The sequence below is a fragment of the Paenibacillus sp. sgz302115 genome (assembly GCF_056120445.1).
Window position 1 is genome coordinate 1 of sequence record NZ_JBVYOK010000029.1, and the last position, 57,671, is coordinate 57,671.

The 57,671-nt window shown below is 51.0% G+C and carries 48 protein-coding genes, 1 tRNA gene and 1 riboswitch; of the genes, 33 read left to right on the forward strand and 16 right to left on the reverse strand.

Translation table 11 applies throughout. The features are described 5' to 3' along the window. Window positions 1–438: 438 nt before the first annotated feature. Window positions 439–1,836 (reverse strand): helix-turn-helix domain-containing protein, encoded by a 1,398-nt coding sequence (locus AC0LWN_RS29445; RefSeq protein ID WP_474671654.1) that lies wholly within the window; start codon window positions 1,834–1,836, stop codon window positions 439–441. A gap of 604 nt (window positions 1,837–2,440) precedes the next feature. Beyond that, a complete protein-coding gene (locus AC0LWN_RS29450; protein ID WP_474671656.1) occupies window positions 2,441–3,322 on the reverse strand; it encodes a cation diffusion facilitator family transporter in 882 nt (293 codons plus the stop codon). 369 nt (window positions 3,323–3,691) lie between these two features. Here AC0LWN_RS29450 and AC0LWN_RS29455 point away from each other — a divergent pair, with 369 nt between their 5' ends. After that, window positions 3,692–5,167: a peptide MFS transporter gene (locus tag AC0LWN_RS29455; protein ID WP_474671658.1), complete on the forward strand. Its 1,476-nt coding sequence runs from the start codon at window positions 3,692–3,694 to the stop codon at window positions 5,165–5,167. A 57-nt stretch (window positions 5,168–5,224) separates the two neighbouring features. Beyond that, on the forward strand, window positions 5,225–7,450 hold the full coding sequence (locus tag AC0LWN_RS29460) for an alpha-galactosidase (RefSeq protein WP_474671660.1): 2,226 nt from the start codon (window positions 5,225–5,227) through the stop codon (window positions 7,448–7,450). Between the two features lie 70 nt (window positions 7,451–7,520). Here AC0LWN_RS29460 and AC0LWN_RS29465 read toward each other — a convergent pair whose 3' ends face one another. Both AC0LWN_RS29465 and AC0LWN_RS29470 read right to left on the reverse strand, forming a co-directional pair. Next, window positions 7,521–8,573 (reverse strand): hypothetical protein, encoded by a 1,053-nt coding sequence (locus AC0LWN_RS29465; protein ID WP_474671662.1) that lies wholly within the window; start codon window positions 8,571–8,573, stop codon window positions 7,521–7,523. A gap of 113 nt (window positions 8,574–8,686) precedes the next feature. Next, window positions 8,687–9,544, reverse strand: a complete 858-nt coding sequence (locus tag AC0LWN_RS29470; protein ID WP_474671664.1) for a helix-turn-helix domain-containing protein — start codon at window positions 9,542–9,544, stop codon at window positions 8,687–8,689. A gap of 146 nt (window positions 9,545–9,690) precedes the next feature. On the opposite strand from AC0LWN_RS29470, the gene AC0LWN_RS29475 reads away from it, so the two are divergent. The 3 genes from AC0LWN_RS29475 to AC0LWN_RS29485 all read left to right on the forward strand — a co-directional run bounded on the left by AC0LWN_RS29475 (window position 9,691) and on the right by AC0LWN_RS29485 (window position 15,214). Then, window positions 9,691–11,970, forward strand: a complete 2,280-nt coding sequence (locus tag AC0LWN_RS29475) for a beta-L-arabinofuranosidase domain-containing protein (protein ID WP_474671666.1) — start codon at window positions 9,691–9,693, stop codon at window positions 11,968–11,970. Between the two features lie 64 nt (window positions 11,971–12,034). Continuing rightward, a complete protein-coding gene (locus tag AC0LWN_RS29480; RefSeq protein ID WP_474671668.1) occupies window positions 12,035–13,108 on the forward strand; it encodes a M24 family metallopeptidase in 1,074 nt (357 codons plus the stop codon). 132 nt (window positions 13,109–13,240) lie between these two features. Continuing rightward, on the forward strand, window positions 13,241–15,214 hold the full coding sequence (locus AC0LWN_RS29485; RefSeq protein WP_474671670.1) for an NAD(P)H-hydrate dehydratase: 1,974 nt from the start codon (window positions 13,241–13,243) through the stop codon (window positions 15,212–15,214). 7 nt (window positions 15,215–15,221) lie between these two features. Here AC0LWN_RS29485 and AC0LWN_RS29490 read toward each other — a convergent pair whose 3' ends face one another. Then, window positions 15,222–15,797: a hypothetical protein gene (locus AC0LWN_RS29490; protein ID WP_474671672.1), complete on the reverse strand. Its 576-nt coding sequence runs from the start codon at window positions 15,795–15,797 to the stop codon at window positions 15,222–15,224. Between the two features lie 83 nt (window positions 15,798–15,880). Between AC0LWN_RS29490 and AC0LWN_RS29495 the strand changes: the two genes are divergently transcribed. After that, a complete protein-coding gene (locus tag AC0LWN_RS29495; protein ID WP_474671674.1) occupies window positions 15,881–16,465 on the forward strand; it encodes a DUF4269 domain-containing protein in 585 nt (194 codons plus the stop codon). 24 nt (window positions 16,466–16,489) lie between these two features. Further along, window positions 16,490–16,909, forward strand: a complete 420-nt coding sequence (locus AC0LWN_RS29500) for a GNAT family N-acetyltransferase (protein WP_474671676.1) — start codon at window positions 16,490–16,492, stop codon at window positions 16,907–16,909. A 230-nt stretch (window positions 16,910–17,139) separates the two neighbouring features. Here AC0LWN_RS29500 and AC0LWN_RS29505 read toward each other — a convergent pair whose 3' ends face one another. Then, window positions 17,140–17,463 carry a hypothetical protein gene (locus AC0LWN_RS29505; RefSeq protein WP_474671678.1) on the reverse strand — a complete coding sequence of 108 codons (324 nt, stop codon included), beginning with the start codon at window positions 17,461–17,463 and terminating at the stop codon, window positions 17,140–17,142. Between the two features lie 201 nt (window positions 17,464–17,664). Here AC0LWN_RS29505 and sdaAB point away from each other — a divergent pair, with 201 nt between their 5' ends. Next, window positions 17,665–18,375, forward strand: a complete 711-nt coding sequence (gene sdaAB, locus AC0LWN_RS29510; protein ID WP_474671680.1) for an L-serine ammonia-lyase, iron-sulfur-dependent subunit beta — start codon at window positions 17,665–17,667, stop codon at window positions 18,373–18,375. Then, a complete protein-coding gene (gene sdaAA / locus AC0LWN_RS29515; protein WP_474671682.1) occupies window positions 18,372–19,250 on the forward strand; it encodes an L-serine ammonia-lyase, iron-sulfur-dependent, subunit alpha in 879 nt (292 codons plus the stop codon). Before sdaAB ends, sdaAA begins: the two co-directional genes overlap by 4 nt. A 26-nt stretch (window positions 19,251–19,276) precedes the next feature. On the opposite strand, the gene AC0LWN_RS29520 is transcribed toward sdaAA, so the two are convergent. Then, the gene (locus tag AC0LWN_RS29520; RefSeq protein WP_474671752.1) at window positions 19,277–19,579 is read right to left on the reverse strand and encodes a hypothetical protein; all 303 of its coding nucleotides are present in this window, start codon (window positions 19,577–19,579) and stop codon (window positions 19,277–19,279) included. A 61-nt stretch (window positions 19,580–19,640) separates the two neighbouring features. Here AC0LWN_RS29520 and AC0LWN_RS29525 point away from each other — a divergent pair, with 61 nt between their 5' ends. Next, the gene (locus AC0LWN_RS29525) at window positions 19,641–19,832 is read left to right on the forward strand and encodes a YwbE family protein (protein WP_474671684.1); all 192 of its coding nucleotides are present in this window, start codon (window positions 19,641–19,643) and stop codon (window positions 19,830–19,832) included. A 119-nt stretch (window positions 19,833–19,951) separates the two neighbouring features. Here the strand turns inward: AC0LWN_RS29525 and AC0LWN_RS29530 are convergent, their stop codons facing one another. Continuing rightward, window positions 19,952–20,665: an HNH endonuclease gene (locus AC0LWN_RS29530; protein ID WP_474671686.1), complete on the reverse strand. Its 714-nt coding sequence runs from the start codon at window positions 20,663–20,665 to the stop codon at window positions 19,952–19,954. Between the two features lie 199 nt (window positions 20,666–20,864). On the opposite strand from AC0LWN_RS29530, the gene AC0LWN_RS29535 reads away from it, so the two are divergent. The 10 genes from AC0LWN_RS29535 to AC0LWN_RS29580 all read left to right on the forward strand — a co-directional run bounded on the left by AC0LWN_RS29535 (window position 20,865) and on the right by AC0LWN_RS29580 (window position 36,235). After that, window positions 20,865–21,338 carry a hypothetical protein gene (locus AC0LWN_RS29535; RefSeq protein ID WP_474671688.1) on the forward strand — a complete coding sequence of 158 codons (474 nt, stop codon included), beginning with the start codon at window positions 20,865–20,867 and terminating at the stop codon, window positions 21,336–21,338. Window positions 21,339–21,401: 63 nt separating this feature from the next. Continuing rightward, window positions 21,402–22,421: a LacI family DNA-binding transcriptional regulator gene (locus AC0LWN_RS29540; protein ID WP_474671690.1), complete on the forward strand. Its 1,020-nt coding sequence runs from the start codon at window positions 21,402–21,404 to the stop codon at window positions 22,419–22,421. Between the two features lie 108 nt (window positions 22,422–22,529). Continuing rightward, window positions 22,530–25,757 (forward strand): cellobiose phosphorylase, encoded by a 3,228-nt coding sequence (locus AC0LWN_RS29545; protein WP_474671692.1) that lies wholly within the window; start codon window positions 22,530–22,532, stop codon window positions 25,755–25,757. A 1,023-nt stretch (window positions 25,758–26,780) separates the two neighbouring features. Beyond that, window positions 26,781–27,734, forward strand: coding sequence for an ABC transporter permease (locus AC0LWN_RS29550; protein ID WP_458965708.1), 954 nt, complete (start codon window positions 26,781–26,783; stop codon window positions 27,732–27,734). 18 nt (window positions 27,735–27,752) lie between these two features. Beyond that, entirely contained in the window at window positions 27,753–28,643 is an 891-nt protein-coding gene (locus tag AC0LWN_RS29555; protein WP_474671694.1) for a carbohydrate ABC transporter permease, read from the forward strand. 86 nt (window positions 28,644–28,729) lie between these two features. Continuing rightward, window positions 28,730–30,427: a type 2 periplasmic-binding domain-containing protein gene (locus AC0LWN_RS29560; RefSeq protein ID WP_474671696.1), complete on the forward strand. Its 1,698-nt coding sequence runs from the start codon at window positions 28,730–28,732 to the stop codon at window positions 30,425–30,427. Window positions 30,428–30,521: 94 nt separating this feature from the next. After that, a complete protein-coding gene (locus tag AC0LWN_RS29565; protein WP_474671698.1) occupies window positions 30,522–32,423 on the forward strand; it encodes a cache domain-containing sensor histidine kinase in 1,902 nt (633 codons plus the stop codon). Next, window positions 32,420–34,009 (forward strand): response regulator, encoded by a 1,590-nt coding sequence (locus AC0LWN_RS29570; protein WP_474671700.1) that lies wholly within the window; start codon window positions 32,420–32,422, stop codon window positions 34,007–34,009. The genes AC0LWN_RS29565 and AC0LWN_RS29570 overlap by 4 nt, the downstream gene beginning before the upstream one ends. A gap of 737 nt (window positions 34,010–34,746) precedes the next feature. Continuing rightward, complete coding sequence (locus AC0LWN_RS29575; protein WP_474671702.1) at window positions 34,747–35,550, forward strand: AAC(3) family N-acetyltransferase; 804 nt, start codon at window positions 34,747–34,749, stop codon at window positions 35,548–35,550. A 46-nt stretch (window positions 35,551–35,596) separates the two neighbouring features. Beyond that, complete coding sequence (locus AC0LWN_RS29580) at window positions 35,597–36,235, forward strand: histidine phosphatase family protein (protein ID WP_474671704.1); 639 nt, start codon at window positions 35,597–35,599, stop codon at window positions 36,233–36,235. A 124-nt stretch (window positions 36,236–36,359) separates the two neighbouring features. Here the strand turns inward: AC0LWN_RS29580 and AC0LWN_RS29585 are convergent, their stop codons facing one another. Continuing rightward, on the reverse strand, window positions 36,360–37,640 hold the full coding sequence (locus tag AC0LWN_RS29585) for an MFS transporter (protein ID WP_474671706.1): 1,281 nt from the start codon (window positions 37,638–37,640) through the stop codon (window positions 36,360–36,362). Window positions 37,641–37,668: 28 nt separating this feature from the next. Beyond that, entirely contained in the window at window positions 37,669–38,574 is a 906-nt protein-coding gene (locus AC0LWN_RS29590) for an ArsR/SmtB family transcription factor (RefSeq protein ID WP_474671708.1), read from the reverse strand. A 233-nt stretch (window positions 38,575–38,807) separates the two neighbouring features. Between AC0LWN_RS29590 and AC0LWN_RS29595 the strand changes: the two genes are divergently transcribed. Together AC0LWN_RS29595 and AC0LWN_RS29600 are read left to right on the forward strand one after the other, a co-directional pair. Continuing rightward, window positions 38,808–39,401 (forward strand): RNA polymerase sigma factor, encoded by a 594-nt coding sequence (locus AC0LWN_RS29595; RefSeq protein WP_474671710.1) that lies wholly within the window; start codon window positions 38,808–38,810, stop codon window positions 39,399–39,401. Next, the gene (locus AC0LWN_RS29600; RefSeq protein WP_474671712.1) at window positions 39,373–40,461 is read left to right on the forward strand and encodes a DUF4179 domain-containing protein; all 1,089 of its coding nucleotides are present in this window, start codon (window positions 39,373–39,375) and stop codon (window positions 40,459–40,461) included. The genes AC0LWN_RS29595 and AC0LWN_RS29600 overlap by 29 nt, the downstream gene beginning before the upstream one ends. 98 nt (window positions 40,462–40,559) lie before the next feature. Here the strand turns inward: AC0LWN_RS29600 and serS are convergent, their stop codons facing one another. Next, window positions 40,560–41,855, reverse strand: coding sequence for a serine--tRNA ligase (serS, locus tag AC0LWN_RS29605; protein WP_474671714.1), 1,296 nt, complete (start codon window positions 41,853–41,855; stop codon window positions 40,560–40,562). Between the two features lie 395 nt (window positions 41,856–42,250). Between serS and ssuE the strand changes: the two genes are divergently transcribed. The 9 genes from ssuE (at window position 42,251) to AC0LWN_RS29650 (ending at window position 48,989) form a co-directional block, all read left to right on the forward strand. After that, complete coding sequence (gene ssuE, locus AC0LWN_RS29610) at window positions 42,251–42,805, forward strand: NADPH-dependent FMN reductase (protein ID WP_474671716.1); 555 nt, start codon at window positions 42,251–42,253, stop codon at window positions 42,803–42,805. 297 nt (window positions 42,806–43,102) lie between these two features. Next, a complete protein-coding gene (locus AC0LWN_RS29615) occupies window positions 43,103–43,360 on the forward strand; it encodes a hypothetical protein (protein WP_458965668.1) in 258 nt (85 codons plus the stop codon). A gap of 59 nt (window positions 43,361–43,419) precedes the next feature. Beyond that, the gene (locus AC0LWN_RS29620; RefSeq protein ID WP_474671718.1) at window positions 43,420–44,811 is read left to right on the forward strand and encodes a radical SAM protein; all 1,392 of its coding nucleotides are present in this window, start codon (window positions 43,420–43,422) and stop codon (window positions 44,809–44,811) included. After that, window positions 44,808–45,905: a radical SAM protein gene (locus tag AC0LWN_RS29625; protein WP_474671720.1), complete on the forward strand. Its 1,098-nt coding sequence runs from the start codon at window positions 44,808–44,810 to the stop codon at window positions 45,903–45,905. The genes AC0LWN_RS29620 and AC0LWN_RS29625 overlap by 4 nt, the downstream gene beginning before the upstream one ends. Beyond that, on the forward strand, window positions 45,881–46,654 hold the full coding sequence (locus tag AC0LWN_RS29630) for an ABC transporter ATP-binding protein (RefSeq protein WP_474671722.1): 774 nt from the start codon (window positions 45,881–45,883) through the stop codon (window positions 46,652–46,654). Before AC0LWN_RS29625 ends, AC0LWN_RS29630 begins: the two co-directional genes overlap by 25 nt. Further along, window positions 46,651–47,280 (forward strand): hypothetical protein, encoded by a 630-nt coding sequence (locus AC0LWN_RS29635; RefSeq protein ID WP_474671724.1) that lies wholly within the window; start codon window positions 46,651–46,653, stop codon window positions 47,278–47,280. Before AC0LWN_RS29630 ends, AC0LWN_RS29635 begins: the two co-directional genes overlap by 4 nt. A gap of 1 nt (window position 47,281) precedes the next feature. After that, complete coding sequence (locus tag AC0LWN_RS29640) at window positions 47,282–47,965, forward strand: Glia associated membrane protein glam-1 family protein (RefSeq protein WP_474671726.1); 684 nt, start codon at window positions 47,282–47,284, stop codon at window positions 47,963–47,965. Between the two features lie 12 nt (window positions 47,966–47,977). After that, entirely contained in the window at window positions 47,978–48,796 is an 819-nt protein-coding gene (locus tag AC0LWN_RS29645; RefSeq protein ID WP_474671728.1) for a S41 family peptidase, read from the forward strand. 16 nt (window positions 48,797–48,812) lie between these two features. After that, window positions 48,813–48,989, forward strand: coding sequence for a hypothetical protein (locus AC0LWN_RS29650; protein WP_458965675.1), 177 nt, complete (start codon window positions 48,813–48,815; stop codon window positions 48,987–48,989). Between the two features lie 51 nt (window positions 48,990–49,040). Here AC0LWN_RS29650 and AC0LWN_RS29655 read toward each other — a convergent pair whose 3' ends face one another. The 4 genes from AC0LWN_RS29655 to AC0LWN_RS29670 form a co-directional block, all read right to left on the reverse strand. Beyond that, complete coding sequence (locus tag AC0LWN_RS29655; RefSeq protein ID WP_474671730.1) at window positions 49,041–50,072, reverse strand: ribonucleotide-diphosphate reductase subunit beta; 1,032 nt, start codon at window positions 50,070–50,072, stop codon at window positions 49,041–49,043. Window positions 50,073–50,584: 512 nt separating this feature from the next. After that, window positions 50,585–52,918, reverse strand: a complete 2,334-nt coding sequence (locus AC0LWN_RS29660) for a ribonucleoside-diphosphate reductase subunit alpha (RefSeq protein WP_474671732.1) — start codon at window positions 52,916–52,918, stop codon at window positions 50,585–50,587. A gap of 117 nt (window positions 52,919–53,035) precedes the next feature. Then, entirely contained in the window at window positions 53,036–53,551 is a 516-nt protein-coding gene (nrdG, locus tag AC0LWN_RS29665) for an anaerobic ribonucleoside-triphosphate reductase activating protein (RefSeq protein ID WP_474671734.1), read from the reverse strand. Further along, window positions 53,548–55,533 (reverse strand): anaerobic ribonucleoside triphosphate reductase, encoded by a 1,986-nt coding sequence (locus tag AC0LWN_RS29670; protein WP_474671736.1) that lies wholly within the window; start codon window positions 55,531–55,533, stop codon window positions 53,548–53,550. Before AC0LWN_RS29670 ends, nrdG begins: the two co-directional genes overlap by 4 nt. A 301-nt stretch (window positions 55,534–55,834) precedes the next feature. Beyond that, window positions 55,835–56,064, reverse strand: a riboswitch (cobalamin riboswitch). Between the two features lie 350 nt (window positions 56,065–56,414). Here AC0LWN_RS29670 and AC0LWN_RS29675 point away from each other — a divergent pair. Both AC0LWN_RS29675 and AC0LWN_RS29680 read left to right on the forward strand, forming a co-directional pair. Then, window positions 56,415–56,723, forward strand: coding sequence for an MTH1187 family thiamine-binding protein (locus AC0LWN_RS29675; RefSeq protein ID WP_474671738.1), 309 nt, complete (start codon window positions 56,415–56,417; stop codon window positions 56,721–56,723). A gap of 129 nt (window positions 56,724–56,852) precedes the next feature. Further along, window positions 56,853–56,924: transfer RNA gene (locus AC0LWN_RS29680), tRNA-Thr, on the forward strand. 112 nt (window positions 56,925–57,036) lie between these two features. Here AC0LWN_RS29680 and AC0LWN_RS29685 read toward each other — a convergent pair. After that, a complete protein-coding gene (locus AC0LWN_RS29685; RefSeq protein ID WP_474671740.1) occupies window positions 57,037–57,498 on the reverse strand; it encodes a nucleoside deaminase in 462 nt (153 codons plus the stop codon). Between the last annotated feature and the right edge of the window lie 173 nt (window positions 57,499–57,671).

The window sequence follows — 57,671 nt, forward strand, 5'->3', positions numbered from 1 at the left end:
TTCCTACTGGGAAGCGAGAGGGCTGAAAAGTTTGCTTTCACGTTATCTGGAGCTTTGTTAACTTTTGGAACCGCCGTATGCGGACCCGCATGTACGGTGGTGTGAGAGGACGGGGGCCTACCGCCCCCTCCTACTCGATTGGTTAGGAAATTATAATTTGTTCTGTCCATAAATGACAGGAAATGAAAAACGCTCTCGAAAATAATCGAGAACGTCGATTGGTTAGTCATTGGATTTTCGGTGAAAACGAAGGTGGATAGTGTGGAAGTGAAAAGAGAAGCTCAGATCGTCCTTGCCACACTTGGAATCCATTACCGAACGGTAGAAGAGATTCAACTACCACCGATACCATGTGACATGGTTTGGATTAACGATTGAGTGTTGTTATCTGCTACGATTTCAATGTTTCCTGTAGGAAGAACAATTACAGACAACAAACTACATAAAACTAAAAGCTTGATGACTTTTCTTGGCATTCGAATTCCGCACCTCTCTGATCAGAAGTTTGTATCTATCCTTTTCTTTTTCTGTTGCTGCATACCGATATTGTTCAAACAGATCAGCACAAGTGATCGCTATACTCTCATTGTTAATCATAGCAGATGATTCCAAACTTTGTAGTACAAAGCTAATTCCTTCATTTCGTTTATTATGTAAGTAATAGGCGGCCAGTTCAGCAAGAAATCTGGCGTGTTTGTCTGCCATAATCTGCTGATTGTATTCACCAAATTCCGATCTATAGGTTCGATAAGGGATGTAGGCAGAGAAACGTTCCAGAATGTGATCAACATTCCAGTCATACCGGTTAGCCGATTTGATAATATGGTACATAGCCGTAAATATCTCGTCCGGTTGTGTTGCGATATATTCCACATAATCAGCCAGCGCTTCCAATTGTCCATCCAGTACGCGATACAAATAGATGTTCGCCGTTCCCCACTCCCGAAACTGGGATAATGTCCGTTGGGCTTCTTCATCGTCTTCCTCTATCCAGCTTCCGTCCATATAAAGGGGCACACGCTCTATTGCAGATTTATAGTCTCCGTATTCCATACAGATACTTGAGAGGAAAAGATTGGCGTTTAGAATATAGTGATATAGTGGTCTTCGAGACACTTTTCCATTGTCTTGTTTACGGTTCGACTGGCGTTGGAAATTATAACGGAGTGTAGCGAGCCGTAGCATCTTCTGTGCCAGCTCATCCACCTTAGGCCACTGCTGCAAGGAATAATAGACATTCAGCAGGTCTATTATTCCATCTAATTGATCGGCCTCATCTAGTCGATCTATGTAACACTCAAAGAGAATCGCCTCTCGCGAATTAATACTCTGATCGTCACACAAGGCAATTTTAAATAGGCGGTATTGGCATACTGCCAGCCGCTCCGAATTCTGATACTTCTCACTAGCGCTTACATTCTTATATAGTAACCCTGCAGCCTGCCACAGTCCGTCCTGAAACAGCCCCTCCGCCACTTCGAACAGCATGGGGGCATAGGTCAGATTCTCAAGCAGATTCTGAACGACCTGTTCAACGCAATCGAGACGGCCTAATGCGGCTGAACGCAAAAGAAAAGGCCGCAAACGCCGCCAAGTGGGTGACGAATAGTAGAAACATTCGTCCACGTATAAGCTGTAGAAATGGTCCTCCGGCAAACCTATCCCCTTGGTAATCCGCTCCAGATGATTCATGGCAATCGGCTGCTGACCCTTAAGTATCCGGCTGAGCGTTCCTGAATTAATACCGGCCTGTCCGGCAAATTGATGAATGGACATCCCCTGCTGAGATAGATACAACGCTAGTGCATCGCGAATCGTGGCTGTAGTAGGGACCATGTAGACACCACCTAACTAAATTCCAAGAATTATAATTTTGTTGTATAGATGTAATATTATTCTATAAAATTCCAATGGTCAATGCTGCAGATTAGTAGAAACAGTGAACTGGGCAAGGGTTGCATTTTGTTCTGAAGGGAAATGAAATTATAAAATCTTGGAGAGCGACATAGACTTTCTGACGGCAGCGCTGGCTCAATTTAAGGTATTCGGCTTGAACTGCACCCAATAGGCCATCTCATGGATTACGGGGGCATTGTAGAGGGATGTACGCCGGATTCGATTATGATAGCCGGTGCTCGGTTCGTCCGGTAACGATTTGAATTTAGAGCATATATAAAATAGCCCGCAGGGCTTGTGCCTGGTTATTTTTGGTTATACGATGAATTCCATAAATGCCGGACTCGGCAATAGGCCAGTTTTATATTCATTCCTCCTTAATCCGATTCCTATTTACCCAAGCATAGATGACAATCCCACATATCCTATGTTGCATTCAATTGCAAAGGAGGAATTGTGATGGGTGAATTTGGGGGCCCAAGAGCGACAAAATGGCTGGCATCAGTTAGTTAATCTTTTCTCCCCGTTTGATCCTATATGCTAATTAAGTTTCATTATTGATCTCCAAGCGTTTATATTCAGGTTCAACGTGAATAAGGACATTTGCACGATAAAAAACGCTTGTAATTGCCTGCTCAATTTCATCACATAGCTGATGTGAAGCGTCCAACTCCATATTAGCCGGGACTACAAGATGGAAATCTATAAACTCTTCTGGGCCAGAGCGTCGAGTACGAAAATCATGAATTTCAATGAACTTGTGCTCAAAATTAGAAATTATATTTAAGATGCTTTTTTCCTCTTCTTCGGACAACCTAGCGTCAATTAGCGGAGGAAAAGACTCTTTCATTAACTTATAGGCTTCCCGCATGATATACAAAGCTAGAACGATACCAATGATGGGATCTAAAATATGCCATCCCGTTACGGTGACCAGTAACAAACTAAATCCAACTCCTAAAGATGTGAAGACATCGGTAAGCAAATGCAAAGAATTTGACTTCATAGCTACGGAATGCATTTCTGTTGCTGTCTTTTTCACTTTTAGAGAAACAAAATAGTTGATACCGGCTCCAACGAACATAACAATAATCCCTAAGTATGGAAGTTCAACAGGTGCTGGATTTAAAATTTTATGAATACATTCGTACATAATCCAGATACCTGCTACGAATATAAGTAACGTTTCTATGGTACCCGATACATTTTCCGTCTTTCCATGTCCATAAGGATGTTCTTCATCTGCAACTTGGCCGGATATACGTACTGAAAAAAAAGCGATGAGTGCAGCCGCTAAATCTAATGCAGAATGAATTGCTTCGGAAATCACCGCAATAGAGCCAGTCACAATTCCAACAACAAGTTTTAACAAAACAATAAAAGTGTTACTCATAACCGATAAAAAGGCAACATTTGCTCCTTTCAATCCATCCATCTCCCTAACATTAATTAATACTTAGCTCTTTTAAATTGTTTGCGTTTAAAACGATCATTCTTCAATTATCCCTTAATAAGTAAAAATAATTCATAGTATAAGCGTTAAAGCTAATCAATCGCTATTCTGATTCTGAAGCGTTGAAGGCAGACGGATTGAACAATGCAACTGATAGCATCTCATCATTTGACGGATGGGTTTAGGGTCGGCTCTTTTTTGATTTTCCGTTCATATATCCAAAATGTACTAGGTAACAAATGTCCACCTATCCCAACTTTTCGCTACCGTTTTAGAAAAGGTTATCTGATATATTTTAAAGGGAAAACTTGAACAGAAATACTGATGAAAGAAGGAATCGCTATGAATCCAGAGGAAGTGCTTGACGACAAGAAATTTTTGGGGCATCCAAGAGGGGTAGGGGCGCTGGCAGCAGGTAATTTTTTCAACTCCTTTGCATGGGGAGCTTTGTATGCGATTTTAATTTTCTATCTCTATACTCCGTATACGAAAGGATTAGGCTTCACAGAAGGTCAGGCTGCCTCCATGATTACAGCGATGGCTGCGTGCAATTCCATCTTTGGGATTCTGGGAAGCTGGCTGGCGGACCGCGTATTGGGGATGCGGAAAGCCTTGATTATAGGGAATATAGTAAAAGGGACGGCGTTTGGGATTCTGGCTATTCCGGCTTTTTCGCTGACCCAGGGAAGAATTTTTGCGTTAATCGCCTTATTTTTGATGGCGCTTCCAATTATGGGCGCGAGCAATGCTTCACTGACGGGCCAATTGTACCGCAAATCCGATAACGGCAGACGTGATGCTGCATTTACCATTCATGGCATTGCGAATAATATTGCCGGTCTGGTGGCTCCGGTGCTGGTCGGTCAAATTGGTATGAAAAACTACCATATCGGCTTTCTGATCGCTGCCATTGCTGCTTTTCTGTATGGCGCCGTTATTTTTGTTACGCAGCACAAGTATTTTGGCACCCTGGGCGAGAAGCCGGTCAAGCCGCTTGAAGAAGGGAAATTCGCTAAATTATTCACCCGGTTTATAGCCATTATGGTTGTTTTTATCGGCACAATTGTAGCGTTGGTCCTGAACAAAGTAATGTCCTTCCAGGGAGTACTAAACATCATTACTTCGGCGACCTTTATTATTCCGATAGTCTTCTTGACCAATCTTATGAGCAAGAAAGACTTGACGACAACGGACAGAAGAAGAATGAAGCCTTTCCTGAAGCTGTTCTCGGCGCAAATCGTAATGGCGCTGTGCGGAACCATGCTGACCTCGACGGTGGCTATTTTTATAGACCAGAAAATTAACCGCAAAATCTTTGGATTTGAACTTGCCCCCGGGTCGGTGGGAACCATCTATACTGTTCTAGGGTTAGCGCTGGCGCCTGTGTTTGTATGGCTCTGGACCAAAACCCGTGCAACGAATATCCGAACAACCTATAAGTATGGCTGGGGTATTCTCTTCTCCGCTCTTGGCTACGGCCTGCTGACCATTCCGATTATTTTGTTCAAGGACTCGGCGCCGTATAGCTTGCTCTGGATGGTATTCTACTACCTGTTCCTTACGTTCTCGGATAATCTGGTCTGGCCGATTGGTTCATCGCTTGTAGCCAAATTGTCGCCGGACGCTTATGATACCCAGATGCAGACAGCTTGGGGGCAAGCGGGTACGATCGGGAACGGGATTGCCTTGATTCTGTTCAACTTCTATCAGACGGCAGATGAGCAAGTAAATCTGTTCCCTATTATGACAGCGCTTCTGCTGATTACGGCCTTGTTCATCTTTGTATTTTCGAAAAATATCGAGAAGGATATGGTATAACAACAAAAGTGCTGACAGAGCCATTTGCCGGCGCTTTGTTAAAAGGAGCTTAGGGTCATGCCAATAGTATTTCATGAAACAACGAGACAATTCCACTTGTATAATGATGAGATCAGTTATATTTTTTGCATCATGCCGAATCATCAGCCGGGACATTTATATTACGGTAAAAGAATCCGCGATCAGGAGGACTTCTCGCATCTTCTGGAGCTGGGCTTCCGCGATATGTCCCCCTGTGTGTTCGAGGGCAATGCCAAATTTTCGCTTGAACAGGTTAAACAGGAGATTTCTGTATACGGAGCAGGGGATCTGCGAAGCTGCGGACTGCATATTCTTCAGGAGGATGGCAGCCATACCACCTGTCTGGAGTACGTAAGTCATGAGATTGTCCCCGGCAAACCTTATCTTGAAGGACTGCCGGCGACTTATGTCGAGAATGAGGATGAAGCACAGACTCTCCGAGTTTTTTTGCTCGATAAATGGCTGGATTGCCAAGTGGAATTGCAGTATACCCTCTATAACAGCCTGCCTGTCCTAACCAGAAATATAAAGATAAGCAACCTGGGACAGCAGACGATCCGGCTTGAATCTGCCATGAGCCTGAATCTGGACCTTCCGGATCAGGATTATGAAATGATCAATTTAACCGGCGCATGGGGAAGGGAGCGGCATATTCAGACCCATCCGCTGCATCGCGGCATCCAGAGTATCTATAGCCTGCGGGGACACAGCAGCCATAATTATAATCCTTTTATCGGCTTGAAGCGGAAGGAAACGACGGAGTTTCTCGGAGAAGCCATCGGACTCAGCCTGATCTACAGCGGCAATTTTCTGGCTCAAGTGGAGGCGGATACGTATGATGTCACGCGTGTGATGATGGGGATTCACCCGAATGGCTTCGATTGGAGCTTGCTGCCGGGAGAGGATTTCCAGACCCCTGAAGCGGTCATGGTGTATTCGGATAAAGGGCTGAACCCTATGAGCCAGACCTTCCATGAGCTCTACCGGACCCGATTGGTGCGGGGCTTCTGGAGGGATCGGCCCCGCCCCATTCTGATTAATAACTGGGAAGCCACTTATATGAATTTTAATGAAGAGAAAATTGTGGAAATTGCCCGTTCAGCCGCTGGGCTGGGAATTGAATTATTTGTTCTGGATGACGGATGGTTCGGCAAGCGCAATACAGATACGACTTCGCTCGGGGACTGGCATCCCAATACGGATAAATTGCCGAACGGAATTTCCGGTCTGGCCCGCAAAATAACAGACATGGGCCTGAAATTCGGCCTTTGGTTCGAGCCGGAGATGATCAGTAAGGAAAGCGAGCTGTACCAGAAGCACAGCGACTGGATTATGTCGGTTCCTTACCGTTCCATGAGCCCGGGCAGAAATCAATACGTGCTGGATTTGACGAAAGCTGAAGTTATTGATTATTTGGATGCTACCATCAGCAAGATACTGTCCGAGTCGGATATTTCCTACGTAAAATGGGATATGAACCGCTCTATGTCAGAGGTGTTTTCCGCCGGGAGAGACAGCGATTATCAAGGGAAAGTGTATCATCAATATATCTTAGGCTTGTATGAGCTGTTCGGGCGTCTGACTGGAAAATTCCCTGAGGTGCTGTTTGAATCCTGCGCCAGCGGCGGGGGAAGGTTTGATCCGGGTATGCTGTATTACTGTCCGCAGGGCTGGATTTCAGATGATACGGATGCCGTCGAGCGGCTGAAAATCCAATACGGAACCTCTATGTTATATCCGCTTGGCAGTATGGGTTCCCATGTGTCAGCGGTTCCTAACCATCAAACCAGCCGCAGCACCTCGCTTGCCACAAGGGGAGATGTAGCGTATTTTGGCACCTTTGGCTATGAACTGGACCTGAATCTGCTGTCTGAGGCTGAAGAGACACTGGTCCGGGAGCAAGTCCAATTTATGAAAGCGAACCGGGAGCTTATTCATCAGGGTACATTCTACCGGCTGGCTAGTCCTTTTGACGGGAATATAACTGCATGGATGGTGTTGTCCAAGGATAAAAACCGCGGAATTGTGGGGTATTACCGGACACTTACTGCAGTAAACGGCGGGTATACGCGATTGAGACTCGCCGGGCTGGATCAAGGCAAGAAGTACCGCATAACCGAAAATAATTACGAGCATTCCGGCTATGGCGACGAATGGATGGAAATTGGAATCCTGCTGAATGACAGCACTTCCGGCGATTATCATTCCAAAGTCCCGCGGGGAGATTTCCTGTCCAGGTTATTCATACTGGAAGCTGAATAACAGCAGCGCCAGCCAAACAACCCCCGAACCTTCACCAACTGAAGGTTCGGGGGTTGTTTGTGTAGATCGTTCAGGCCACTGGAACGGGGAAATGATTCGGTGTGCTGCTCCAGGGCTCAGGGAAGGAGCGATCGGGATAAATAGACTCAAAAAAGGCATAACCTACAGGATCATACGCTTTCAATTCCTCGCGGGTATTGACCGGGCCACGGACGCCATCCCAGGTACCGTCGCTGCTTTCAGCCATAACGTTAAACCAGATGGCCGTTAGAGTCGCGAAGTATTCCTCGTAATTCGAGATGGCATAGGTTCCGGGCCAAAGGTTATTCGAGGCAGCATGCTCATAGGCAGCAACAAGCTGCTTGGCGAGTGTCTGGTCCTCCAGATTATTAATTCCGATCAGATGGACGGCATGCCCGAATTCATGGGCCACAATGGATTCATTTTTATATTTGGTCTGGGAGGGCCCTTCTACATAACGCATAACATTCTTTTCTGATACCGAAGTCACGGGGATGAGTGGAGTTCCGCCGAAGCCCTCTACGGGATATTGCAAGAAATCCGTTCCGCCGCGATGCTCCGGTATGTCATAGGCATCCTCCTGTAGTCCATAAATAGCCAGAGCGGCATGATGCTCCTCCAATTTCTCCGCAATCTCAGGTCTTGTGCATAACATGATTTCAAGCATCGCACACGCCTTCTCATGTACAGCATAGTCAACCTGGGCCGAGGATTTAATCAGAATTCCTGATGTAGTGCGGGTAAACCGGGTATAGAAGTGCTCAAGATTCTTAATAGGATAGGAGGGATGAAGCGATGGCTGGCTCCCCTGTGCACTGCGGACAGGCCCAACGACCGACAGCGTAACTTTACCCAAATCGCTAAATTGTATAGGGTTTTGCAGACTTAGGGTGGTTCTCTGTTTAGTCTTCTCGTACACACATCGGGTATCCCAGGCTTCCGGATCATCGTTATTGCACAGCGGCTGACTCACTCCATTAAGCTCCACTGAAAAAGACCGCGGATCATTGGCCCCTTCTGCATCGGCATTCCAATAGATTTCGATTCTTTGGAGATCAATAAATCGGACGGCTGAAATTTTTAGCTCGGCATGCTCTGTCATAGAATCCCCCTGTAAGGTTGTTTTGCGGAAACCGCTTACTTTTAAGGATAGCATCAATTTCTGTGAAAAACGGTAGCGCAAACCTAACTTAAGGTGGACTATGCAGCATCCAATTATTTTTTATTAAAATGCTTGTAGAAAAAGGTTTTTCGATATTCGGTGGGGGTGACGCTCTCATATTTTTTAAACAAACGCATGAAATATTTCGAGTCCTCATATCCGGCTTCCGAGGCGATTTCGTTAATGCTTAGGTCGGTCTCGGTCAACAGCTCTTTCGCGTGCTTCAGCCTGAATTTGATAATCTGTTCCGAAATGCCGATTCCCGTATTCTTCTTATAAATTCTGGACAAGTAGTTTTTGTTGTATTTGAAGTGATCGGCAATATGTTCAAGCGTAATATCCTCAAAGGCGTGGATTCTGATCCAGTCCTGGATTGGCTGCAGCCGGTTGCCGTTAAATTCCTTCTGGATAAGATAGTCCATTATTTCCGAGGTCAATTCGTGTAAAAGACAGGTCAAATAAGCATTCAAGTAGTTTTTTCTTTTATTCTTCTGGTACAAATCGAGCAGTTGATTGAACATGATGTGGAAGCGTTTGGAGTCGATTTTGTTGGTGTATACGGGCAGAACGATCATCTCATCCAGATTGTTGTCGTTAATGTCCTGGAGGACATCCTCTTCAGTCCTGAGCTGCAGATTGCTTGCTGCGAAGTGCAGCCAGTGAAATTTGATCCGGCCCTCACAATATTTGAGCCCCCGGTGAGGCGTGTGCGGAGGAATGACAAGAATCTCGCCGGATTCAATAGCGTAGGGGATATTGTTGCAATCAATATACAGGGTGGAGTCTATAGGACTGATGATTTCATAGCTGTCGATGATCCGTTCTTTATGAATCCAAGGCCGATCTGTAAGAAAAGTTCCGGCAGAAATGAGGGTTGCTTGCCCCGAAAATTCCTTATCAACGAAGTACATAGCTTAAGCTCCTCCCATAAATCGAAATTGCCATATAGTAACTATAATCCACCTATTCTTTTTTTCAACTACCGACAGTAAATTTTATTTCTTGTAACATGGATTATGTGAAAGCGATTAAAAAAGTAAGCCTAGGAGGAAAGCAAATGTCGAATACATTGACTGATCTGGAAATTGTCCAAAGGGACATTGAGGCCTTGCATCTTGGAAATCTTAAAACCGTAGAGTTTGATATCACCTTGCCGACCGAAGGCAAAAATGGTTCGCAAATTACCTGGGTCTCGAAGGATGACCGCTGGATTGACGGCTCCGGGAAGGTGCACCAGCCTGAGTACGGAAAAGGAGACCGGGTCGTTCCGGTGACTGCCACCTTCAGTTACGGAGAGGCGAGTCTGAAAAAGATTTTTGAAGTGAAGATACTGGAGGAGAAAAATAAAATCCAGGTTGAAAAGATTTTTCCGGTTTACCTCCGGCGGGAAGTGAACAAGGAATTTCATCTGCCATCCGTTGTCTCCATTCAAACCGTAAGCGGAGATGTGCTGGCCCATTCCGTGACATGGCGTGGGGGCGACACACGAAATTATGCCGATATCGGGGAGCAAAGGGCGCTTGGCAATCTGACGGATACTATCTATGAGGTAGAGGCCGTTATCCTGATAGAGAACAGCACCCCAAAATTGAGCGGCAAAAAGCAACAGTTGAATGCTGTCCCGATAAAAAATGCGCATTTGGCAGGCTCCTCCCTGCCCAAAATTGCCCAGGACCGGAGACTGAAATTTTTATTGACGGTTGACGATGACCAAATGCTCTACAATTTCAGAAAAGCCGCCGGTCTGGACATGTTGAATGCTCCGGCAATGATCGGCTGGGACTCGGAAGACAGCCTGCTGAAAGGGCATACCACCGGGCACTACCTCTCTGCCCTGGCTTTATGCTATGCCTCAACCGGCAATGTGCAGATCTACACAAAATTGAACTACATGATTGAAGAACTGAACAAGGTGCAGCTAGCCTTTGAGGCGGATGACAGCTACCATTACGGATTTATCAGCGCGTATTCCGAAGAGCAGTTTGATCTACTGGAGGTATATACACGTTATCCGGAAATCTGGGCTCCGTATTATACCCTGCACAAAATTATGGCCGGTCTATTAGATGGCTATAACATTGCGGGCATCGGACTGGCGCTGACCATCGCTGACAAGCTGGGAGACTGGGTCTACAACCGCTTAAGCGCGCTGCCGCAGGGGCAATTGAAGAAAATGTGGAGCATGTATATTGCCGGAGAATACGGCGGCATCAATGAATCCCTGGCCGAGCTCTTTACTTATACGCACAAGGAGCAGCATATTCTGGCGGCAAAGCTGTTCGATAATGACCGCTTGTTCTTTCCGATGACGCAGCAGGTGGACGCTCTGGGCGCGATGCATGCCAATCAGCACATCCCGCAAATCGTTGGAGCCTTCAAAATCTTCGAAGCTACAAGAGAAGATCAATATTATGAACTCTCCAGGTTCTTCTGGGAATCGGTTGTGGATGCGCATATCTACTCGATTGGCGGAACCGGCGAAGGGGAAATGTTCAAGCAGCCGAATAAAATAGGTACACATCTTACAGATCATACAGCTGAAACCTGTGCCTCTTACAATATGCTGAAGCTGACAAAGCAGCTATATATGTATGAGAAGGATGTAAAGTATATGGATTATTACGAGCGGACCATGCTCAACCATATTCTTGCTTCCACGGATCATGAATGCCTGGGCGCCAGCACCTACTTTATGCCGACCCTTCCAGGCGGGCAAAAAGGGTACGATGAGGAGAACTCCTGCTGTCATGGAACGGGGCTGGAAAACCACTTCAAGTATGGCGAGGCGATTTTCTTCGAAGACGCGGATTCCTTATATGTCAATTTGTTTGTCTCGTCTGTTCTGGAGGATGCCGGGAAGGGGCTGCAGGTGGTGCAATCCGTCCCTGAAGTGTTCACCGGTGAGCTGGAGCTTAACATTGAGACACTGGCGAGAACCAGCCTGAGAATCCGCAAGCCTTATTGGCATCAGGGAAAAGTATTGGCTTATGTGAACGGTACAGAAGTTCATGCTGCTGAAGAAAACGGATATATCGTGCTATCCCGCAATTGGAGCAAGGGCGATAAAGTGAATATCAAGTTCAGCCCGAAGCTGCGTTTGGAATATACGCCGGATAAAGCCGACCTTGCTTCGGTAGCCTTCGGCCCTTATATCCTTGCTGCTGTGTCACCCCGGAAGGAGTACTATGAACTGCCGGTTCATAAGGGGGATATCGCTGAGCAATTTGAGCGGGTTGCAGACTCCAACCGCTTTGTCCATAAAGCTCTGAAGCTTGAATTTGCTCCGCTGGCTGAACTGAACCATGAGCACTATCATTTATATATAAAGACTATATAACAAGACGTTGGGGGGAGTTTGATAAATTCCTCCCTTCTGTTATGAAGAAGGAGAGTAATGCAAGATGAAGCGGATTGAACGTTTGTTGAAAAAGATGTCAGATGAGCACCTTCCGGCCCTGTATATGAGCAATCCTAAAAATGTCCGCTATTTATGCGGGTTTACAGGCGAGGATTCAGCTTTGCTGGTTACGGAAAAGGAAATTTATTTTATTACGGACAGCCGTTATGTGGAGCAGGCCCGCGAGGAGCTGAGCGACCTGATTCAGATTGCATGCTGGAAGCAATCCCTATTGGATGAAGCGGCAGAAATCATCCGCAAACACAACATTCAAGAGGTTGGGTTCGAAGGGGCGCATTTGAGCTACAGCGACGGAGAGCATTTCAAAGCTCTGGTTCAGGTAAAGGCCAGAACAGCAGACGGCTGGGTGGAGGAGTTCCGCGCTGTAAAGGACGAGGATGAAATCCGCAAGACGATAGAGGCGGTGAAAATCGTTGATCAGACCTTCATACACATTCTAAATTTTATCCGTCCAGGCCTTTCGGAGAAGCAGGTGGCTGCCGAAATGGAGTATTTCATGAAGCAGAAAGGATCGGAGAAAACCTCCTTCGAAACGATTGTTGCATCGGGCATCCGTTCCTCTTATCCTCATGGTGAGGCAAGTGATAAAGTCATCGAACAGGGAGATATGGTTATCCTGGATTATGGCGCAACCTTCCAAGGGTATGCTTCAGATATAACCAGAACAATTGCGGTAGGTCAGCCTCAGCCACGTCTTGAAGAAATATATGATTTGGTGCTGGAAGCGGAGCTGGCGGGCTTAAACGCCATTCGTCACGGCATGAAGAGCAAAGAGCTGGATTCGATTATCCGCAGTCCTTTTATAAGAGAAAACGTGAATGACCTGTTCAATCACGGCGCCGGCCACAGCATCGGGTTGGATATCCATGAAGCGCCTTATATCAGCTATCGGGCGGAATATGCGTTTGTGGCGAATACAATCATGACGGTTGAGCCGGGGCTTTACTTGCCGGGCATTGGCGGAGTGCGGATTGAGGATGATGTTCTGGTCGGAGCCGAAAAAAGCCGGGTGTTGACGAGAGCACCCAAGAGTGATTTAATCGTGTTGCCGTTTTAATAAATCCGGGTTAAGTTCTGCTCTCCACCGGCATTGCCGATGGCAATTTACGGGCGGATACGGAGGCATCCAAATTTCCGCAGCCGGCCCGGCGAATATCAAGGTCTGTAACGGCGGAGAGGGGACGGAACAATGTATTTGGTTACTGCGGAGCAAATGCGGGAGCTGGACCGCGAGACGACCCGGCGGCTGGGCATTCCGGCTGTTGCGCTGATGGAAAATGCCGGACGGAATATCGCTGAGGAGATCGTCCGCTTTTGCCGTGAGCGGGGGCGTGTGCTCGCGGGAGGCTCTGCGGGCTTTGGGCATCTGGCGGGAGGTGGCTCGGGTGGAGCTGCTGCTGCGGATGGTTGGTATGTGGGGGGCGTGGATAGAGCTGGAGTAGCTCTGGGGGCAGAAAACCCGGCTGGTGTGGATGGAGTTGGAGATGCTCTGGGGGCAGGAAGCACTGCTGGTGCGGATAGAGCTGGAGATGCTCTGGGGGCTGGGAGTTCGGCTGGTGCGGATAGAGCCGGAGTAGCTCTGGGGGTAGGAAGCACTGCTGGTGCGGATAGAGCTGGAGGTGCTCTGGGGGCTGGGAGTCCGGCTGGTGTGGATAGAGTTGGAGATGCCCTGGGGGCGGGCGCGGATTGCTGGCACCGCGCCGGGGATGGGCGCACCGGGGAACACGGTGCGCTGTTCTCGGTCAGCGGCGATGCCGCGCTGACCCTGGAGCATGCCGCCGCCGAGCATTGGCTCGTCCTCGCCGGCAAAGGCAACAACGGCGGCGACGGCCTCGCCGCCGCCAGGCACCTGCGTGAGGCGGGCATCGCCGTCACGCTGGTGTACGCGGCCGCGCCGGAGTCGCTGGCCGGGGAAGCTGCGCTGCAGCGGGACGCCGCTGCAGCGATGGGCCTGCCCGCCCTGGTCTACGGGCGGGACCGGGTGGACTTTGCCGCATGCAGTGGCATCGTGGATGCACTGCTCGGCACCGGCAGCGCGGGAGCCCCGCGCGGTGCCTATGCGGAGCTGATTGCCGCCGCGAACAGCAGCGGCAAACCGATTGTGTCCGCAGACATCCCGAGCGGGCTGGATGCGGACACGGGCCAGACGCATGAGCCTTGCGTTCATGCGGCGGTGACGGTGTGCCTCGCGTTTCTCAAACGCGGGCTGGTGCAGTACCCCGGCGCGGCGTGTGCCGGGCGTGTGGTGGTCCGCTCCATCGGCATCCCCGCTGCCTTGGCGCGGGAGAGCGGCGTCCCGGCCAGCCTGCTGACGCCGGAAGTGCTGCGGACACGTCTTGGGGTCGACGTGTCGCGCCGCCGTTCGCCCGAGGGCCACAAGGGCACCTACGGGCATGTCCTGCTGGCCGCAGGAACCTTAAGCATGAGCGGTGCAGGCCTGCTCGCCTCCCGTGCCGCGCTGCGCGCCGGCTGCGGACTCGTCACCTGGGCGCTGCCGGATAGGCTGCTGCCCTATGTCATAGGCGCGGCCCCGGAGCTGATGCTGGCAGCAGTTGGGGAAGAGAGCGGTACCTGGAGCTTCGGCACTGCCGCAGAAGTGCTGCGGCTGAGTGTCAGCCGGGACGTTGCTGCAATCGGTCCCGGCCTTGGCCGGTTCGAGGGCGACCAGGAATGGCTGCGCACGTTATGGGAAGGCATCGAAGCTCCGCTTGTCATTGATGCCGATGCCCTGAACATTCTGGCAGACAGCGGCTACACCGCTTGGGCCAGCCGCCGCCATCCGGTCATCCTGACGCCTCACCCGGGGGAAATGTCCCGTCTGGCGGGGATTTCCACGGCTGAGGTGCTGCGGGACCGGATTGGTCTGGCGCTGGATTATGCCTGCAAGCACGGGGTTACCCTTGTGCTGAAGGGAGCGCACACCGTGATTGCAACGCCGGAAGGTGAGGCCTATGTGAACATCACGGGCCATCCGGGCATGGGAACCGGCGGTGCGGGCGATGTGCTGACCGGGATCATTGCCGGGCTGCTTGCGCAAGGGCTGAGTGCCGCCCAGGCAGCGGCTTTTGGTGTATATCTGCACGGTCTGGCCGGGGAACGCGCCGCCCGCTTGCGGCATGATCCATCGGCTGTGATCGCCGGGGACATTATTGAAGCGCTCTGAGCGCAGCTCAGAACAGCACCAGGCAGAGCAGCGGGACGAACAAAGCGAACACGGGAAGCAGGAGCGGCAGGCGTTCGCCGGCCAACTGCGCGAGCCGGAAAAGGAGCAGCACACAGATCCCGGCGATGCCGGAGCTCAGGGCATCGCCGCCTTGCTCCGAAGCCAGCCACAGGCCTGCACCATAACCGGCGGCGGCGTACACGACCAGGGCCGGGACGAGAGAAGAGGAGCGGAATATGCGCAGGAGCGCATCGGCCACCAGTGCCATCGGCAAGCCGTAGGCATAAATGGCATAGGGCACCGATGTCGGCCAGCCCTCGGGTACGCCATCCGTATGCGGGATTCCCAGCGTCAGCAGGGACACCAGCATAAAGGTCAGTCCGGCGGCGGACAGCTTGGTTAATGCGTACATGCCTGCGTTTAGCCTGACGGACGGAAGGTCGTACTCTTTGTGTTTGTTCATGGGTTTACATCCTTTCAGGGATTGTTGACCTGAATACAGGCTCCCGTGACATATAGGGATATAAGGCTCATTGGGCGATGTTGCTTGTGTGCAGCGGCCATTCGGTATATTTTTATGCATCCGCCCAGAAAAGCGTGCGCAGCCAGTTGTCCTTAAGCCATCATATGGCCCAAGGACTTAGTTAGATGAAGGAGGGGGCCGGCATGCTGAATTTGAACAAGCTGCAGACTCTGGGCTATTTGGAACGGGGAACGGAAGTGCAAAGAGAGGTCTGCCAACTGCTGCGGGAGCTGCGCATTATGGAGCTGCTGGAGGAATATTACCCGCTGCTGGTCGGAACGGTTCCCTTGGGAATTCAGGTGGAGGGCAGCGATCTGGATATCATTTGCGAGGTCCATGATTCAGGGCGGTTCAGTGCAGAAGCCAGCCGATTCTTCGGACACTGGGAAGGCTATAGTGCGGTGACCCGGACGGTTCGGGGACTCCCCCGCACCAAAATCAATTTTGTTACGGGCGGCTGGCCGGTAGAGCTGTTTGGTCAGCCTTTGGCCACAGAAAAGCAGAACGGATATATACACCTTTTGGTGGAGGATCGGATATTGAATCTGCTGGGACCGGGCTTCCGCCAAGAGGTGATCTTGCTGAAGAGCAAAGGAATGAAGACGGAGCCGGCTTTTGCCAAGCTGCTGGGACTTGCGGGTGATCCTTATGAAGCGTTGCTGCTCTTGGCCGGGCTGCCCCCGGCAGAGCTGGAAGCCGTCTGCAGAAGAGCTTATCCATACATATGAACATAATAGAAAAGGGGGCAGGAGATGAACTACAGACCAATGATTGCCGATGATTACGAAGCCGCTTATCGGTTATGGGAGAATACGGCGGGAATGGGCCTCAGCTCCGCGGATTCCCGGGAGGAAATTGTCCGCTATCTGGAGCGCAATCCCGGGATGAGCCAGATTTGCGAGAATGAGGACGGCACAATTGCCGGCACTGCGATGTGCGGTCATGATGGGCGCAGAGGGTACATGTATCATGTGGCTGTCAGTGAAGACAGCCGCGGCAAGGGAGTCGGACGGGAATTGGTATCCCTTTGTCTGCAGAAGCTGCGGGAGTCCGGGATTATGAAATGCCATTTGATGGTCATAGAGGACAACGGTCTCGGCCGCAGCTTCTGGGCATGCACCGGCTGGCAGGAGCGGGATGGCATCGTCCTGTTTTCTCAGGATACCTGCTAATACGCTGGAAGGCGTACTAGGTACAGGGTAATCGCATACGGATTTTTTTAAACCCTGCACTCAAAGTTTCAGGAATAAATGGCTTTGGACGTGTTCACCCTACTTGCCGGGTAGCTGAGGTGGACTTCCTTACTTAACTCACCCCGTCACGCTCCAACAACGGCATATCTGCCGTTAATTCAGATTGAACGGTCCAATCTCGCTCCAACAACGGCATATCTGCCGTTAATTCAGATTGAACGGTCCAATCTCGCTCCAACAACGGCATATCTGCCGTTATTACTGATTGAACGGTCCAATCTCGCTCCAACAACGGCATATCTGCCGTTATTACTGATTGAACCGTCTAATCTTGCTCCAACAACGGCATATCTGCCGTTATTACTGATTGAACCGTCTAATCTCGCTCCAACAACGGCATATCTGCCGTTATTACTGATTGAACCGTCTAATCTTGCTCCAACAACGGCATATCTGCCGTTATTACTGATTGAACCGTCTAATCTTGCTCCAACAACGGCATATCTGCCGTTATTACTGATTGAACGGTCCAATCTCGCTCCAACAACGGCATTTCTGCCGTTATTTCAGATTGAACCAGCCTACCCTACGGTTTTCCCTGTTTTTTAGTTCATTTCGTAAGCGATAGTCCTGGTAGTAGGTAACAACTGATGTCACGGTGTAGCTTTTATGCTGCTGCTGTATAATATACAGGAAGAATATATTGTAGAATTTTGATAGCGGGAGACCTGACAATGCGGTTTAAAGATGTATTCTCAATTATTGGCCCGGCTATGGTCGGGCCTTCAAGTTCGCATACAGCGGGCGCAGCGCGGATCGGCAGAGCGGCCCGGCAGGTGCTGGGTGAGCAGCCGCGTGAGGCCGAGGTGACCTTCTTTGGCTCCTTTGCCGCTACGTATCAAGGGCACGGCACGGACCGGGCGATTGCCGGGGGCCTGCTGGATTTCGCTACGGACGATCACCGCCTGCCCGATTCTATTGAGCTTGCAGCCGAAGCCGGGATGAATATTTCCTTCGGGCAGGGAACGGGCTTGTTCCCTCATCCCAATACGGTCCGCCTGCGTCTTGTCGGCGCGGAGACAGGCACGGAGCTGACGCTTACAGGCACATCCATCGGCGGCGGGAATATTGAAATCGTTGATATTGACGGCTTCGGGGTGAAACTCACAGGTATGTATCCGACAGTGCTGATCCAGCACATGGACTATCTTGGGGTGCTTGCCAGTGTAACGGATGTGATGCGCAAAGGAGAGCTCAATATCGGGCATATGTCGCTTGACCGCAAGAACCGCAGCGGCGCTGCCTTGACGGTGCTGGAGCTGGACGAGCCGGCGACGCCGGGGCTGCTTAGGGACCTGATGGCCTTGCCGGCTGTTAAATCGGTAAAAATTGTGGATTTGAATGAGAATGGGCGAGAACAGAAAGGGAAGGAAAGCACAAGATGAATTTTCAAACGTTAAGCCAGCTGGCTGTATTATGTGAAGAACGGGGACTTACCATCGGCGAACTTATGCTGGAGGAGCAGAGCGAAGAATCCGGGCGGTCCAAGGAGCAGGAATTCGCTACGATGAGCCAGTATTATGGCGTCATGAAAGAGGCTGTACACCGCGGCATGACGGAGAATACCACCTCGCGCAGTGGTCTGACGGGCCTTGATGCCCAGCGGGTTGCTGCCTATAACACAGCGGATGAGCCTTGTCTTGGCGGACCTGCCGGCCAGGCCATGGCGTATGCTCTGGCTGTCTCGGAGGTCAACGCCTCAATGGGCCGTATCATTGCTACGCCGACGGCAGGCTCTTGCGGAATTATCCCCGGTGTCTTCCTAAGCTGCCAGGAGCGTTTCGGCTGGGATGATGATTACATGGTATCTGGTTTGTTTGCTGCCGGTGCGATAGGTTATGTGATTGCCAATAATTCGTTTGTATCCGGGGCGGAGGGCGGCTGCCAGGCTGAGGTGGGCTCGGCCATCGGGATGGCGGCGGGAGCACTGACCGAGCTGCGCGGCGGAACACCGGCGCAGGCGGTTCATGCCGTAGGTCTCGCGCTCAAAAATACCCTTGGGCTGATCTGTGATCCTGTAGGCGGGCTTGTGGAAATTCCCTGCATTGTGCGCAACGGCTTCGGTGCTGTTACGGCGCTCGCCGCTGCAGATATGGCACTGGCCGGAGTACGCAGTGTAATTCCGTCCGACGAGGTGATCAAGGTTATGCTGGAGGTCGGCTCGGCCATGCCGGAGAAGCACCGCGAGACGGCTGGGGGCGGCTTGGCCCAGACCCCTACCGGGCGGAAGATTATGAAGGAGCTGCGGAACACCAAGTAGTCCGCAGCCCTACTGTTTCTTCTTGATCAGAGCATATGAAACCTTTCGAGCTGCTCCCATTGCTCTTCTTGCCGGAGAATTTCCTGCTGCTTCGGTCCCATAAGATCAAAATGAGGGAAGGGCTCACGGTTATGAATATACCGGGCCGGCAGCCCGTTCTGCTCGCACCAGCTTCTCAGCCGGGAGAGATCGCTGCAGCCGACTTTGGTTACTGTGGTCATCCCCGGGAAACGCGGGTCCAGCCAATAATGTGTCAGGAAAGCGATCTCGCCTGCGGAGACCGCCTGCTTCCAGCGGGTTAATTCCTCTCTCTTAATTCCGAAGGCCATTGCTGTCCCATCCTTATCCGTAAGTGTAGCTCTATTATAACTCATGAAAGGGGAGAACATCATGAACGGCCAAATTAGAGCAGATATCCGCCCCGGACTTGAGGTGGATATTGTGCTGAAGCAGGATCAGGCTACAGGCAAACTTACACACGGCGTAGTCAAAGATATTCTGACCAACTCGCCCCGCCATCCGCACGGAATCAAGGTGCGGCTGACAGACGGCCAAGTCGGCCGGGTCAAGAAAATTACATGAGCCCCACAAAGCGCTCCCAGCCCAGGCCGCTGTTCATTTGAACAGTGTATCTCTGAGGCGGGAGCGCTTTTATAGATATAGGGCCCTGGAATGCATAAATCCGGGATCGCTGTGAAAGCCTACCGGCCCATAAACTCCTCCACATACTGGTCGGCCTTGGTCTGGTTGCACAGGTTGCAGGCGCAGACGCAATTGTCCGGCGTGGTGTGGCCGCCTTTGGCGCGCGGCAGCAGATGGTCGATGGTATCGCCGTACAAGCCGCAGAAGTGGCAGGTGTAATTGTCCCTGGTCAGAATGTAGGCCCGGAAATCCTTGTTGCTGTATATGCGGCGGATCGTCCGGCGGTTCACCACCAGGGCGGCATGCTCTTTGACGAGCGTCACCGCAAGCTCAAGATCAATTTCCTGATGCCAGCGGCGGCCCTTGTCGCTGTGGCCGCGCATCAGAATCATACCTTTAACGGATGGAACCAGGGCCGAGGCATCCTGGGGATCAGGCTTTGGTCCCCGCAGCTGCGGAGCCCTCGGGCGGGGATCGGCTGCGCGCGGACGCGTCTTACCCTTGCTCCCGGATGAGGTATGGGGCGTCTTGGCTTCCTTGAGGGCCGGGGCCCCTTTTACTTGCACCTGCATCTGGGCATTCCCGGCCTCGCGCAGCTTGCGGCATTCCCGGCAGGCGCCCCGGCGCGACTGGCCCTTGGAGCGCTTGCCCGTGCGTCTGCGGAATTCGGTGAGCGGTTTATATTGCTTACAGTAAGCGCATTGTTTGGATAATGGCAGATTGGTATCGGTCATAAGCATATTTGGAAGGACGCATGCAGCACGCCAGTCCATTCCCTTCTTTTTTTTGGTAACTTTAGTATAGCGCAAAGCGCAGGGGTTCACACAGCGGCGGGAATAAGCAGCTTGTCTCCTAATTTGTGACATCTGTCTTGGCAGGCAGACGGGAAAACCTGTAAACTTTACTCACGAAGCTTACGGATGCGGATCATGGGAAGCTCCAAGCTATCTTTTTCGAAAATGGGGGAGCAGGATGGAGAAACATAAGAAGAGGCCGGGGGCCGTCATTTGTTTGTATATTCTTCAGGCTTTTTTGGGGCTTGGAGCGATAGGGGGAGGGCTGACGCTGCTGGCTGATCCCAGCGGAGAAATGATCGGAATGCCAGCTTCTATACTGGAAAGATCTCCTTTTGTGAATTTTGCAATCCCGGGCTTGCTGCTGCTGGTGATCTTTGGCTTGCTGCCCTTGCTGGTGCTGTATGGCCTGATCAAGAAACCGCAGTGGACATGGGCGTCTGCACTGACTCCGTTCAAAACCCTGCATAGCGCGTGGTCCCTCTCCCTGTATATCGGCTTCGGGCAGATCATTTGGATCATGGTCCAGACGTATATGCTAAACGCCGTTTCTTTGATCCATATTTGCTATATGAGCCTTGGAATGCTGATACAGATTGTTACGCTGCTGCCTTCGGTGCAGAGATATTTTATGCTGGACGGCCGGGTGTAAAGGCGTTAGAATGGCAGTGAACAATAAAGGGCTTACATTTTTGGCCAGCGGGAGGGAACCGGATTGACAACGATTTATGATATTGCCAAAAAAACCGGCTACTCTCCAACCACGGTATCCAAAGCGTTCAATAACTACTCCGACGTCCGGGAGAAGACACGCCAGGAGATTCTGCGGACAGCTCAAGAGATGGGGTATTTGCCGAATGCGCATGCCCGTACATTGACCACCAAGAAATCATGGACGATCGGTGTGCTGTTTGTCGAAGGCTCAGGAGTGGGCATCCGCCATCCCTTTTTCAGCGCAGTTATTGAGAGCTTCAAGCAGGTTGCTGTGGCCAAGGGTTACGCCCTGATGTTTATTTCGAAGGATGTCGGCGGCAAGCAAAGCGGATATTTGGAAAATTGCCGGATTCGCGGTGTGGATGGAGTCGTTGTGTTCTTGTCGGATTATGAGGACCCGTATTTCCGGGAGCTGCTGGAGAGTGACATTCCCACAGTAATTCTGGACTATGATACGGCAGAGTCGCATACGGTCTGCTCGGATAACGTGGGAGGAGCGCAGCAGGCGGTAGAGTATCTGGCCTCCTTGGGGCACCATAGAATTGCCCATATTTCGGGGGGCGGGCACACCTATCCGGGAAGCCAGCGGGAGCTGGGCTATGCAGCGGCAATGAAGCAGCGGGGGCTTGAGGTCCGGGAGGATTACATCGTCGAGGGCGCTTTTTATTCCCGCGAGGGAGGTTATGGCGCGATGGTGCAGCTGCTTGAGCTGCTGGAGCGTCCAACCGCCGTATTCGCTGCGGGCGACCTGCTGGCGCTGGGAGCGATAATGGCCGCCAAAGACAAAGGGCTCTCCGTACCGGGCGATATTTCGGTGATGGGCTATGACGACATTGAGCTTGCCGGGTACGTTACGCCGGCGTTGACAACAGTTCGGCAGGATACGGAGCTGCTTGGCACACGGGCTGCGGAGATTCTGCTGGCTTCGATTGACGGCAATCGGGAGAAAAAGGAGAAGCTGACGCTTCCTGTGGAAGTGGTCGTGCGCGAATCCTGCGCGCCGCCGGGCGGGAATACATGAGTCCGCCTGGGAGCCGCAAATTTTTTTTACTAAAATCGAAACCGGTTTCGATTTTAGGGGTGCAGATGAATAGAATAGGTTCAACTTAATGATGAGGAGGCTATATCAATGGGCAATTATTATTATAATTCAGGTGCATTTGTGATGGAGCAGTTTCATGAGGGCAAGCCGTTCGCCAGCTTTCTGCCCGGACTTGCCGGAATGAAGGGCATTCCGATGTGGACCTTTTATGTCAATCGGGGCCAGGGGGTATGCAGCTTCGGGGTCCGTGACAAAAACTCGCCAATCATGGAGTTTGCACCAGCTAACATTTCTTACAAGAACGTATCCTCGTCCGGCTTCCGCACCTTCATGAAGATCAAAGGGCTGGCGGATATCTATGAGCCGTTCCAGTCGGCACGGCCTGATTCCGCAGTGAAGCGGACGATGACGATCCTGCCAAACGGACTGACTATTGAGGAGTCCCATACGGGGATCGGACTGAAGACAACCGTGCATTATTTCAATCTTCCGAATGACGATTATGCGGCATTGGTCCGGCGGGTGGAGCTGGAGAATACCAGCGGCGGGGAGCTTGAGCTTGAACTGCTGGACGGTCTGCCGGAGATTCTGCCTTACGGCGTAGCGAACAGCGGATACAAGGAGATGGGCAACCTGCTGCGGAGCTGGATGGAGGTCTACAATCTGGAGAACGGAATTCCGTTCTACAAGCTGCGCTCCAGCACGAATGATGATGCCCAGATTAGTGAAATCATGAACGGCCATTTCTATCTGTCCTTCACTGCAGAGGGGGATAGACTTTCGCCGATTGTGGATTTCGAGACGGTGTTCGGTGGCAATACTTCGCTGGCCTACCCGGAGCGTTTCGCTGAATTGGAGCTTGCAGAATTGCTTGCACAGCCGCAGTATCCGGTCAACAAGGTTCCCTGCGGCTTCAGCGGTACAGAGCGGACGCTTGCACCGGGAGGCAGGCTGATCCTGAACACGATCATCGGGCATGTCAGCGATATCGGCAGAATTAACCGGAGGGCGGCGGAGCTCTGCCGCGATGAATATATTACCGCCAAAATGCAGGAGGCGGAGAAGCTGACGGAAGAGCTGACAGCGGATATTGCCACCCGGACATCCTCACCGCTGTTCGACGCCTACTGCCGGCAGTCCTATCTCGACAACCTTCTGCGCGGCGGATATCCCTTCATTTTCGACAACGGGGGAGACGGCTTTGTTGTGCATCTGTTCTCGCGTAAGCATGGCGACATGGAGCGGGACTACAACTTTTTCTCGCTGGCCCCGGAATACTATTCGCAGGGCAACGGGAATTTTCGCGATATGAATCAGAACCGGCGGAATGATGTGTTTTTCCATCCCCGGGTCGGCAGCTTCAATATCAAGATGTTCTACAGCTTGATTCAGGCGGACGGCTATAATCCGCTGAGTGTGCAGGGCACCAGCTTCGAGATTCGGCCGGGCCAGTTGCAGAAGCTTGCAGAGTGGATCGCTGAAGCTGCGGCGGATCATCAGGAGGAGCTTGGCAAGCTTTGCACCGCCCGCTTCACACCGGGACGCCTGATTAATTATATCGGCGACCACAATGTCTCCCTGCGGGTGAGCGATGAGGAGTTCCTTGGCGGTGTGCTGGCGCTGTCGCAGCAGAATTTTGAAGCTGCTTTCGGCGAAGGCTTCTGGTCTGACCACTGGACCTATAACCTCGATCTGGTGGAGGGTTATCTGGATGTGTATCCTGACCGCAGGCAGGAGCTGCTGTTCGGTGATGCAACCTATGCCTTCTATGACAGCCCGGCCTACGTGCTGCCGCGCAGCGAGAAATACGTGCTTAGCGGCGGCAAGGTCCGGCAATACGGCGCGCTTCTGGAGGATGAGGAGAAGCTGCACCGCTTGAAGCGGAAGGCTTCGGAGACCTGCTGGCTCCGCACCGAAGGCGGACATGGGGAGATTTACCGTACCAGCCTGTTCGTGAAGCTGCTGTCCCTGGCCTTGAACAAATTCGCCACACTGGACCCTTACGGCATGGGGGTGGAGATGGAGGGTAACAAGCCGGGCTGGAACGACGCCATGAACGGCCTGCCGGGATTATTCGGTTCAGGGATGAGCGAGACGTTTGAGCTGAAGCGGATGATCGTCTTTATGCTGGAGGTATTGGAGAGTGAAGAGAACAGCGCCGGAGCCGTAGAGCTCCCTGCAGAAATGTCCCTGCTGCTTGAGCAGGTGCATTCCGCTGTAACGGCTGTGCTGGCTGGGGAGATGGCCCAGTTCGGATACTGGGATACCGTAGCCTCGGCACGTGAAGCTTACCGGGAGAGCATCCGCTTTGGCATCACCGGAGAGCAATGTACAGTAACCTTTGCCTTCATCCGTGAGGCACTTGGCAAATTCCTGCGCAAAATCGACTCAGGCATCGAACAGGCGGTAGAGATGGGCGGCGGTCTGGTTCCAACCTATTTCCGGTTTGAGGCGACGCGTTTTCAGGCGGTTACAGATGAGGCGGGCAATCCGGTGATAAGCGGTTACGGTCTGCCTAAGGCGGTAGTGGAGGAATTCGAGGCCTATGCCCTCCCTTATTTCCTGGAGGGGCCGACCCGCTGGCTGAAGACGCTGGACAGTCCGGCCATGGCCCGGCAAATCTATAATCGGATCAAGCAAACAGAGCTGTATGATCCGGTCACCTCAATGTACCGCACATCGGTCTCGCTGGAGCAGGAGTCCAATGAAATCGGACGGATACGTGCGTTCACTCCGGGCTGGCAGGAGCGGGAGTCGAACTTCCTGCACATGTCCTACAAATATTTGCTGGAGCTGCTGAAGGCCGGACTATACGATGAGTTTTACAGTGAGATGAAGACCTCGCTCATTCCCTTCCTTGATCCGGCGGTATACGGGCGCAGCACGCTGGAGAACTCCTCTTTCATCTCCACCGGCGGCAATCCTGACCCCGGGACACATGGCAGAGGGTTCGTAGCCAGACTGAGCGGCTCCACCGCTGAGTTCTTGAGTATGTGGCGGACGATGATGGCCGGAAGCCGCATCTTCTCGGCAGCAGGCGGCGAGCTTGCATTGTCGCTTGCCCCGGCGCTGCCGGGCTGGCTGTTCGACGAGCAGGGGAATGTAACGTTCACCTTACTGGGAAACACCAAGGTTACGTATCACAATCCCCGGCACCTGAATACCTATGGCACGGATGGGGCCGCGATCCAGAGCATGACGCTGGCCTACCGTGACGGAACCGTGAGCCGGATTTCCGGAGCGCTGCTGCGCGGTGCCGAGGCCGAGGCGCTGCGGCGGGGAGATATCGCCGAAATCCGGGCGGCTCTGGAATAGGAGCAGTCAGTTCGCTTCTATACCCGCTGCCCGCAATGGAATACAAAGTGCAAGGTCAGAGATTTTGGTGGAATTTCTCCAACTATTCTGCCGAAATCTTTGCCTGCACGGAGCCATGTTGGAATTTCTCCACTTATTTTTAGTGAAATCGGAGTTTGCAGCCCCATTCGGTCAGATTAGTGGGAGTTTTTCCAACTAAAAGCGTTATTGGAGCAGTAACCCCAGGATTAGTGGTACTTTTTCCACTTCAGAGCCTGGGTCATGCTGAAATTGGATATGCCAAATGCTGCGTGCGAAAGAATGCTGCCTCTCCAGGGGCAAGAAGTTTAGCATGAATCTATTTGTAGCAGGGAGAGGAGGCAAGTTTAGCGCGAGTCAATTTGTTACTAGGTGAACAGGTAAATTTACGCTAGGCAATTAGGTAGCATGTGGTCAGTTGAGTTTGGTGCGAGGCGACTTGTGGCTTGGGCAAGCAGGTAAGTTTACGCCAGGCAATTAGATGGTAGACGGTCAGTCGAGTTTGGCGCGAGATAATTTGTTACGAGTTCGACAAGGGCAGGCGAGGCGAGAAGAGGTACACAAGTTACTCTATTAACGCTTGAGCGAAAAAAGGGAGGCTGAACAGGCCTCCCTTTTTTCCTGCTCACGCCTGATTTTCTATATCTTTTGAACTTTGAAACCCCATTAAGGGTGAAGCGACGGAGGGGAAGTTTGGAACTGGAGGAGCGAATGCGTCCGCCTTTATGTTTGGATTTCTACCGCGATCAGCGGTTTAAATCAGAGAAATCCAAACATAACAGCGGCCGGAAGTCCAAACATTCCCCGTAGTTGCGCCCTGCCCTTAATATGAGCTTTCACCTTCAAACGATATAGCCGAAAAATCAGCCCCCAAATACGAAATCCCAACCCTTACACCCACCCCCGAAAGCCTATACAATAAATACATGAAGCTGAAAGCGCTTCACTTAAAACCTGGAGGTCCATAAGATGGAGAACAAACGAAGCGCCGGTGCAAGCCCGGCGATGAAGCCGCTGCTGCCGCCACAAATCGAAACCGGTTCAGGTCCTAAAAACACACTGTGGAGGAGACTGCTGGCCCAGCGTCACCTGCAGATAATGGCGCTGCTCGGCGTGGTCTGGATGATTATTTTCAACTACATTCCGATGTACGGGCTGATCATTTCCTTCAAGGAATATAACATCGTGAAGTCGATTGCCGAAGCGCCCTGGGTGGGGCTGGAGCATTTCAGGGAGTTCTTGGATGATGAGGACCTGGTCAACGTCATCAAGAATACGCTGGGCATCAGCTTGATTAAGCTGCTGATCGGATTCCCGCTGCCGATTATTTTCGCGCTTTTTCTAAATGAGGTCCGTTCGCTCAGGTACAAGAAGGCGATCCAGACCATTTCGTATCTGCCGCATTTTCTCTCCTGGGTCGTGCTGGGCGGAATTCTGGCCACCTGGCTGGCCGATGTCGGGATCATCAACAATATTCTGCTGTCGCTCCATCTGATTGACCAGCCGATTACTTATCTTGCAGAGCCGAGCTATTTCTGGACGATTGTCATTTCCTCGGATATTTGGAAGGAGCTTGGCTGGTCAGCGATTATCTACCTGGCAGCGATCTCCGGGGTATCCCCCGAAATGTATGAAGCCGCGACGATAGACGGGGCCGGACGGTTCCAGAAAATGTGGTTCGTCACCCTGCCGGCGATTAAATCGACGATCAGCATCCTGTTCATTCTGGCGGTCAGCGGTGTACTGAACTCCAATTTCGATCAGATTCTGGTGCTGCGCAATTCGCTTAATGACAGCGCCAGCAACGTAATTGACTATTACATCTACTATACAGGGATTGTCTCGAACCGCTTCTCCTACTCTGCGGCGGTCACTCTGATCAAGGCGGTCATTGCGCTGATTCTGCTGCTGATTGCCAATCAGGTATCCAAAAAAATCAACGATACGTCGCTGTTCTAGGACAAGGAGGAATGATTCATGTTTGCTCTCAAACGCAAAACCAAAGGCGAAGCCCTGTTCGATATCGCCAACAATCTGATTATGCTGTGTGTCTGCTTCCTGACGCTGTACCCGATCTGGTATGTGCTGATCAACGCCTTCAATGACGGGAATGATGCGATGCTCGGCGGAATTTACTGGTGGCCGCGCGTGTTCAGCCTGAAGAATTTCGACGCGGTGTTCGCCAGTCCCGGCATTATGCAGGCAATGGGCGTTACGGTAGCCAAAACCGTGCTAGGCGTGCTAGTACATGTGTTTTTCACAGCGATGGTGGCCTATGCGCTATCACGCAAAGGGCTGATTGGCGGTAAACTCTATATTCTTCTGGGTACGATTACACTGTTCTTCAACGGTGGACTGATTCCGACGTTTCTGTTGAACAGGGATCTGCACCTGCTGGATAATTTTCTGGTCTACATCATTCCGGTGATGTTCAGCTTTTTCGATCTGATTATCTTCATGACCTTTTTCCGGGAGATTCCCGAGGGTCTGGAGGAGGCGGCGCGGATTGACGGAGCGAATGACTGGTCCATCTTCCTGCGGGTTGTGCTTCCGGTATCCATGCCGGTCATTGCTACGATTGCTCTTTTTCATGGTGTGTATCAGTGGAATGATTATTTTGCCGGTATCATCTACATCAATAATCCGGATCTGCAGCCGATTCAGACTTACCTGTTCCGGGTCGTGGCGCAGTCCAGCTCGAACCAGATGATGGTGGCCGTGCAGGGCAGCAGTGTTACCAAAAGCGTAACCTCGCAGTCGATCAAGCTGGCGACAATGGTCGTTACCACCCTGCCGATTGTGTTCGTCTATCCGTTCCTGCAGCGTTACTTCGTGAAGGGCATGATGATCGGCTCGATCAAGGGCTGAAGCAAGAATAACTCCTCCGGCGCCTGCACATACGGGTTATGGAGTTGAGCTTATAATCTACAATCTTAGAAAAGGGGTAAATAAGCATGGGCATGAAACGTAAGCCGAAAACAATGGTACTGCTGCTCTTGGGACTGTTGCTTGTATTCTCGGCCGCAGGCTGTTCAAGCGGCAATAATGCCGGAAACAATGCCAAGGATAATACGGGGAGCGGAACGAACGCGGCGGAGGCCACCAAAGCACCGACAGAACCGACAAAAGCTGCAGTTTCAGCGGATGAGCCGGGCTGGAAAAGCGATACCTCACCGATTACGTTTGACTGGTATCTGAACTTCGCCTGGTTCCCGAATAAATGGGGCGTAGATCCAACCTCCCAATATGTAACGAAAAAAACAGGCGTAAACATCAACTTCATCGTCCCGGCAGGGAACGAGAATGAGAAGCTCAACACGCTGATTGCTTCCGGCAAGCTGCCTGACTTCATTACGCTGGGCTACTGGGAAGACGCCATTAAGAAAATGATCGAAGGCGAGCTGGTGCTGCCGCTGAACAAGCTGGCCGAAGAATATGATCCATACTTCTTCAAGGTGTCCGATGCCGACAAGCTGGGCTGGTATACGCAGCCGGACGGTAATGTGTACGGCTATCCGAACTCCTCTTCTTCACCTGCTGACTATAAAAAATACGGAGCGAACTACGTCTCCAACCAGACCTTTGTCGTCCGCAAGGATATTTATGAAGCCATTGGCAGCCCGGATATGCGCACACCGGAAGGTTTCCTGAACGCGCTGAAAATGGCAAAAGAGAAATTCCCTGAAGTGAATGGTCAGCCGCTGATTCCGCTGGGTCTGCATGAATTCACCGAGAACGGCAACGACTCCCTGGAAGGCTATATTCAGAACTTCTTGAATATTCCTTGGGAGAAGGACGGCAAGGTCTATGACCGCGAGACGGACCCAGAGTATGTGCGCTGGATGAAGACGCTCCGCCAGGCCAATCAGGACGGATTGCTGGCCAAGGATATTTTTATCGACAAACGGGCTCAAATGGAGGAAAAGATCGCGCAGGGCCGCTACTTCGCGATGCTCTATCAACGGACGGACTTCGCTTCCCAGCTCGGTACGATCTTCCAGAAGAATCCTGAGCAAACCTATATCGCGATTGACGGACCCGCCAACACCAAGCTGGACCCTCCGGCTCTGAACGGCCCTGGAATCTCCGGCTGGACGGTAACGCTGATCTCCAAGGACGTCAAGGATAAAGCGCGGGCCATTAAATTCCTCAGCTACCTGAACAGTGAGGAAGGGAACAAGGATCTTTTCCTCGGCGAAAAAGGAGTCAGCTATGATACAATTGACGGTAAGGACCAGTTTCTTCCTGAAGCCTTTGATCTGATGAATAAGGACCGTTCCGCATTTGACAAGAAATACGGCTCGTCCTTCACCTTCTGGATGCTGCAAAATACGAATATCACCGACCAATGGGCTCCCAAATCGGTAGAGCCATTCAAACAGCTCGAAGACTGGACCCGCGGTAAAGCCGTCAACACCTCGGAATTCCAGCAGATTGATCCTACGGGCAACTCGCCGGAGGGCATTATCGCCACCAAGCTGAAGAATCTGCGCGGCAAAACAATGCCGAAGCTGCTGATGGCATCCTCCGATGCCGAATTCGACAAGCTCTGGAGCGACTATCTGGCGAAGAAGGAAAAAGAAGGCCAGAAGACCTTTGACGACTACCGCCAGAAGAAATATGAAGAGAATAAGAAGAAGCTTGGCATGTAAAATTACCGGAGACCCAATTGCCCGCTAGCTGCGGGCTTTTGGGTTATTGTTTTTGTGAAAATTAGCCGTTCAGGTGAGGTGCAGGGTGCATAAAGTGAGTATACACGAACGGGCAAGCGCATTATGGAATTCATTTTGTTACTGGTGGGGGCGGAGATCGCTGCAGAGCCGGCTGGTGGCGGCTTATATTTTTATCATTCTGGGTCCCTGTCTGCTGGTGTCCGTCTATTCCTACAGGGCGATCAACAATACGTATGTCCGGGATGCCGTGGACAAGAACAGCTATGTGCTGCAGATGGAGAAGTTGCATATCCTCAATCAAATCGAAGCGATGGAGCGGGCGGCGCAGATGGCATATTCCGACAAGGCGGTGCAGAACTATCTGGTGAATGAGAGCGATCCGTCGCTTAGCGAATTGATAGATTTTAATACAACAACCTTTGTGAACATGAACCGCATTCAGATCAACAACCCGAATATTGAGCATTTGCGGCTCTACTCGGGCAGCAGGAATGTGCATGAGATCTGGCCGATTATTTTCCGGGAGGACCGGGTATCCATGGAGCCGTGGTTTCAAAAGGCCTTGGAGCTGAAGGGGCAGGAGCTGTGGTCCTTTCAGAGTGATGATCCTGATCTCATGCAGCGGTACTCCGGCAATCCCCCCGAGGGACAGCCAAAGGTCTCTTTACTGCGGGAGATCAGTATTCCTGCCGGGCATCATGTCGGAATGCTTCAGGTTGATATGCTGCTCAGCCGCTTCACGCCGAAGACCTACACCGATGTGCGCGACAACCAGTCGCAAATGTTCATTACGGGGGATGGGGTACAGTTATTTACCCGCCCGGATAACTCTTTCGTGCAGGCCCATCCGAAGCTGACCGGAGCGATTTCGAAGCGCCTGCAGAAGTACGCGGAGACCGGGGAGTGGGATGTCCACTACAAGGAGAACGGCAAATCCTTTCTGCTGATTCATACCCCGCTGGAACAGATCGGAGCATCGCTGCTGAACGTGGTGTCAATGGACAGTGTCATGGAGCATATTTCGCATACCCGAAATCTGATTATCGGACTTAATATCGGCTTTATATTTCTGGTTACGGCGATTGCCTATGTGCTGAATGCCTTCATTCTGAAGAATCTGCGCCGCTTGACGGAAACGATGAAAAAAGCACGCAGGGGAGAAGCGTACACAAGCATCAGCATCCGCGGGGGCGGGGAGGTTGGCGAGCTGGCGCATCATTTCTCCAAGCTGATGAACACGATTAATACACTGGTGGCCCAGGCGGTACATAAGCAGGCGCTCTCCAAGGAGGCTGAGCTTCGGACACTGCATAACCAGATTGATGCCCATTTCCTTTATAACACGCTTGAAAATATTAAAATGCTGGCGGAAATTGAGAATCAGCGGGCTATCTCCGATGCACTGACCTCGCTTGGCGGCATGATGCGCTATAACTTCAAATGGTCCGGCGAGTATGTGAAGCTGCGGGATGAAATCCGCCATATCGAAAATTACATTGAAGTGATGAATATCCGGTTTGAGCATCCGGTTATGCTGGAGCTGGGAATTGACGCCCCTTATCTGGAGCTTGAAGTGCTGAAGATGTCGCTGCAGCCGATTGTGGAGAACAGTGTGAAGCACGCCTGGTCCACCGGAGCGGAAGAGCCTGCCGAACGGAGCATTGCCATCCGGATTTCGGAGGCGGAGGGAGATATCTTAATCGCAATCCGTGATAATGGCTGCGGGCTAACACCGGAGCGGCTGTCGGAGCTGCATGAATCCATCTATGCCAAAGAGGAGCCGGGCGCGGATGCCTCCGGGTTTGCGGCGGGCGGCTATAGAGGGGGAGGCATCGGACTGCGTAATGTCCATCAGCGGCTGCAGCTCTTCTACGGCGGGGCCTACGGGCTGGAGGTGCGGAGTGAAGCGGGGAAGTGGACGACGGTGTTAATGACGCTGCCTAAAGTTCTTTTGACAGGGGATCGACAGACATGAAGAAGCTGCTGATAATTGATGATGAAAAAATGATCCGTCATGGCCTGCAGGCCATGATTGAACGGGAATACCCGTCCGTATACAGCATCGCGCTTGCGGGGAACGGGGAGGAGGCGCTCGCGCTCTACCGGCAGGAACGCAGGGATATTATTATTACCGATATCCGCATGCCGGTCATGGATGGGATTACGCTGCTGGAGCGTCTGTCCGCTGAAGCGGGGCCAGGCGGTGAGGGGCCGGCCGTTGTAATCCTGAGCGGCTACGATGATTTCGAATATGCGAAAAGCGCCATCCGCTACCGCGTGAAGGACTATCTGCTGAAGCCGATCCGCCGCGAGGAGCTGTTCGGGATTCTGGAGCAGATTAGGCGGGAGTGGCGGGAGCAGGAGTCGAGCTCACGCAAGCGTGCGGAGGAGACAGAAGGCTACCGCAGGGAGCTGCGCACTACCCGTCTGCGCGGATTGCTGCTGCAGGAGGCTGTCCAGCCGTCCCCGGAGCAGCAGGAGGAGCTGAACCGTCTGCCCGTTCCTTTTACGGTGGGTGTGCTGAATTTCTATTATAACGACGGTTCGCGAATGAAGCCGGCGGAAGTGCAGGGGGTGGTGGAACGGCTGATTGGCCCGTTGAAGGAGCGGTTCGCGGAGATTCTGACGGACTGGGAAGGGAAGCTGGTGCTGGTCGGAAGGAGCAGGGACGATTTCAGGGAGCTGGCCGGGCTGGCTGCTTCGCGGGAGCTGGAGGGGCTGCTGATCGGCATGGGCTGCGAAGCCCGGAATCCGGCAGACTTCCACACCGGGTACAAAGAAGCCTGCCGGGCGCTGCAGTACACCTTCCTTCCGCCGCAGGCCAGCTTCATGGACTATGCGGATCTGCGGGAAGGGCGGCAGCGTTTCCCTGTGCCGGAGGAGGGGCTGCGCAAGCTGCTGAACATGCTGGGTACAGACCGCGAGAAGGAGATTAAGAGCTTGCTCGGGACGATTTTTCAGCTCGATCAGCTGCAGCATCTGGATCTGGCGTATGTGGAGAATGTGGGCCGGAGCATGAACGAACGGGTGCTGGATGAGGTGTTCCGCTTGCACGGGGAGGCCTCTGTAGAAGTGTTGAAGCTGTACCGGACGGTAGGCAATCTGTATAATTTCCGCCATTTCCACGACTATTACCGGACACTTGAGCATTTGCTCATCACAGTGAACGATTATATTATAGGAATTAGATCGGCCCACACTGAGCATGCCGATATGGAGGAGGCGCTGGCTTACATCGAGGCGAACTATGCCCGCCAACTGAATATGGCGATGGTGAGCAACCATGTGTCGCTGAACTATTCTTATTTCAGTGAGGCCTTCAAGGCCTACACTGGAGAGAGCTTTGTGCTGTATCTCAAAAGAGTCCGCATCCGCCACGCCAAATCGCTGCTCTCCGAGAACCGGATCAAGCTGGCCGGCGTCTCCGAAGCAGTCGGCTTCGAGACCAGCAAGCAGTTCACCCGTGTGTTCAAGGAGCTGGAGGGCATCGCCCCCGGCGAATACCGCGCTAAGCTCCTGATGGAGCGGTATTCCGGGAATGTGGGGGATAAGGATTCGTAGGCCGGAGCGTAGGAGGGCGCTGCTGCTGGCTGCGGGTATGCGTCGCTGAGGTGACGATGAGTAGGGCTATGCTGAGGTGAAAATAGGTAGGGCCATACGGGGGAAGCATGCATGGGCAGTTGGGTAGCGGTGGAGCTTGGCGGACAGCGCAGCCTTCTGGACCAGTGGCCCGGTAGGTGGCGCCACATGCCTAGCCCTGTAAGTGGTAGGTAGCGCCAACGTTTGGGCTGTGGCTTGGCATACGGAGCTGCTGCCTGACCTGTGGTACAGTATACGGCGTTGTCGCCTAGTCCTGTGACTCGGCAAGCATCGTTAGCACACAGATAGTGCTATCGCCTGGCTCAGTGGCACTGTAGGTGGCGCTGTCGTCTGGCATATGGCCTGGCATACGGAGTGGCCGCCTGGTTTGGCTCGGCGGACAGCCCTGCCGCCTAGTCTGTGGCCCGACAGCCCCCCGCCCAGAGTCGTTTCTGACTCGAAACTTACTTTTAGTTAGTGGGAAAAAGTACAATTAATTCTTGGTTTTCCGGCCATTTTACGAATTAGGTGGAAAAGGGTCACTTAAAATTTCGGTAAAAGCGTCATTTAGCCGTATTTTAGCGATTCTTGAAAATGTAAATGGATTCATTCCAACTAAATCCCGATAACTTTTGTTATAAGAAGAATTAGTTGCCGAAATTCCACCTAATAAGCTAAGAAATATTGTGGCTGGGCAAATGTGGAGGCGTAGCGTTCGAATGGAAGAGATACAAGGAAAATTAATTACTGTAGAGACGCTGGCGGCAGATTTTCGGAGGCTGGGTGTGCAGGAGGGCATGACGCTGCTGCTGCATTCATCCTTTAAATCGCTGGGCCAGTGGGTAGCGGGCGGACCGGTTGCCGTTATTCTTGCGCTGGAACAGGTGCTTGGGGAAGAGGGAACGCTGGTGATGCCGACCCACTCTTCCGATCTGACCGATCCGTCGGGCTGGAGCAATCCGCCGGTGCCGGAGTCATGGTGGCAGGGCATTCGGGAGCAGATGCCGGCCTACGACCCGGATCTTACGCTGCTGCGGGGGATGGGGATTATTCCCGAGACCTTCCGTAAGCAAAAAGGCGTAAAGCGAAGCAGCCATCCGATTCACTCTTTTGCAGCATGGGGCAAGCACCGGGATGTGATTATTGACGGCCATGCGCTGGAGTATGGTTTGGGTGAATGGTCTCCTTTGGCCCGAATCTATGAGTTGAATGGCAGTGTGCTGCTGCTTGGGGTAGATAGTTTCAATAATACTTCGCTGCATTTGGCTGAATACTGGGCGGAGTATGCCGGGAAGCAGGAGGTCATCGCGGGAGCGCCCATGCTGGTAGATGGCGTCAGACAATGGGTGGAGTTCAAGGATTACAATTGGGACTCAGAGGATTTTGCCAGGATTGGTGAAGAGTTTGGACAAGAGACAGGACGGATTACATATGGAAAGGTCGCTGCAGCCGCGGCCCAGCTCATCCCGCAGCGTGAGATTGTGGACTATGCTTTGAAGTGGCTGGGACGGAACCGGCTGTAGCTTTGAGAATCGGATCGTGTTTGTTATAAAAAAGGGGTGGATGGATATGGCTACAACAACGGTTTTTTTGACACGGCATGGACAGACAGAGTGGAATGTGCAGAACCGGATGCAGGGGCATCTCGATTCAGCGCTTACGCCGCTTGGCGTGCTGCAGGCGAAGTGGCTGAACAAGGGGCTGCGGCAGGAGCACCTTGATGTTATTTATACAAGCTCTAGTCCCCGGGCGCAGCGAACGGCAGAGCTTGTCCGTGGGGAGCGGAATGTGCCGCTGATTCCCTGTGACGAGTTCAAGGAGATCAGCATGGGGCATTGGGAAGGGCGCGACTCGGCGGAGATTCAGACACAGGACCCGGAGCAGCACCGCTACTTCTGGCAGGACCCGGAGAAATTCAGCGTAGAGGGCAGCGAGACCTTTACCGGAGTACAGAAGCGTGCGCTCGATAAGCTGCGGGAAATCGTGGAGGAGCATGAGGGGCAGAACATCCTGATTGTTACGCATACGGTAGTGATCAAAGTTCTGATGGCCTACTTCGAAGAGAGAGCCATGAACAAGCTGTGGGATCTGCCTTATATTTATCCTACCTGTCTGTGCAAGCTTGAATTTACCGACGGCAAGGTGGAGATTCTGCTCCATGGGGATACGAGCCATTACGAGGACGATGAGGCTTGGATGGAATCTTGAGAATTGGCTAAAAGAATAACTCCAGCCTGCAGGCGATGTTCCGGGAATACCGGCATCGCCTGTTTTTGTGCTGTGCGGCTTGACCAATAACCGCTCAAAATCCCCTCTGGTTAGCGGTTTGCCGCTATTTCGCTAGCATGTTCTGTACTGCAGATGCCGGGCTGCTGCTCTTCAGATGTCTGGCTTCAAGCGCGGCAAGATCGCCATCGAGCATCCGGAGGCCGGGAAGCAGCAATGCCGCTGCGGCGCACAATGCCGGGAGCAGTCCGGCGGTAAGGAACAATGCAGGCACACCATAGGCCTCAGCAACCGCCCCTCCGACAAAAGCGCCAAAGGGCTGCAGGCTGCCGCCAATCAGAAAACGGATGGAGTTCACCCGCCCCTGAAGGCTCGCAGGAACCAGACGGCCGTGCAGAGAGGAGCTTAACGAGCCGAAGAAAGGGCCAAGAGCGCCGGATACAAATACGGCAGCAAGAGCAAAGGGAAAGCTCGGGATCAGTCCCCATATGGATGTAATGACACCTATGGTTCCCAAACTGCCAAGCATCACCAGGCGTCTGTGTGTAATCTCGCCCACCAGAGAGATCACCCCAAGCCCAACCAGCGTTCCGAGTGCCGAAGCTGTGGTCAGCGTACCCATAGCCGCCGCATCCCGGTGGAGCACTTCGCGCACATAAGGGACCATCATCGTCCAGACGGCGATGGAGCTTAGATTGCTGACCGAAGCCATGAGCATAATCGTAAGCATGGCCGGGAACTGCTTATAGAAGGTGAAGCCTTCGGCAATTTCACGTATGTAGCCGGAAATGGAGAAGCTGCTTCTGCTTGTGGCGGCAGCCGGCTTGGGCTGCTTCGGCAGGCACAGCAGCGTGGCTATAGCGGCAATGTAGCAGAGCATATTGACGCCAAGGGCCGGAAGCGACCCGCTGGCAGCAGTCAATATGCCTGCCAGCGCAGGCCCAAGCAGCGCCGCCGCTCCTTTGCAGCCGTCGATGACGGCGAAGGCGCGCACCAGCTTCCGGCTGTCGGCGACGCCGGGAATAACGGCCATCGCCGTCGGCATGAACAGCGCGGCGCAAGCGCCGCTAAGCCCCGCTGCGGCGAATAAATGCCAGAGCTGGAGCTGGCCGGCGAGGCCCATGCCCAGTGGGAGCGCGATGGCCAGCAGCCGGATCGCGGCCAGGCAGGCCATGAACCGCACGCGGGGTAGCCGATCGGACAGCGGCGAGCCCAGCAGGCGCAGCAGCAGCTCCGGGATGCCGGAGGTGAGCGCCAGCGCCCCCATGACCAGCTTGGAGCCGGTCAGCTCATAGGCCAGCCACTCCATTGCCAGCAGGCCGAAGGCATCTCCGAAGGCGCTTAGGGAAATTGTCGACAGCAGACCATAATAGCTGCGTTTCAGCATAGGGTGTTCACTCCTTTTCACGGCCCGTTCAGCTCTCTAAATAATCAGCCATTCGCTGCGGCAGTCCATTCAGCGCTTCCAGACGCAGGCTGTACGCCGCGCTTTTGCCGCTGGTGTGGACAATAACCAGCCCAGCCGCCCGGAGCGCGATGAGATGGTAGTGGATTGTGCTTTTGGACAGGCCGACCTGCCGGACGATTTCGGTGAAGCTCAATTGTTTGTCCGCAAGCAGGCGCAGAATGTACAGCCGGGTCTCATCCGACAGTGCCCGGGTCAACCGGAGCAGCGCGGGGGCAGGACGCCCTTCCTCCGGTGGAAGCACATCGCAGGAGTAGCTGGTGAACAAAAATTCATCGTAGAGAGTGGAAGTGACCAGCGGGCGGGCATGATATTGCGGGATCAATATGATCTGTTTCATTTGTTCCCCGGGGATAAACCGCATCCCCTCCGTCGCCTGCTCGTAGACCTCCATACCATTGGCGCTGTTCAGAGTGGTCCGCCGGAGCTCGGCTTCCTGTTTCAGCCCTTCGAGGATAGCGGGATTTATTCCGCTGAAGTACCGTTCATCCCATTCCCGCAGAATTTCAGAAGCGCGGCTGCGCAGCTCGGCCAGATTGGAAGGCACCGTTGAACCGAAACGCGCCTTTATCTCGTACAGCTCTCCCGGGGATAAGCCATCATACCAATCCAGGAAGCCGGACACGGAACGTTCCCCAGGGCAGCTCCAAATGTAGGGCGTGAGTGTGAAATCCCCATTATCCTTGGAGAACTGCTGCATCTGCTGAAGATGAGCCGGTGTGAGCTTCTTCTGAACCTCCCGGACCCAGAGCTTTCCTGATTCCAGAGCATTGTGATTCTGCTTCCCGAGAAAAGCGGCCAGGCTGCTAAAACATTCATACATCGGGGCAAAATCCACTTCTACCTTATAATTCATGTGAACTCCTCATTTCCTTGTGTAATTGCGCGGTTGAGACGATAGAGTAAGTGATATGTATGTCACTGTTATTTTGTTCTATAAATATAGAACTTATATTTTGTTTTATTATATACGAACATAATTTGGATATCAATCAAACAGAGCATTTTCTTCAAAAGAAAATAATTTTGCACCTTGCTGTCACAAACCGCTGTGTTTTTCAGTTATATAGGCGAGAAAGGAGGGGGCTTGTGGATAAAGCGGCAGCCTCCGGGATGAACACCGGAACGGAACTGGAATTATTAGTGGAGCAGGCCCAGCGGGGCGATATGCAGGCCTACACCCAGGTGATCCGGCATTTTCAGAGACCGATTTATCTGTATTGCTATTATCTGCTTGGGAGTCAGGAGGAGGCGGAGGACGCAGCACAGGATATTTTTATTAAGGCGCTCGAGAACATTGGCCGTTTTACGGAAAAGGTGTCTTTTTCAGCCTGGCTGTATCGAATTGCGCGGAACCACTGCCTGGACCTTATGAAAAAGAGGAGCAAGGGCTTCCGGCTCCTGGCACTGTACAAAAGGCATCAGCAGTACACTGAACCTGCCGCAGCCGGCCTCGGATATACCGAGCTGGTGCATGGGCTGCTGGAGCAGCTCAACATGGAGGAGCGGCAGATTTTGCTGCTGCGGGCGCTGGAGGATTACACCTTTGACGATATCGCTGCTGTCATGGATATGAACCCGGCAACTGTACGCAAGAAATACGAGCGGCTGCGCAAAAAGCTGGGCAGACAGAAGGAGAACGGAGGGAAGCTCATTGGAGAACCGTACAACAATAGGGGATGAACGGCTGGAGCACATCGGCAGATTGATCCGCAATACTCCCGTGGAAGTGGAATTGGTGGACCGTACTATGCAGCGTTTTGAGGCAAGGGGGCGGAAGAACCCGACACCACGAAGAAGTAGAAGTTTAGCTGTACTCTTAGCTTCCGTACTGCTGTGCCTGTCCCTTCTGGGTGCCGGCTTTATTTCACCAACGCTGGCGGCATCCATAGAGCGAATTCCTGTGCTAAGCTCCATCTTTGAGCTTGCCGGGGACCTGGGGCTGCGGACGGCAGATGAGGAGGGACTGGCGCTCACACCGAACCGGAGCGATACTCACGAAGGACTGACGCTGACCGTACCAATTGTGCTGTTCGACGGAGTACGGGTCTCGATTGGCCTTGAGCGCCAGACTACAGAGGAGAAGTTCCTGAAGCAAGAGCTAGGTGATCTGATAAGTGACATTAAGCTGTCAATTAACGGGGAAGATGTAAGTACCTATGCGCAATCAGGAGCCGGCAGTAAGCCTGGAATCTTCAGTATGCCAGGGAAGGACCAAAGCTCCAGAATTATTCAATTCTCCGATATGCATAGCCAGGGGGGGAGGGCTTTGCCTGACAGGTTTGAACTCATGCTATCGATCAGTGTAGACGGGATTCAGCAGCCCTTCCAGATTGCAATTCCGGTTGAAAAGAAAACCGTCAACAACCTTGTCACGGAGCCGATTACCCGCAAGCACAGTGGAATAATTTTTACACTCGAGAAGGTAGAACTCACACCTGTTACAAGCAGTATCACAACACGGATTGAGCTGCCGAAGGGGCAAAAAATCAGCGAGAAACTGCCTTCGATGGGATTTGAAATAGTGGACGACCGGGGGAATCAATTGAAAGAGGTGAGTGGAGGCGTTGGGCTAAGCGCTACAGGCGGAAACGTTCTAACCACGGATGCTTTATTCGAACCACTGCAACAACCGGTCAAGCAAGTGACCATTCGAACCTACAAGATTCTCGCTATTGATGCCGAAGGCTATGTGGACAAGGAGTATATTCCTGAATTTGAGGTTACTGTACCCCTGAAATAGACAGCCAGATATCAGCGATAAGCATAAAAAAAGAGATGTTCCTGAAGCGCAGCCGCGCTCCGGGAAACATCTCTTTGTATTAATGTGCATCAGATTTGCTAATTCCTAATCGTCGGTGCAACAGGAAGAACCTCCTGCCCATCCATATATTTGCGCAGCGCCTTCGGAATATAAATCGAACCGTCCTCCTGCTGATGGTTCTCCAGCAGCGGAATCAGAATCCGCGGTGTGGCGACTGCGGTATTGTTGAGGGTGTGGCAATATTGCAGGCGCCCGTGCTCATCACGGAAGCGGATGCTGGAGCGGCGGGCCTGGAAATCATGCAGATTCGAAGCCGAATGGGTCTCGCCGTATGCGCCTCTGCTCGGCATCCAGGTCTCAATGTCGTATTGCTTGTGCGTCTTCAGCGACATGTCGCCGCTGCACACAGCCACTACGCGGTAGGGCAGCTCCAGCAGCTGCAGGATGTGCTCGGCATTTGCCAGAATCTCCTGCAGCATCTGCTCCGATTCTGCCGGATCATTTCGGCAGATCACGACCTGTTCGATCTTCGAGAACTGGTGAACCCGGTACAGGCCGCGCACATCGCGTCCCGCTGAGCCGACCTCACGGCGGAAGCAGGCCGACATCCCGGCCAGCCGCAGCGGCGCTTCAGCATCAACGATCTCGTCGCTGTACAAGGAGACGAGCGATACCTCCGAGGTTCCGGCCAGCCAGCGCTTTTCTCCGTTCAGCTCATAGGTCTGATCCATCCCGCCGGGGAAAAATCCGGTCCGCTCCAGCGCCTCCGGGCGGACAATAACCGGCACGTCCATTACGGTGAAGCCGCGCTCCGTCAGTACATCCAGCGCCAGCCGCTGCACGGCGAGGTGCAGGTACAGTCCCGCGCCCTTCAGCACGTAGCTGCGCGGTCCTCCGGCTTTGACCCCGCGCGGAATATCAATGATGTCGTGAAGCTCGCCGAGCTCCACATGGTCGCGCGGCGTGAAGCTGAAGTCCGGCAGGCTGCCGGTCCGCCGCAGCTCCACGTTCTCGCTGTCATCGGCCCCGATGGGCGTGTCCGCCGACACCGGGTTCGGTGCGAGCAGCAGCAGTTCGCCGCAGCGCTGCTCCGCCTCGGCCAGATCCGCCTCCAGCTTCGTCAGCCTGCTGTTAATCTCGCGCACCAACGTCTTGGCGGCGTCTCCGGCCTCGGCGTCCCCCTGGCGCAGCAGACGCTCGACCTCCTTGGTCAGCCTGTTTCTCTCCGTTCTTTGCTGCTCGGTTTCCCGCCGCAGCTCCCGCCGCTTGTCGTCCCATTCCAGCAGCTCATCCAGCGGAAAAATCACCTTTTTCCACTTGGCTGTATTTCTTACGAGTTCCTCATTTTCCCTGATCCAGTTCATGTCCAGCATGCCGCTTCGCTCCTTTTGGTCTAAAAAAATACAAAAAACGCCCTCATCCATGGGACGAGGAGCGTCAGCTCGCGGTGCCACCCAGGTTGACCGAATCCCCTGGCTTCACAGCAGGATAAGGTCCTCTTTGGTCTTCGCGGTAACGGGCGAAACCCGGTAAACTTAGGGAACAAGTGAATTGCTCCGGTCGCAGACGCCTCACGGTTGGATGCCGGTCATTGGCCTGATCGGGATGTAGTGTTGCCGCTTATTATAGCTCAGGAAAGAGCCATGCGCAAGGCTTTGGAGGTTTGACAATATTCCTTGTAATCTGATAGGATTATCTTAAAATTTGAAGGGTTTGCACCCGGAATAGCGGCAGATCCTTATTATAACGAACGGAAGAGGTGGAGAAAATGGCCAAAATAGTTGTCATCAACGGAACACCATCCCTGGTCTCCCGGGTTAATGCGGTTATTGAATATGCGGAGGCTGATTTGCGCGGGCATGGATTTGAGGTAGAACGGATTAATGTGGCGGAGCTGCCTGCGGAGGACTTGATTCATACCCGCTTCGAGAGCGAAGCCATCGTTAAGGCTAATGGCCTTGTGGCCGAAGCCGACGCGGTAATTGTGGTCAGCCCGGTATACAAGGCATCTTACACAGGGGTGCTCAAGACCTTCCTGGACCTGATCCCGGAAAAAGGCCTTGCCGGCAAAATCCTGCTCCCGCTCTTCATGGGCGGTAGTCTGGCGCATCTGCTCACAATTGAGTATGCGCTGAAGCCGGTGCTCTCTGTGCTGGGAGCGCGCCATATTCTAGGCGGCGTGTATGCGGTGGACTCGCAGGCAGTGCGTAATGACCAGGGGGTTGTCGAGCTCGCAGACGAGCTCAAGCTGCGCCTGGACAGCGTGCTTACGGAGCTGGCGGAAGAAACGGCGCACAAGGCGGAGCGTAAGGCTGGTAAGTAAGGCTGTAAATCAGAAACGCAAAAAAGAACTCTTGAGATAAATCCAAGAGTTCTTTTTTGCGTTTGTATCCTTTAATTTAACAGATTAAAGGCTCTTTTTATGTATATCTACTTTTTAGAAATTAAAATACGAAAAATACTCATTTAAAGTAATATAATCTATTTTTGTAAAAAAATGATAGAAAAATCACATCAATATAAGGATAAAAATGTAATATTATAGATGTATTTTACATTATGGTATTTTCAAAGCATTGAATGAGAGAGCTGAGAGAATACATATGAAGGAGGTGAGAAAATGAATTCGGATGAATATTTCTCAATTTCTGATCTGGGAGAAGAATTTCAAATTGGCGAAAAAGAAGAAATTGCCGCATGTGTTGCTTGTTTAGGCTGCGCGGCTTGTGCAGCATGTTTAGGTTGCGCAGTTTGTCTTGCATGTGCCGTATTTGGTCCAGTAACAGCAATCGTTACACTTGCAGCGGCAGGTGAAGTGACAACGGTTGCAACAGGTGCAAGTGCTGCTGCTGCGGTTGCGATCGGGGTGAACTCATAGGATCAGAGGAGAGGGAGAGAAGGGCATCTTTTCCTCTCCATTTTAAGGAGGATAACTGAATGAAGGGCATCCATTTTGAAAGCAGAAGAAAGAATAAATATTTCTATGATAATGAAACCGGGCAAATTGTTAGTGCGGAGGATGACCCGGGATTAGAAGTGCTAAAGAAAAAATTCAATATTCCATCCGAGCAAAAAATTGAAAGTGTAGACGCTTCAAATCTGAATCAATATTTGTACACTGATGGAAATGGATTTAAACAACTGATTCTTGAAATATCTTCAGCATGTAATCTTAGATGTAAATATTGTATTTATTCGGAACATTATCCTTATACGCGTGAACATGGAACCAGCAGAATGACTTGGGAGGTCGCCAAATCTTCAGTAGATTTTTACTATGATAATTTCAAAAAAATGTTTGAGCGCAATCCCATGAGAAAATCAATCGTAAGCTTCTATGGAGGTGAACCCCTAACGAATATTCCTCTACTAAAGCAGGTCGTTAACTATATTAATGAAGAATATGGCGAATATGAGGTTCTATATAATATCACAACCAATGGTCTTCTTCTTACATCTGAAATACAGGAATTTCTTTACGAAAACCATTTTTCAGTACTCGTCAGTCTGGATGGATACCCAGAGAACCATGACCGAAACAGGGTAGATGTGAAAGGAAGAGATACTTCACATATCGTTTTAAAGCATATTAATGAATTTAGAGAGACATATCCTGACGCCAGTTTATCCATTGCAACCTGTTTTGATTACAAAACTGACTTTGAAAAGCTGGCTAATTTCTTTGATGATAATCTCTTATCTGTTATCCATACAGGGCAGGTTCAAACACAAAACAGCACGTATTATTCACAGTTCGATGATCGTGATGAGGCTGTGTTTTTTGAAAAATATAATAAATTGAAAGAGAGTTTTTTTGAAAAGGCCATTTCAAATGATATAGATAAAAATAAGTTCTTATATCGTTTTTTTGGAAGTATCTACGCTACTCTTGCTTTTCATCCAATGATAAGAGAGGCATCGCCTGTAATCAGGCCTTACACAGGAACGTGTGTACCAGGAGAAAAATTATATGTTACTACAGAAGGTAACTTTCAAATATGTGAAAAAATCAACAGTGCCTATGAAATTGGGAACATTCAAGAGGGTCTTGATCTGGATAGAATCACCAAAGTCTTGAATGACTATAACCAAAATATCTGTGTTCACTGCGAGGAATGCCCGATTTCCAGATTGTGTAACCTGTGCTTCAAAAACTTTGAGACAGAAAACGGGTTTGAAAGTAACTCACAAATATGTATGCAGCAACAACAGACTATGAAAAATCTGCTTGGGGAATTTGTGAGTATGCTCGAAGACAACCCCAAACTTTTCGATGAAGTAACCTCTGATTATTTTAAATCCATGAGTGAAGTAGGGGAGTGCATATGAGCTACTTTAAGCTGAAACCAGAAGTCTATTTGGTAACTGGGAAAAAAAAGTCGATACTGCACAATTTAGTGGACGAGAAGTTGCTGTGGATCGACAACCGTTTGGCTAAGGGGATTAGGAAAGCAGAGTGCGGTGAACCTATTTCAGAGCTTGAATTTGAGATGTTAAATACGTTCTTCACAAAATATAACTGGGGAGTCTTCTCGGACAAGCCTGTCTTTATGGATAAGTTCAGATCTATCAATGTCTATAATGAGAAAAAAATGCACAAAAACACCCCTTTTATTGATACAGCCACTCTTCAGCTTACGAATGAATGCAACCTGAATTGTAAATTTTGCGGGGAAGTGTTCTGCCCAAGCTGTAGAGTTATAGAGGGAGGGGGATTGCCCCTTAGTATAGAGGATTGGATGCTGGTTGTAGATAAATTAAATGGCTACGGAGTCAATACTATTCTGCTGACAGGTGGTGAGGCTTCGACGAGTCCCTATTTCAAAAAATTAGCAGAATATATTATTGCCAAAGGTATTTCACTCTCTGTTCATACGAATGGTACTGGGAAAATTGAAGGATTGCCTGAAGAAAGCCATCTTATTATATCGTTATTTCAGAAGGAAGAATTAAGGAATATCGTTAGAAAGTATAAGAAAAACAAAATGGTCTCTATTATTCTCTATGACTTCGAAAGTAAAGAAAAACCCAAGCTGATACCGGAATCTTGGCAAGTGGTTTTTTCAAGAACCAAGCCTATTCCCATAACTACTAAAAACATGGTAAATGTGGATTTTGATTCTTTTTTTGCAAGGAAATTAGGGGATCACTGTCTTGATAAAAAAGTGCTGGTGACATATGATGGCTCTATATACCCTTGTATGGAATTAAAAAACAAAGTTGGGAATTTTAAAAATAATGGATTTCACTTGGCGCTTCAAAAGCTGATGTCTGATTACTGGAAAAAAGGTGTAGACAAGTATAACAATAAATGTACTGAATGTGAATTCCGCTATGCTTGCAGCTCTTGCTCATTTTTTAATACTGAGGGTTGTCAATATGATTTGGAGGAAGGAAAATGGACATCGTCATTAACCAATTAAGTAAAACCTTCGGAACGTCAACAGTGCTCGAGGATATTAGCTTAACGGTAAAAACGGGTCAGGTATACGGTTTGATCGGTCCAAACGGGGCAGGGAAAACAACGCTGACACGAACCATTCTCGATATATACAGACCCACGAGCGGAACGGTTACTGTCGATGGAATTAAGAGTAGTGATTCGTCGTTTAATGAGATTAGAAAGCAAATTGGTTGTGTGCTTGATCAGTTGGGATTATATAAAAGTCTGACAGCCTGGGAGAACATAGAGCTATTTCACCGTGTGTTCTTTCCGAAGGCATCTAAGCAACAAAGAGACCAAGACATCAATGAATGCATTAGAATGGTTGATTTGGAACAGCACAAAGATAGTAAGATCACCTTCTTCTCCCGGGGCATGAGACAAAGATTGGCTTTGGCCAGGGCTTTTATCGGCAAACCGCAATTACTGATTCTGGATGAGCCGACCAGAGGGCTGGATGTGGAAGGGAATTATATGTTAAGGAAATATATACAAGAAATGAAGAATAGGGGTTTGACAGTATTAATTAATTCCCACCATTTAAGTGAGCTGAAAAAAGTCTGTGATGTGTATGGATTTATTAAAAATGGAAAATTAATCGAGGAGGGCAATTACGCGGGCTTAGCTGCGAAGTATTTTACCGGAAATCATGAAGATGCAGACATGGAGAAGCTATACCGATTTATATTTCAGATTGAAGATATGAATGAAATGATGGAGTCCTCATGAATATACTTCAGAATCCTGTGATGTGGCTTTCTATTAAAATGTTCAGGCAGAGATGGGTTACCTTTATATTCTATACCATCATCCTTGTCAGCCTGCTTCAATCACAGGTCTATCTTAATTTCATAGTGTTATTGCCTTATTTTTGTTTTCTGGCTGTACTGAGAATGCTCTGCAATGATTATTACCACGGTCATGAAGAGACTCTGGTAGTTCTTGGGTACACGATTGAGAAGCTAATAGATAAAACCGTTCAAGTGGTCATGCTTTGCTCCTTTTGTATGAGTATTGGAACTACACTTATTTCTTTAGCTGTTATGAATTTCACAGGTCATATCTCCTTGGTGAAACCTGCAGATATTTTATTCATTGGCGGATTGTATGTGTCATTATTCCCTGTAGGGCGGCTCGTCCTTATGAGAATGCTGCTACAGAAACAAATGGGTAAAATATGGAATTATATTATTGAAATAGGGTATGCCCTTTTAATCATGCTCTTGTATTTGTTGCTTCCGGTTAGCTACTGCCTGCTATTTTTTATTTTGACGTCTGTGCTTATTTTTGGTTTTCAACAGCAGTTTTTGCCAAAGCAGGAGTGGAACAGGTTCTTTGAAGGGAGTATGAAATAGAATGAATGCTCTTTTATGGAAACGATATAAAGAAATACGTACTAATAAAATAAAACTATTCATCACTCTTGTTTTACCGATAATCTATTTCGCCTTACTAACGGGCTTCTCCGTACCCCGCCATATTATTGTGTCCTATTTCTCGCTGGCATGCATGTTGCTTGGAAATTTGGGGCATTGGAACATTGAGGATCTGGTCCACAGTGAAACTTTGTTGACAACTCCGCTTACACCGTTCAAATTGTGGTTTGCAAACTGGATGCTGGTAGCTGGATCAGGTTTTATAATTGCACAAATGTATTTACTGCTAATTTCGATTGGGAGTCTGCTGATCAGAGGGCAATTTTATATCAGCGACACCCAATATTTTATAGAGAATATTGCTTTCTCATTTCTGGGTTTTGCACTCCTTGCGGCGGCGACAGTGCATAATGTGGATTTCACCAAATGGAAGCAGTATTTGACAAGTGTGTTCAGTATATTTAACTTTCTGTTTCCTTTCGCCCCCTTTCTCTTCGCTTCTTTTTTGCCCACGGGTGTGTGGATTACCATGGGAGCTGTCGCTTTAGGTATATTGCTTACAACCATTTCCTTATTCATTGCCAGAAGCGCAAGACGGGAACGCCTGGTCCTGAACATTCAAAAACTCTCTGAAGCTTATGAGATTAAATTGCTCAACGATTGAACAGGGGGGGATATGATGATATTTTCACATAAAAATAACGATGAGTCTGAGTTGATCAAGGAATGTATGGAGTACTATGAATTGAATGACATATTTTTGAATCAGGATCAGCGATATCAACAATTGAAAAGTAAGTTAATGAATTCAACCATGGTTGATCTCAAATCCTTTAAACAATTTATTCAAGATACCAGGGGAACTGTTTTTACTGATTTTTTAATTGGAAAAGCCCACTCGGACAGTGTTGATATCAAAGAGCAAAAGCATTTTGAATATAGATTGGTGGAGGATTTTCTCTACATAAACTTGTCTTACTTTACGAAAAAATCAGTGGATCAGGCATTTCAAATTATGAACCAGCATAAGGATCGTCCATATCTAATTTTGGATTTGAGAAATTCTCCGGGTGGATACATTGATGCTTGTATGTCCTTTTGCCGATTTCTTATTAAAGATAAAAAAGAGATAGTAACCTTATATTATAAAAATAAAAAAGTAACCTACTATTCAGATGAACTTGCGCCGCTAAGCTATGAAAAAATTTATATTTTTGTTAATGAACAAACTGCCAGTTGTAGCGAAGTTGCCGCTTTGACATTGAAGACTAATTTGAAATCGGTTCAACTAATTGGAGAAAGAACAAAAGGAAAAGAATGTGGTCAGGAAATTATTGTTAATAAGTCCAAAGGATTTTCTATGATTATAGCTTCTTTTATTTGGAAGTGTGATACTTATGGTATGGAAGATCTTCAGCAGTTTATACAAAATGATGTTGGATCAATTATTCATTTCGCAACGGATGATGACTATTTTAAAATGGCATTAAATTAATTTAGGGGGGGATTGTTTGACTGACAGAATGAGTGGAGTAGTCTGGTTACTGGTTGCGTATTTGATAATTGTAGGGGTTGCTGCAATAGCCGGTAAAAGAAATCGAAATTATATACCCGAACTAAAAAAGACGCTCTTAACGATTGGGGGGATTTTCGTTATTGTTGCCTTTTTTGTTCTATTTGTTATTTAAACGGCAAAAGCCCTGTACACCCGGATTGGATGTAAAGGGCTTTTTAGATGCTTACAAATCATCAAACCCGTTATCGTCGCCGACCTTGCCGTAGTTGCGGGACTTGGCTTCGAAGAAGTCGGTTTTGGTCGCGTTCAGCGCTTCGTCGGAGAAAGGCTTGATCCACGGCATGCAGTTGACGTCTACACCTTGGTAGGCTTTGTCCAGGCCCATCAGGGTCAGGCGTTTGTTGGCGATGTATTTGATGTAGTCGCTCAGCTCGTTCATATCAATGCCCGGCACGTTGGTGAGCGTGTAATAGCCCCAGTTGGTCTCCAGCTCTACGGCACGGTCGATGGTGCGGTAGACATAATCCATGTTCTCCGGCGTGTTCAGCTCAGGGAAATCAACCAGAAGCTGCTTGAACACCTCTGCGAAGAAGTAGCAGTGCTGATTCTCGTCGCGCTGAATATAGGAGATCATCTGGCTGGTCGCCATCATTTTCTGGTCACGGGCCAGGTTGTAGAAGAAGGCGAAGGTGCTGTAGAAGAAAATCCCCTCCAGAATCAGATCCGCCACCAGCGCACGGAAGAAGGTCTCCTTGGATGGCGCATCGCGGAACTCCTGATAGATGTTCGAAATGAACTGGTTGCGCTCCAGCAGCACCGGATCATGCTTCCAGTACTCAAAAATCTCTTTCTGCTCGCTCTCCGAGACAATCGAAGACAGGACGTAGGAGTAGGACTGGTTGTGCACAACCTCCTGCTGCCCGATGATTGCCGAAATCGCCTCCAGAGAAGAGTCGGTAAAATACCGCTTCACATCGCCGACGAACATCGTCTGCATCGAATCGAGCACCGCCAGCAGGCCGATGTTGATTTTAAATACGCGTTGCTCCTCCGCTTCCAGCAGCGGGAACTGCTGCGCATCCTTCGACATCGGGATCTCGTCCGCGATCCAGTGGTTCAGCAGCAGCACCTTGTAGAGTTTATACATATGCGGCATGCGGATATCGTTCCAGTTCAGAATGCCCGAGCATTCCCCGTCGATGATGCGGGTGGACTGGTTCGGGGCTTCGGTATTAAAAATCTTTTGCAATTGCATTATTATTTCCCTCCTGTATTATGCATGAAGCGGTGTTCAGCCTGATATTCTCATTGAAACGACTATGACTATATAGTGAAACGTTTGAAAGAAAGAACGCTATTATGGCAGCCTCCGTGCAGATAAATGTATTTACTGCAGTTATTTACTGCTGTGGAGCCTTTTCATGAGCTATAACTGTAGTTTCTGCAATTAAAAATAGAGAATTCCTGCAATTTAGCCGATTTCCGCCTGGATAATTGTACAGAGTGCAGCTAAATTGTGTTTATCTGCCAAATGCCAGGCTATAGCTGTACAAAGTGCAGTTATTCGGCAAGGCAGGGCGGTGCGTGTGGAGCTGAAGAGGCGAGAAAGATCGCCGAAGGCTCTGCACCGGAAAGCCTTCCGGCGCAAAACCGGCAATCCTCAGTCTAAGCTGTCTGCGGATTCCGCCGCGAACAGCGGCCGGAAGCCCCAACGTTCCTCGTAGTGACGAATACATCACCGTTTTTCTATGCAAGGCATTAAGATAATTAGCTCGCGCAAGACTCGCACTCTTCTATAGTCAAGGCACGGCTCCGCACGTAATAGGTCGATTTCAGTCCGCCCTTCCAGGCGTTCAGGTGCAGCGCCAGGAAATCGGTGGCCTTGATGTCCGGAGTCACGTACAGGTTGAAGCTCTGTCCCTGGTCAACGTGGCGCTGGCGGGCCGAGGCCATGCGGATTGACCAGTTCTGGTCAATTAGGAACGCCGTTTTGTAGTACCAGATTGTCTTCTCGGACAGATCCGGGGCCGGGTTGGCGATCTTGTAGGTGGTTTTCTCCTCGTAGGAGAGCAGCTCGTAGAGCGGATCAATGCTGGCTGTGGAGCCGGCGATGATCGAGGTCGAGCCGTTCGGGGCAATCGCGAACATCCAGGCGTTGCGCACGCCGTCAGCAGCGACTTCCTGCTGCAGCTGACGCCATTGCTCAGTCGTCACATATTTGCCTTCCTGCTCGCCGCTGGTATAGCCGCGTGAGGTGAAGTAAGCGCCAGTCTCCCAGTCAGAGCCGGCAAACTTCGGATAACGGCCCTTCTCGCGGGCCAGTTCAAGGCTAGAGCGCACTAGCAAATAGTTAATGTGCTCGTACAGATGATTGTTGTATTCCACGGCTTCCTCGGACTCCCAGCGGATGCCCTCCAGCGCCAGCAGGTGATGCAGGCCGAAGGTGCCGAGACCGACAGCACGGTATTGGCTGTTCGTATACTGAGCCTGCAGCACTTCAATATTGTTGATGTCGATAACATTGTCGAGCATGCGGACCTGAATCGGCACCAGACGCTCCAGCACACCGGCCGGAACAGCGCGGGCCAGGTGGATGGAGTTCAGGTTGCAGACTACGAAATCGCCGGGGATTTTGGAGATGACAATCCGGGTCTGGCCGTCCTTCGTAACAAGCTCCTCCTGCTCGATCACTGTAGCCGACTGATTCTGCATAATCTCCGTGCACAGGTTGGAGGAGAAGACCATCCCCTGGTGGCGGTTCGGGTTGGAACGGTTCACCGTGTCACGATAGAACATGTAAGGCGTACCCGTTTCAAGCTGCGATTTCATAATCCGCTTCATGATGTCGATGGCCGGAACCGTGATGCGGGAGAGCTCCAGATTGGCGGTAGCTTCGGCATATTTTTCGCGGAATGTGCCTTGCCCCAGCTCCTCGTCATAGAAGTCTTCCAGACCCAGTGCGCGTCCATTGGCATCCTTCCAGCCCATAACCTTCTTCACTTCATGCGGGCAGAACAGATTCCAGTGGCCGCGGGCCTCCACAGCCTCCATGAACAGATCGGGCAGGCAGACGCCGTGGAACACGTCATGCGCGCGCATCCGCTCGTCGCCGTTGTTCAGCTTGAGGTCGAGGAAGGCGAGAATGTCTTTGTGGAAGACGTCAAGGTAGACGGCGACGGCGCCTTTGCGCGTGCCAAGCTGATCTACGCTGACAGCGGTATTGTTGAGTTGGCGAATCCAAGGGATGACGCCGGAGCTGGTGTTCTTGTGACCGCGGATATCGGAGCCGCGGGCCCGCACCTTGCCGAGATAGACGCCGATGCCTCCGCCCATTTTGCTGAGCCGGGCCACATCGGTGTTGGAGTCGAAGATGCCTTCGAGGGAGTCGTCCACAGTGTCGATGAAGCAGCTGGAGAGCTGCCCGGCAACCTTTTTACCTGCGTTGGACATAGTTGGTGTAGCAGCGGTCATGTAGATGTTGCTCATCGCCCAGTAGGCTTCTTTTACCAGATCCAGGCGTTTCTCTTCCGGCTCAGTGTGCATGAGGAACATGGCGATGATCATATAGCGCTCCTGCGGCAGCTCCATTACACGCCCGTCAAAATCATGAGCCAGATAACGGTCCGAGAGAGTCAAAAGGCCGATATAATCGAACAGCAGGTCGCGCGTATAGTCGATGCAGCCGCCAAGCTCCACAATCTGCTCCTTGGTATAGTAGGTAAGCAGCTCTTCGCGGTAGATGCCTTTTTTGACCAGATCGGTGATCAGGGGGTAGAGCTCGCCATACGGTTCGTCCGGGTAGGCTTTGTAGCGGCGGTTGACGGCAGCTTTTTTGTACAGGGAAGTCAAAAGCGACCGCGCAGCAGCAAACTTCCAGTCCGGCTCCTCCTTGGTTACAAGCTCAAGGGCGCTCATCGTGAAGGCGCTGCTGATCTCTTCTCCGCTAACCTCGTCACGGCGCAGCTTGGACTGCACTCCGCGCAGCAGAGTTTCTTTGCTTAGCTGGTCAAGACCTTTCAGGATACGGTCGGCGTATACGGAGAGGCGGATTTCATCAAAAGCCAATTGGCGGTTGTCGGGTTTCACTACGAGCTGTGGCATGGTTCATACATCCCTTCATTTTTTTGGGTATAATTTTCAATATCAAAAATTGAACTATATGAGCGCAGAAGGCGGCCCGCATTTACGCTTGGCCTGCCTTTTGAAAGTTAACGTAAGTTATAGCTCAGCCGGTTGCCAGTGTACGATCTCCGTACCGGCAAGACTGGCTGGAATGTTAATAATCCGCTGGTTGCTGCTTCCCCGGTAGGGGAGGGTGGTGTCTTTAAGCTCTTCCACAAATCGGCCGTCAATGACCACGTGGCACAAGGACAGCAGGTTCCACTCCGGTGAGCCGGGAGCGGCTGTAAGCTCTTCGTAAGTATAGCCTGTGTAAATCCAGATAGAGAAGTCCGGCAGCACACTGCGCAGCTCCTGAATGAAGCCCGCAGCCTCCTCTGCCGAGAAAAAAGGATCGCCGCCTGCCAGCGTCAGCCCGTCCAGCAGCGGATTTGCGGCCATTTCCGCAATAATCTCCCGCTGACGCTCCAGGGTGAAGGGCTCGCCGAAATTGAAATTCCAGGTCTTCGGATTGAAGCAGCCCGGGCAGCGGTGGCGGCAGCCGCTGAGGAAGATGACGGCCCGCATGCCCTCTCCCTCGTTGATTGATTCAGGGTAGTAGCCGCAAATATTCATAGATGCTTAACGCGATCCCGTACTTCGGCTTGCTTGGCGGCGTTGAAGCGGGTCTGATAATCGCCGGTCAGATAGCCGGTTACCCGGCGCAGGCGGCGGATATGCACATCGTTCTCATGCGCGTCGCAGGAAGGGCAGTTCGTGCCGATCACACCTTCATAGCCGCAGGCCGAGCAGCGGTCAATCGGATGGTTGATGCTGAAGTAGCTGACCTGCTGCTCAAGCGCGTACTTGATGATCTTCACAAAAGCCGCCGGATTGCTGCGGGCATTGCCGTTCAACTCGACATAAGAGATCGCGCCGGCGTTGCAATATTCGTGGAACGGAGCTTCCAGGCTGATCTTCTGGGCTGCGCTTAGCTCATGATAGACCGGGACATGGAAGGAGTTCGTATAGTATTCACGGTCGGTAACGCCCGGAATGGAACCAAGCACCTTGCGGTCCACCTTCGTGAATTTGCCGGACAGTCCTTCAGCCGGTGTGGCGAACAGCGTGATGTTGAGGTTAAGCTCCTCGCTCTTGCGGTCGCAGTATTCCCGCATATGGCGGACGATGGCGAGCGCTTTGGAATGAATCTCCATATCCTCGCCATGGTGCTTGCCGTACATCGCCTTCATGCACTCTGCCATCCCGATGAAGCCGATGGACAGACTGCCGTGCTTCAGCAGCTCTCCTACGCTATCCTCAGGGGCCAGCTCTTGACCGCCTTCCCAGACCCCTTCGCGCATCATGAAATCGGAGGCTTTGGCCTTCTGAGCAGCCTGAATGCGGAAGCGGTGGAGCAGCCCATCCAGAGCGATGTCCATGTAATGGTTCAGATCATCATAGAAGCCTTGCTCGTCGGCTACCAGGCGGCGGCCTGTAACCGTGCCGTGAGCCAGCCCGAGACGCACCAGGTTGAGTGTGTTGAAGGACAGATTGCCTTTGCCGGAGCAGTGGTTGCGTCCGAAGCGGTCGCCCAGTACCCGGGTGCGGCAGCCCATTGTCGCAAATTCAGTATCCGGGTCAGCCGGATCATAATACTGCAGGTTGAGCGGCGCATCGAGATTAGCGAAGTTCGGATACAGTCTGCGCGCGGAGCACTCGGCGGCCTTTAGGAACAGCTCATAGTTAGGATCGCCCTGCTGCTGGTTGACACCTTGCTTGCATTTGAAGATCTGGATAGGGAACACCGGCGTTTCACCGCTGCCCAGGCCGTTCATGGTCGCCGTCAGCAGTGAGCTGATGACGAGCTGGCCCTCTGGCGAAGTGCAGGTACCATAGTTAATGCTGGTAAAAGGAATCTGACCGCCCGAGCGGCTGGACATCGTATTCAGGTTATGTATCATGCTCTCTGCCGCCTGCAGCGTCTCGCTCTCCGTCTCCTTCAGGGCAAAGCGGAAGGCCCGAGGGTACTGCTCGGCCAGATCGCTGCGGCTCATGGTAACCTCGCCGAGATGCTCGCCGGCTTGTCCTTCTTCGAAGTACTCCAGTCCTTTACGGAACAGCTTGGCGAAGGATTTCGTTACATAAGGAGCCAGATCGAAATCCAGCTTGTTGGCGGATACGCCGCCGTACTGGGCATTTTGCTGAGACTGGAAAATAATCGCCACCAGCGACATCGCGGTCATAATCGAGTTCGGTGGCCGCACACTGCCGTTGCCGGTGTTGAAGCCTTCGCGGAGCAGCCGCTCGAACGGGATAAAGATGCAGTTGGTTGTTCCGATGACGTACTGGTCCAGGTCATGGACATACACCACATTATCGAGGGAAGCCTGCACGAGCTGCGGCGGCATTGTGAAGTTGCGGGCATACCACTTGGAGTATTCACTGCCGAACTTGCTCATTTTGCCGGAAAAGCTCTCCCCGTTCAAATTGGCATTCTCACGCAGCAGATCCAAATCCCGGCTGTCGATAATATCGCGCCCCAAATGGATAACTTCCTCTAACATAACCTCTTGTGTAGTTTGTTCAGCGTTGTACCGTTTCTCCAGCAGCGTCATTGTGCAGCACTCTCCTCTCGATATATAAGAACGTTCTAACCAGGCTAACTGACATTAATAAAAAAGCATCTCCCGCCGAGGAAGACGGAAAATGCCCGGATGCGTAGCGCAAATAACCGGAGCGCGGATATTTGCGGATGGTCTCCATGGAAATAAGCTTTCCCGCAGAAGCCGATACCTGAAGGCAATAAGGATTATCGCCTTCAGGTATCGGCAGCCTTGGCTCCCCGTCTTAGGGAAGGCTAAATCTGCTTGTGCAGGCCGCATGCGGACACCTCTCCTGTTCCTCGCAGGCGTAAATAATGGTGCCCGGAAACAGGCAGGTCTCCTGGCTCCCGGTGAATCCTTAAGGCGCCTTCCCAAGGGGAATGACCCTCAGTGGCATGAGCCTCAGGATACTGCTCTGCAGCGCTTCATGACGCTGTCGAGCATCCGGTTACAGTGGCGGGACCACAGCGGATTTGCACCGCGCTTCCCTATTAAGCTTCAGCACTCCTGTAGAGGTGAAGCACCTGATTCCACTATATTTTGTTGTCGCTATATAAAATTAACCCAATATATTGTGTTTGTAAATACTTTTTTGCAAGTCCGCGCCCCGGGCGGGTTCAGCCGCTTTACGCACAGATGATCCACAGCTAGTCCACAGATGTTCCGGAGTTAGTCCACAATTCATCCACAGATAATCCACAGAATAACGACAAATTTTGCCGGATCCGATTCATAAATTGTCCCAAAAAACGCCACAAAGGCTTCATATCTGCAGTGAGTGCAATCATAGGATTTCGAGGGAAGGGATGCTGGGGCTTCAGGCGATTTGTGACGCCAGACAGGAGTTGTTACAATAGAAGGGACTGGAGACTTATATATAGGAGGGATTTCGAATGGCTATTGGCGAAGTAACCGTAATTCCGATCGGCACAGGCAGCACCAGCCTCAGCAGCTATGTGGCCGGTATGCAGCGAGTGCTGGAGACGGTGGAGGGCATTACCTACGAGCTGACATCTATGGGCACAATTATCGAAGGACCGCTGCCGCGGATTCTCGCTGCTGTAGAAGCGCTGCACGAATCTCCTTTTAGAGCGGGTGCACAGCGTGTCTCTACTTCACTTAAGATAGATGACCGCCGCGACAAGGTCTCTACGAGCCGCAGCAAGCTGGAGTCGGTGGAGCGCAAGCTGCTGGAGCAATAGTTCCGGGAGACTAGACCGAAGGAAGAGCGGGCAGGCTGGGGTTAAAGGCAAGGACTATGAGAGAAAGGGTTGCGTTTTTCTCCAGACGCTGTATAATGTATTTTGTTTGACAGAAAAAGTATGCTTTAAGCTGGTGTAGCTCAGGGGTAGAGCAACGCACTCGTAATGCGTAGGCCGGGGGTTCAATTCCCTTCACCAGCATCCTTAAGAATTCAATCATGGCGCGGCTTCCGGGGTTTTGGGGGTCGTGCTTTTTTTGTGGGGAAAAAATATCCATGTTATTCTGAAATACTCGAATAACATGGAAGTGAATTCAATGGGAAAAGGTATATCCCTCGAATACTTTTAGCCCTTCGGCATTTAATACTTTTTCTATTACGACCGGCTTATGTGGACTTTTTTCGATAACTTCCTTACATGAAATCATTATATTACTGCCTGCAATTTCTGCCAGCTGATCATGTGACACACTATAGACTATTTTTCCTAAATTAGACCATACCATAGCTCCTGTACACATTACGCAAGGTTCACAGCTGGTATACAAAGTATATTCATTAAGATCAAAAATGTTGTTCTCAGAGCAAAAAGTGCGTATAAGTCCAATTTCAACATGATGTGTAGGATCACAATAACTATTTATTTTATTTTCTCCATACATTACAATTTCGTTATTTTTTACTAAGATTGCACCGAAGGGTTCATTTCCCTCTTCTCTAGCCTTAAAAGCCATTTTTATAGCTACTTCAATAAATTGTTCATCGTTATTTATCATAAATAGCACCTCCTGTATAACACTACTATAACATTTAGGCGGGTGGCATTTCGCATGGCAAAATCATGGTTAGACCTTTAAAGCACAGTTTACGGACTTTCGGGGAGATTTACATATTGTTCCATATCCAATATACTAAACAGTATTGAGTTCGGAAAGTGCCGACAACAATA

What these genes read in the sequence shown, in the direction of transcription:
- AC0LWN_RS29445 (WP_474671654.1), bottom strand. Translation starts at nt 1,836, where the DNA reads ATGGTCCCTACTACAGCCACGATTCGCGATGCACTAGCGTTGTATCTA.
- AC0LWN_RS29455 (WP_474671658.1), top strand. Translation starts at nt 3,692, where the DNA reads ATGAATCCAGAGGAAGTGCTTGACGACAAGAAATTTTTGGGGCATCCA.
- AC0LWN_RS29460 (WP_474671660.1), top strand. Translation starts at nt 5,225, where the DNA reads ATGCCAATAGTATTTCATGAAACAACGAGACAATTCCACTTGTATAAT.
- AC0LWN_RS29465 (WP_474671662.1), bottom strand. Translation starts at nt 8,573, where the DNA reads ATGACAGAGCATGCCGAGCTAAAAATTTCAGCCGTCCGATTTATTGAT.
- AC0LWN_RS29470 (WP_474671664.1), bottom strand. Translation starts at nt 9,544, where the DNA reads ATGTACTTCGTTGATAAGGAATTTTCGGGGCAAGCAACCCTCATTTCT.
- AC0LWN_RS29475 (WP_474671666.1), top strand. Translation starts at nt 9,691, where the DNA reads ATGTCGAATACATTGACTGATCTGGAAATTGTCCAAAGGGACATTGAG.
- AC0LWN_RS29480 (WP_474671668.1), top strand. Translation starts at nt 12,035, where the DNA reads ATGAAGCGGATTGAACGTTTGTTGAAAAAGATGTCAGATGAGCACCTT.
- AC0LWN_RS29485 (WP_474671670.1), top strand. Translation starts at nt 13,241, where the DNA reads ATGTATTTGGTTACTGCGGAGCAAATGCGGGAGCTGGACCGCGAGACG.
- AC0LWN_RS29490 (WP_474671672.1), bottom strand. Translation starts at nt 15,797, where the DNA reads ATGCATAAAAATATACCGAATGGCCGCTGCACACAAGCAACATCGCCC.
- AC0LWN_RS29495 (WP_474671674.1), top strand. Translation starts at nt 15,881, where the DNA reads ATGCTGAATTTGAACAAGCTGCAGACTCTGGGCTATTTGGAACGGGGA.
- AC0LWN_RS29500 (WP_474671676.1), top strand. Translation starts at nt 16,490, where the DNA reads ATGAACTACAGACCAATGATTGCCGATGATTACGAAGCCGCTTATCGG.
- sdaAB (WP_474671680.1), top strand. Translation starts at nt 17,665, where the DNA reads ATGCGGTTTAAAGATGTATTCTCAATTATTGGCCCGGCTATGGTCGGG.
- sdaAA (WP_474671682.1), top strand. Translation starts at nt 18,372, where the DNA reads ATGAATTTTCAAACGTTAAGCCAGCTGGCTGTATTATGTGAAGAACGG.
- AC0LWN_RS29520 (WP_474671752.1), bottom strand. Translation starts at nt 19,579, where the DNA reads ATGGCCTTCGGAATTAAGAGAGAGGAATTAACCCGCTGGAAGCAGGCG.
- AC0LWN_RS29525 (WP_474671684.1), top strand. Translation starts at nt 19,641, where the DNA reads ATGAACGGCCAAATTAGAGCAGATATCCGCCCCGGACTTGAGGTGGAT.
- AC0LWN_RS29530 (WP_474671686.1), bottom strand. Translation starts at nt 20,665, where the DNA reads ATGGACTGGCGTGCTGCATGCGTCCTTCCAAATATGCTTATGACCGAT.
- AC0LWN_RS29535 (WP_474671688.1), top strand. Translation starts at nt 20,865, where the DNA reads ATGGAGAAACATAAGAAGAGGCCGGGGGCCGTCATTTGTTTGTATATT.
- AC0LWN_RS29545 (WP_474671692.1), top strand. Translation starts at nt 22,530, where the DNA reads ATGGGCAATTATTATTATAATTCAGGTGCATTTGTGATGGAGCAGTTT.
- AC0LWN_RS29550 (WP_458965708.1), top strand. Translation starts at nt 26,781, where the DNA reads ATGAAGCCGCTGCTGCCGCCACAAATCGAAACCGGTTCAGGTCCTAAA.
- AC0LWN_RS29555 (WP_474671694.1), top strand. Translation starts at nt 27,753, where the DNA reads ATGTTTGCTCTCAAACGCAAAACCAAAGGCGAAGCCCTGTTCGATATC.
- AC0LWN_RS29560 (WP_474671696.1), top strand. Translation starts at nt 28,730, where the DNA reads ATGGGCATGAAACGTAAGCCGAAAACAATGGTACTGCTGCTCTTGGGA.
- AC0LWN_RS29570 (WP_474671700.1), top strand. Translation starts at nt 32,420, where the DNA reads ATGAAGAAGCTGCTGATAATTGATGATGAAAAAATGATCCGTCATGGC.
- AC0LWN_RS29575 (WP_474671702.1), top strand. Translation starts at nt 34,747, where the DNA reads ATGGAAGAGATACAAGGAAAATTAATTACTGTAGAGACGCTGGCGGCA.
- AC0LWN_RS29580 (WP_474671704.1), top strand. Translation starts at nt 35,597, where the DNA reads ATGGCTACAACAACGGTTTTTTTGACACGGCATGGACAGACAGAGTGG.
- AC0LWN_RS29585 (WP_474671706.1), bottom strand. Translation starts at nt 37,640, where the DNA reads ATGCTGAAACGCAGCTATTATGGTCTGCTGTCGACAATTTCCCTAAGC.
- AC0LWN_RS29590 (WP_474671708.1), bottom strand. Translation starts at nt 38,574, where the DNA reads ATGAATTATAAGGTAGAAGTGGATTTTGCCCCGATGTATGAATGTTTT.
- serS (WP_474671714.1), bottom strand. Translation starts at nt 41,855, where the DNA reads ATGCTGGACATGAACTGGATCAGGGAAAATGAGGAACTCGTAAGAAAT.
- ssuE (WP_474671716.1), top strand. Translation starts at nt 42,251, where the DNA reads ATGGCCAAAATAGTTGTCATCAACGGAACACCATCCCTGGTCTCCCGG.
- AC0LWN_RS29615 (WP_458965668.1), top strand. Translation starts at nt 43,103, where the DNA reads ATGAATTCGGATGAATATTTCTCAATTTCTGATCTGGGAGAAGAATTT.
- AC0LWN_RS29620 (WP_474671718.1), top strand. Translation starts at nt 43,420, where the DNA reads ATGAAGGGCATCCATTTTGAAAGCAGAAGAAAGAATAAATATTTCTAT.
- AC0LWN_RS29625 (WP_474671720.1), top strand. Translation starts at nt 44,808, where the DNA reads ATGAGCTACTTTAAGCTGAAACCAGAAGTCTATTTGGTAACTGGGAAA.
- AC0LWN_RS29630 (WP_474671722.1), top strand. Translation starts at nt 45,881, where the DNA reads ATGGACATCGTCATTAACCAATTAAGTAAAACCTTCGGAACGTCAACA.
- AC0LWN_RS29635 (WP_474671724.1), top strand. Translation starts at nt 46,651, where the DNA reads ATGAATATACTTCAGAATCCTGTGATGTGGCTTTCTATTAAAATGTTC.
- AC0LWN_RS29640 (WP_474671726.1), top strand. Translation starts at nt 47,282, where the DNA reads ATGAATGCTCTTTTATGGAAACGATATAAAGAAATACGTACTAATAAA.
- AC0LWN_RS29645 (WP_474671728.1), top strand. Translation starts at nt 47,978, where the DNA reads ATGATGATATTTTCACATAAAAATAACGATGAGTCTGAGTTGATCAAG.
- AC0LWN_RS29655 (WP_474671730.1), bottom strand. Translation starts at nt 50,072, where the DNA reads ATGCAATTGCAAAAGATTTTTAATACCGAAGCCCCGAACCAGTCCACC.
- AC0LWN_RS29660 (WP_474671732.1), bottom strand. Translation starts at nt 52,918, where the DNA reads ATGCCACAGCTCGTAGTGAAACCCGACAACCGCCAATTGGCTTTTGAT.
- nrdG (WP_474671734.1), bottom strand. Translation starts at nt 53,551, where the DNA reads ATGAATATTTGCGGCTACTACCCTGAATCAATCAACGAGGGAGAGGGC.
- AC0LWN_RS29670 (WP_474671736.1), bottom strand. Translation starts at nt 55,533, where the DNA reads ATGACGCTGCTGGAGAAACGGTACAACGCTGAACAAACTACACAAGAG.
- AC0LWN_RS29675 (WP_474671738.1), top strand. Translation starts at nt 56,415, where the DNA reads ATGGCTATTGGCGAAGTAACCGTAATTCCGATCGGCACAGGCAGCACC.
- AC0LWN_RS29685 (WP_474671740.1), bottom strand. Translation starts at nt 57,498, where the DNA reads ATGATAAATAACGATGAACAATTTATTGAAGTAGCTATAAAAATGGCT.